This window comes from Cupriavidus sp. 01L45 (assembly GCF_056399885.1).
In genome coordinates this window covers 1-57,671 of record NZ_JBFTSG010000012.1, presented here as the reverse complement: position 1 = coordinate 57,671, position 57,671 = coordinate 1, and the positions used below count along the sequence as shown (strand labels likewise).

Sequence of the window (57,671 nt, the reverse complement as noted above, 5' to 3'; positions counted from 1 at the left end):
CTTGCTGGTCGGCAGCTTCCTGAATGTGGTGGTGCACCGCCTGCCGCGCATGATCGACCGCGAGGAAGCCAACTACATCGCCGAGCTACGCGATGACCCGCTTCCCCATCCCGAGGCCTACAACCTGATGGTGCCGCGCTCGGCATGTCCGCACTGCGGACATGCCATCGGCGTGCTGGAGAACATCCCGGTGCTGAGCTATCTGGTGCTGCGCGGACGCTGTTCGGCCTGCCGCGCACCCATCGGCGCACGCTATCCCCTGGTAGAGGCAGCCACCGCGCTGCTGACCGCGCTGGCCGCCGCCCACTTCGGGCCGACCTGGCAGGCGCTGGCGGCCATCGCCATGATCTGGGCCCTGATCGCCCTCACCCTGATCGACGCCGACACGCAACTGCTGCCCGACCAGATCACCCTGCCGCTGCTGTGGCTGGGCCTGCTGCTCAATCTCGGCGGACTCTTCGCCCCGCTGGCCGACGCGGTGACCGGCGCCGCCGCAGGCTATCTGCTGCTATGGACGGTGTACTGGGTGTTCAAGCTGGTGCGCGGCAAGGAGGGCATGGGCTACGGCGACTTCAAGCTGATGGGCGCGATGGGAGCCTGGTTCGGCTGGCAGGCGCTGCCGGCGCTGGTGCTGCTGTCGTCGGTGGTGGCCCTGGTATTCGCGCTTGCCAATATCGCGCTGCGCCGTCAGGATCGCGATACGCACTTCGCCTTCGGCCCCTATATCGCCGGCGCCGGCCTGCTCGTGCTGTTCTTCGGCAGCAATGTGCTGCCGCTGGGCATCGCGGGCTGAATGACGCCGGCCGCATGCCGGCCCATGGAACCACGACAAGCACCACCGCAAGCTTTGAGATCGATATGCTGCAAATCGGACTGACCGGAGGCATCGGCTCCGGCAAGACTCGCGTGGCGGACCTGTTCGCCGCGCGCGGCGCCGCCCTGATCGACACCGACCTGCTCGCGCACGAGATCACCGCGCCGGGCGGCCTGGCCATCCCGGCCCTGCTCGAAGCGTTTGGCCCCACGTGCCTGCGCGACGACGGCGCCATGGACCGCAACGCCATGCGCGAGCTGGTGTTCTCCGACCCGGCGGCCAAGGCCCGGCTCGAAGGCATTACCCATCCCCTGATCCGCCAACTGACCGAAGCGCGCGCCGCCGCGATCCGCGCCTCCGGGCTTCACCCCTACCTGATCTACGTGGTGCCGCTACTGGTCGAATCAGGCTCATGGCGCGCGCGGGTGGACCGGGTGCTGGTGGTTGATTGCAGCGAGACCACCCAGGTCGCCCGCGTCATGGCGCGCAACGGCTTCAGCCAGGGCCAGGTCCAGGCCATCATGGCCAGGCAGGCGCGGCGCGGCGACCGCCTGGCCGCTGCCGACGATGTGATCGACAACGATGGGCCGCCGGAGGCGCTGCCAGCGCAGGTGGACCGTCTCGACCAGCTTTACCGCGGCCTGGCCGCTGGCTAGGCACCATGTTTGTGCGGCGACGAATGCCGCACCCTGAATGCTGCACCCTAAGTCGGCTGTTTCATTTGTTCTGATTTGCGGACTCGCATAGAATGCGCTGGAACCACGCGGGAAATGGCCGCATACTGCCGATATCGCGGGCCCACGCCGAGTCACATCGAGCGGACCCAGGCGCACCGGATGCAATCTCGGCTCCGATACGCCGCCCAGGGTCAGACTGCCCACCCGCCAACCCGCCCTGTTGCACGGACATACCCATTGATTCTGTACGAATATCCTTTTAACGAACGCATCAGGACTCTCCTGCGCCTGGAAGACCTGTTCGATCGGCTGGATTATTTCCTCGCCCAGGATCACGCCCTGCAGCATCATGTGGCGTTGACGACTCTGTTCGAGATCATTGACGTCGCCGGCCGCGCGGACCTGAAGACCGACCTGCTCAAGGAACTGGAGCGCCAGCGCCAGGCGCTGGCCGCGCTGCGCGCCAATCCGCAGATCGACCAGGGCGCGCTGGATGGCGTAATCGGTGAGATCGAGCAGGCCATGGCCCAGCTCAACCAGACCGTCGGCAAGGCCGGCCAGTTGCTCACCGACAACGAGTGGCTGACCAGTATCCGCAGCCGCGCCATCATCCCGGGCGGCACCTGCGAGTTCGACCTGCCGGCCTACTACGCCTGGCAGCATCGCCCCGCCGAAGACCGCCGCTCGGACATCCTCAAGTGGGCACGCCCGCTGGTGCCGCTTCGCATTGGCACCGACACCGTGTTGCGCCTGTTGCGCGAGTCCGGCCAGAGCGGCAAGGTCATCGCCACCGGCGGCAGCTACCAGCAGATGCTGTCCGGGCGCAGCTACCAGTTGATGCAGGTGCTGCTGGATGATTCCCTGCTGGCTTTCATCCCAGAGATGAGCGCCAACAAGTACATGCTGTGGGTTCGTTTCACGCAGCAGGATGGCGACCTTCGTCCGCGCTCGGTCGACGCCGACATCCCTTTCCTGCTCAAGCTCTGCAATTTCTGATTTTTGATTTCTGAAGCAATGACAACCGTAGTCAAATGCCCCACCTGCGGTACGGACGTGGCCTGGGTGCCGGAGAATAAATTCCGTCCCTTCTGCTCCAACCGCTGCAAACAGATCGACCTGGGCGCCTGGGCTTCCGAGAAGTACGTGATCGGCGGCAAACCCGGCGAGAACCCCTCGCAGRACCAGGAAGACGAGGAGTAAGCTCCGCAGGGCCGTTGCGGCCCCGCCAGTTCAGGCGCCGCCGCCCTCGGCAGCCAGCCAGTCCACCACGGGGATGGTGGCGGGCAGCAAGGGCCCCACGTCCACCGGCGCCGATTGCCATGAGAAGGCCTGGCCCTCGCGGCCGACCAGTTCGCCCGTCCACGCCGTGACCTTGCAGAAGTGCAGGCGCACATAGGCATGCGGGTAGTCATGCTCCAGCACGTGCCAGCGCACGCACGCGCCCACCTCGATGCCGAGTTCCTCGTGCAGTTCGCGCGCCAGCGCATCTTCCACCGATTCACCCTGCTCCAGCTTGCCGCCGGGAAACTCCCAGTAGCCTTCGTAGGGCTTGCCAGCCGGCCGCTGGGCCAGCAGGAAACGGCCGTCGGCCTGCACCATCACGCCCACGGCAACCTCGGTCACCTTGCGCGCCGGCGTGGCTTCGCCGGCTGCTCGCGCTGCCTCGCTCATGCCTGGCCGTCCTGCGCGGAAGCGATGAAGGGCTTGCCATGCTTGCCGCCCCAGTCGCGGGCGAACTGCCAGGCCACCCGGCCCGAGCGCGAGCCGCGCTCCAGGGCCCACACCAGCGCGTCGCCGCGCGCCGCGGCGACGTCTTCGGCGCTGCAGCCGAAATGCCCGAGCCAGTGGCCAACGATGGCCAGGTACTCGTCCTGCTTGGGCGGATAGAACGACAGCCACAGCCCGAAGCGCTCGGACAGCGAGATCTTTTCCTCCACCACCTCGCCGGGATGGATCTCGCCATCGTCGGTGTGCCGGTAGGTTTCGTTGTCCTTCATGTATTCGGGCAGCAGGTGGCGGCGATTGGAAGTGGCGTAGATCAGCACATTGTCCGACTGCGCCGCCACCGAGCCATCCAGCGCCGATTTCAGCGACTTGTAGCCCGACTCGCCTTCCTCGAAGGACAGGTCGTCGCAGAAGATGGCGAAGCGCTCCGGACGCCCCGACAGTTGCTCGACGATGTCGCCCAGGTCGCCCAGGTCGTCCTTGTCGACTTCCACCAGCCGCAGGCCATCCTTGACGAAGGCATTGAGGCAGGCCTTGATCAGCGAGGACTTGCCCGTGCCGCGCGCGCCCGTCAGCAGCACATTGTTGGCCGGCAGGCGCTGCACGAACTGACGCGTGTTGGCGACGATGGCGTCTTTCTGGCGCTCGATGTTCTTCAGGTCGTCGAGATGGATCGGCGGCAGCTGGCGGATCGCCTGCAGGTAGCCGATGTTGCCGAACAGGCTCTGCCGCTTGCGCCAGCGGAAGGCGACCGCTTCCTTCCAGTCAGACTCGGTCAGCTGGGGCGGCAGCCATTGTTCAAGGCGGGCGAGGAAACTGTCGAGGCGGGCGGCAAGGTCGGACATGGCGGCTTGAAGGAAAGGCTGGCGGATCGTTGGCGGGAGTGCTGGCGGCTAGCGCGCCGCCCCGCGCTGGCGGGAGCGGCACGCACGCGATGGTGCTTACGAACGGTAGTCCGCGTTGATCGAAACGTAATCGTGCGACAGGTCGCAGGTCCAGACCGTGGCGGTGGCATCGCCGCGCCCGAGCGCGATGCGCACGGTGATCTCGGCCTGCTTCATCACGCGCTGGCCGTCTTCCTCGCGATAATCGGGATTACGGCCGCCGTCGCGCGCGACCAGGACATCGTCCAGCCACAAATTGACATGCTCGACCTCGAGATCGTCGACGCCGGCGTAGCCCACGGCCGCCAGGATGCGGCCCAGGTTGGGGTCCGAGGCGTAGAAGGCGGTCTTGACCAGCGGCGAATGCGCCACCGCGTAGGCGATCAGGCGGCATTCGGCCACGTCCTTGCCGCCCTCGACCTGGATGGTCATCAGCTTGGTGGCGCCTTCGCCATCGCGCACGATCATCTGCGCCAGTTCCTGCGACAGGTCGGTCAGCGCGGCGCGCAGCGCCTCGAAATCCGCCCCTTCGGCACGCTCGATGGCCGGCGCGCCTGCCTTGCCGCTGGCGATCAGCACGAAGGAGTCATTGGTCGAGGTGTCGCCGTCGATGGTGATGCTGTTGAAGGAGCGGTCCGCCGCGTACGACACCAGTGCCTGTACGACGTCCTGCGACACCGTAGCGTCGGTAGCGATAAAGCCCAGCATGGTCGCCATATTGGGACGGATCATGCCCGCGCCCTTGCTGATGCCGGACAGCGTCACGGTCTTGCCGCCGATCTGCACGGTGCGCGAGGCGGCCTTGGGCTGCGTGTCGGTGGTCATGATCGATTCCGCCGCGGCCAGCCAGTTGTCGGCCTTGGCGTTGGCAATCGCGGCAGGCAGCGCGGCGACGATGCGGTCCACCGGCAGCGGCTCGAGGATCACGCCGGTCGAGAACGGCAGCACCTGCTCGGCAGCAATGCCGAGTTGCGCGGCCAGCGCGTCGCACGTGGCGCGGGCGTTGGCCAGGCCCGGTTCGCCGGTGCCTGCGTTGGCGTTACCGGTGTTGACCACGATCGCACGGATGCCCTTGGCCGCGGCCAGGTGCTCGCGGCAGACCTGCACCGGCGCGGCGCAGAAGCGGTTGCGGGTGAACACGCCGGCCACGGTGCTGCCTTCGGCAACGCGCACCACCAGCACGTCCTTGCGGTTGGCCTTGCGGACACCCGCTTCAGCCCAGCCGAGCTCGACGCCGGCGACAGGTTTCAGGTTCTCTGCCAGCGGCAGGGGCAGGTTGACGGCCATGTGCGTTCCTCTATGCGTTCGACGTTGCTGGTTATGCAGTTTCTGCTGCTGCCAGGCGGCGGCGGACAGTACATGGTGCGCCTCCCCTGACGAACATGCCCGCTTGCGCGGGCATGTTTGCTGACTTCACTGTGCGCGGCTTAGCTGAGCTTGCCGTGGCACAGCTTGAACTTCTTGCCGGAGCCGCACGGGCAGGGATCGTTGCGCCCCACCTTGGCCATGCCGGCAGCCTCAGCCGCGGCGGCGTAGGCGATGCCGGCACGCTCGGGCGCGCTGCTGCCGGCGCCCTCGGCCACCTGGGTAGCCTCGTCGAACTCGTCATGCTTGTACTGCACGTTGGCGAGATGCGACAGGCCTTCCTCGATCTGCTCCGAGGCCTGCTCGAGCTCTTCCGGAGACTGGATCTGCACGTTGAAGATCACGCGCGTGACTTCGACCTTGATCACGTCGAGCAGGCGGGCGAACAGTTCGAACGATTCGCGCTTGTATTCCTGCTTGGGATCCTTCTGCGCATAGCCGCGCAGGTGGATGCCCTGGCGCAGGTGGTCCAGCGCCGCCAGGTGTTCGCGCCAGTGGGTGTCGATGCTTTGCAGCATCACCGAGCGCTCGAACCCGGCAAAGGATTCGCGGCCGACCTGGCTGACCTTGGCTTCGTAACGCTCGTCGGCGGCACGCATGATCAGGTTCAGCAGTTCTTCGTCCTCGATGCTCTGCGCGGCCTCGATGGTCTTGGCCAGCGGCACTTCCAGCGACCATTCGTCGCGCAGCTTGGCTTCCAGGCCGGCGATGTCCCACTGCTCTTCCATGGTGTCGGCCGGCACGTGGTCGCGGAACATCTCGACCAGCACGCTCTCGCGCAGGTTCTTCACCATCTCGCCGACATCTTGCGACTCGAGCACTTCATTGCGCAGCTTGTAGATTTCCTTGCGCTGGTCGTTGGCAACGTCGTCGTACTGCAGCAATTGCTTGCGGATATCGAAGTTGCGGCCTTCGACCTTGCGCTGGGCGGACTCGATCGAGCGCGTGACGATGCCCGCCTCGATCGGCTCTCCTTCCGGCATCTTCAGGCGTTCCATGATGGCGCGCACGCGGTCGCCGGCGAAGATGCGCAGCAGCTGGTCGTCCAGCGACAGGTAGAAGCGGGACGAGCCCGGGTCACCCTGGCGGCCGGCACGGCCACGCAGCTGGTTGTCGATACGGCGCGACTCGTGGCGCTCGGTGCCCACGATATGCAGGCCGCCGGCGGCCTTGACCTGCTCGTGCAGCGACTGCCATTCGCCCTTCAGCTGGGCGATGCGCGCGGCCTTGTCGGCGTCGGATAGGCTTTCGTCGGCCTCGATAAAGCCGGCCTGCTTCTCCACATTGCCGCCCAGCACGATGTCGGTACCACGGCCCGCCATATTGGTGGCGATGGTGACCATCTTGGGCCGGCCCGCCTGCGCCACGATCTCGGCTTCACGCGCGTGCTGCTTGGCGTTGAGCACCTGGTGCGGCAGTTTTGCCTTGTTCAGCAGGTCCGAGAGGTATTCCGAAGTCTCGATCGAGGTGGTGCCCACCAGCACGGGCTGGCCGCGGTCGTAGCAATCGCGGATATCGCGCACCACGGCATCGTAGCGCTCGGTCGAGGTCTTGTAGATCTGGTCCTGGAAGTCCTTGCGCTGGGCCGTGCGGTTGGTGGGGATCACCACCACTTCCAGGCCATAGATTTCCTGGAATTCGTAGGCTTCCGTATCGGCCGTGCCGGTCATGCCGGACAGCTTCTCGTACATGCGGAAGTAGTTCTGGAAGGTGATCGTGGCCAGCGTCTGGTTTTCCTGCTGGATGGTCACGCCTTCCTTGGCTTCCACCGCCTGGTGCAGGCCGTCGGACCAGCGCCGTCCCGTCATCAGGCGGCCGGTGAACTCGTCGACGATCACGACTTCGTCGTTCTGCACCACATAATGCTGGTCGCGATGGAACAGGCTGTGCGCGCGCAGGGCCGCGTACAGGTGATGCATCAGCGTGATGTTCTGCGGCGCGTAGAGCGATTCGCCCTCGCCGATCAGGCCCTGCTGCGCCAGGATCACCTCCGCCTTCTCATGGCCGGCCTCGGTCAGGTAGACCTGGTGGCCCTTCTCGTCGACGAAGTAGTCGCCCGGCTTCTCGACGCCGGTGCCATCGGCCTTTTCCTCGCCAATCTGGCGCTCGAGCAGCTTGGGAACGCCGTTCATGCGCTGGTACAGGTCGGTATGGTTCTCCGCCTGGCCCGAGATGATCAGCGGCGTGCGCGCCTCGTCGATCAGGATCGAGTCCACCTCGTCGACGATGGCGTAGTTCAGCGGCCGTTGCACGCGCTGGCCAGGGTCGTAGACCATGTTGTCGCGCAGGTAATCGAAGCCGAACTCGTTGTTGGTGCCGTAGGTGATGTCGGCCGCATAGGCCGCCGCCTTCTGGTCATGCGGCATCTGCGACAGGTTCACGCCGACCGACAGGCCGAGGAAGTTGTACAGGCGCCCCATCCATTCGGCGTCGCGCTGGGCCAGGTAGTCGTTGACCGTGACAACGTGCACGCCCTTGCCGGTGATGGCGTTGAGGTACACCGCCAGCGTCGCGGTGAGGGTCTTGCCCTCGCCGGTGCGCATTTCGGCGATCTTGTTATCGTTCAGCACCATGCCGCCGATCATCTGGACGTCGAAGTGGCGCATCTTCATGATCCGCTTGCTGGCCTCGCGGCACACCGCGAAGGCCTCGGGCAGCAAGGCCTCGAGCGACTCCCCGGCGGCATGGCGCTGCCGGAAGACCTCGGTCATGCCACGCAGGTCGTCATCCGAAAGTGCCTCGAACTTCGGCTCCAGCGCATTGATCTGCGCGACGGTCCTGCCATATTGTTTGATCAGCCGTTCATTACGGCTGCCGAAGACTTTCTTGAGAAGGCCCGTGATCATCGATTGCTTTCACCTACGCGAGTGGTACGCCGCCGTGGTACGCACTAGGCGGCCTGGCCGCCGGCTTGGCCGGCTGCCCAGGGCGGACCGCGCGAGGAAATAGGAAGATTGGCGCAAAACGCCGAGTTTATCACGCGCGCGGGTCACGACCGGAACCAAGCGGCGGGCGAAACGCTACCTGTCCGGATGGGGCCCGCGCATCCAATCCCCCCGACATCGGGGCGGGTCGCGGATTCTTCAACGGATTGCCGTACGATCGGTTGGAATTATTGCCTGGGCAACCTGCGCAGGTGATGATTTCGCCACGGCGAGGAAGCGATTCGGATTCTGCGGCACACCGTCCACATGCACCTCGAAATGCAGGTGGGCGCCTGTGGAGCGCCCGGTGGAGCCCACCAGCGCGATCTGCTGGCCCGGCTTGACGAGGTCGCCGGGCTTCACCAGCAGCCTGGAAGCATGCGCATAACGGGTCTTGAGGCCATTGCCGTGATCGAGATCGATCAGGTTGCCGTATTCGGCGTGCCACTCCGCCGCCGCCACCACGCCCCCGGCGGCCGCGACGATCGGCGTGCCCGCGGGCGCGGAAAAATCGACGCCGTCATGCGGGGAGCGGCGCCCGGTAAATGGGTCGAAGCGCCAGCCGAAGCCGGATGCATCGTAGCCGGTCGCTACCGGCAGCACGCGTGGAACCCGGCGATCCTCGATCCGGCGATCCAGCAAGGTGCTGGCCACCACATCGAAATAGTCCGCATGCCTGTCAGCCTGCTCGGACAGACTCGCCAGCGCGAGTTGCAGCTCAGGCAGACTCGAGGTGCGCGACTGCGCCGAGGGCGCGAGGCCACCACGGCCAGGCGGCTGCTTGAAGTCGAATTCCTTGGGTGCGATGCCGGCAAGCCCGGAAACCCGCTCGCCAAGCGCATCCAGCCTCACCATACGGGCCTGGATCTCGCCCACGCGGGCGGCCAGCACATTGAGATTGGCGCGCAGGTAGGCATCGTCGCCCGGTGCACGGACTGGCGCGCTAATGCCCGCCCGCGCCACGATCCAGGTCAGCGCCGACGAGACCAGCGCGACAACCAGGCACAGCAGCACGATGCCGGCGAAAATCTTCCCCCGTGACAAGGTGAAATGACGCACGCGCGGCAGGCGCGGATGAAGCACGATGATCTGCATGATGCAATCCTTCCCATGCAAGGCCTGGCGCCGGCTTCGTGGCTGCGGCGCATAAGCCGCCGCGCTGGCGCGAACGGCACGCTAGAATGCGCGCATGCGCATGTTTACCCATCACGCCCTCCAGACGCCCGCCGCCAAGCCGCTTAACGACTGGCTGGACAAAGCCGGCCCGGTCTCGGCCCTGATGCAGACGGCGCGGGAACTGGCGGTACTGGAAGCTGAGGTGCTGTCGCTCCTGCCACGCGGCCTGCAGGACGGCATCGCTGTCGCGGGCGTCAAGCAGGACGCCCGCGGTGTCGGCCAAGGCCAGTCGGAGCGAACTTTGCTGTTGCTGGCCGCCCATGGGGCAGCCGCTGCACGTGTCCGGCAAGTGGTTCCTACACTACTTTCCAGGTTGCAACAGCGGGGATCGCAGATTACCGCAATCCGGGTGAGGGTACAACCCGAGGTGGGCCGGCAGAGTGACTGGGACACCGGGCCGGTAGTGCGGCCCAAGGTGGCCCGGATGTCGGCGACCGGCTTGTCCAGCCTGACGCAACTGGCGCAGGAGTTGCCCGAGTCGCCGTTGCGGGATGCCCTGAATACCCTGTTGTCGCATCATCGGCAAAAGACGACGACCGGCGCTGGTTCCTGAAGCCCGTGCCCTGGACGTAAAAAAGCCGGCTTGCGCCGGCCTTCCGGTGATACCAGAACCCTGCCCCCCCGGCAGGCGTTATGCAAACACCGGCTGCAACTGCGGCAAAAACGCCGGCGGCGCTTCCTCGGCCCGCTCGAACGTCACCATCTCATACGCTTCCTGATCCGCCAGCAATGCCCGCAACAGCTGGTTGTTCAGCCCGTGGCCGGATTTGTTGGCGACATAGGCACCAATCAAGGGATGGCCGACCACRTASAGRTCGCCRATCGCATCRAGGATCTTGTGGCGCACGAACTCGTCGCCGTAGCGCAGYTCCTCRTTGTTCAGCATSCGRTGCTCRTCSAGCACGATGGCGTTRTCCAGRCTGCCGCCACGSGCCAGCCCCATCTCCCGCAACGCCTCGACTTCGTGGGCGAAGCCAAAAGTGCGGGCGCGGGCAATCTCGCGCACGTAACTTGTATCGGCGAAATCGATGGAGAAGGTCTGGCCGGTCTTGTCCACCGCGGGGTGACGGAAGTCGATGGTGAAAGCCAGCTTGAAGCCGAAGTAAGGCTCCAGGCGCGCCAGCTTGTCGCCCTCGCGGACTTCCACGGCCTTCTTCACGCGGATAAAACGCTTGGGCGCGGACTGCTGCTCGATTTCGGCCGACTGCAACAGGAAGACGAAGGATGCAGCGCTGCCGTCCATGATCGGGATTTCCTCGGCATCGACATCCACGTACAGATTGTCGATGCCAAGGCCCGCGCAGGCGGACATCAAATGTTCCACGGTCGACACGCGCGCGCCATCCTTCTGCAGGACCGATGCAAGACGCGTATCGCCAATGGCTGACGCGCTCGCGGGGATCTCGACGGCTTCGGGCAGGTCGACGCGGGTGAATACGATACCGGCATCCACCGGAGCCGGGCGCAGCGTCAGCGTCACTTTACGGCCCGAGTGCAAGCCTATGCCAACGGTCTTGACCAGGGATTTGATGGTGCGCTGTTTGAGCATGACGTTCTCAGCTATTATTAAAATCTATCAAGTACACTTTCTAATATAGCGATTTTACCATTGCTTCGTTTGCTGCGCTGCGCCACTTTGTTTCGGTCTGTTAGTACCGAAGAAATAAGCCGCCACAAGTGCACTTTAAGTAACTTGTTAGTTACTCAATGACACATTCACGTATTACGCGCGCAACGCCGCAAGCACCGCTTCAGCGCTGCTGACCTTGAATTCGCCAGGCGCTTCAAGCCACAGGTGGGTCACCACGCCATCGTCGATGACCATGGCGTAACGCTTGGAGCGTACACCCATGCCGCGTGCGGTAAGGTCCTGGTCCAGGCCCAGGCGGCGCGTCCACTCGGCGCTGCCATCGGCCATCATGCGCACCTTGCCTTCGGTGTTCTGCTCGCGGCCCCAGGCGCCCATGACAAAGGCATCGTTGACCGAGACGCACCAGACTTCGTCCACGCCGGCCGCGCGCAGCGCTTCGGCCTGCGCCAAGTAGCCCGGCACATGCTTGGCGGAGCAGGTGGGGGTAAAGGCGCCGGGCAGGCCGAACACCACGATCTTGCGGCCACGGGCGAGTTCGGCGGCCGAGAAGGAATTGGGCCCGAGAGCGCAGCCGCCGGTCTCGACCTCAAAGAACTCGTTCAGCGTGGCGTCGGGCACACGCGCTCCAATTTCGATCATGCTGTGTCTTCCTGTCTCGGTAAAAACCCTGTTTAGCATCATAGTGCGCCAGCCGCAGGCGCCCAAGTCTGACACTGCCGGGTATGCCGTAGGAATTGTCCGACATAGGCGAGACTTTGGCTGGCGGAGGGAGCCTATGGCGCCGCGCGCAGATCTGCGCGGCACGCCAGACTCGTTTCCTGGGCGGCATTGATGGCGCCAGGCTCAAGGCCCGGAGGGCTTCGAGCCGCACTGCTTTTCAAATGGGTCCGCGTGCCGATCTTGCGATCGACGCGCGGACGACGGCACATCCCGGCCGGGATGGCGGGAGACCAGTCCGGGGAGGCGGCCGGAGGCACGCCTGTCCCGGCGACGGGATGCGGCCTGAGGGCGTCAGCGCGGGTGCGGCATGGCTGGCTGCTGGTCAGTCCACCGCCACCGGGCGCAACACGAGCGGATAGGGAGCGCTAGCGTGTTTCGCCGATCCGGGGCGGGGCCTGGCTGGCAGCCGGCCTTGTCGACACCTTGCCGAGCCAACTCAGTCCGCCTGCTTGCGCAGGAACGCCGGGATGTCGTACGTATCCACACCCTTTTCCTGCAACGCGGCCACGTGGGCGGACGCAGACTCGCGCGAGCTGCGCCATACCGCCGGCGTGTCCAGGTTGCTGTAATCGGGAGCGCTGCTGTGGCCGGCGTTCACGCTGCTGGTCATATTGCCCATCATCTGCACCGGCATATTGTCGGTACCGGTCTTGAGCAGGGTCATCGGCTGTTGCTTCTTGGCCGAACGGCCCAGGCCCGTCGCCACCACCGTCACGCGCAGCGCGTCGCCCATGGAATCGTCGTACACCGTACCGAAGATCACGGTGGCATCTTCCGCGGCATAGCTGCGGATGGTGTTCATGACTTCCTTGGTTTCCGACAGCTTCAGCGAGCGGCTGGCCGTGATGTTGACCAGCACGCCGCGCGCGCCCGACAGGTCCACGCCTTCCAGCAGCGGGCTGGCGACAGCCTGCTCGGCAGCCAGGCGGGCGCGGTCCACGCCCGACACGGTAGCCGTGCCCATCATGGCCTTGCCCTGCTCGCCCATGACCGTCTTCACGTCTTCGAAGTCGACGTTCACCAAGCCATCGACGTTGATGATCTCGGCGATGCCCGCGACTGCGTTATGCAGCACGTCGTCGGCGCACTGGAAGCACTTGTCCATCTCGGCGTCGTCGCCCATGACCTCGAACAGCTTCTCGTTAAGCACAACGATCAGCGAATCGACGCAGGACTCCAGCTCACCGGAACCGGCTTCCGCCACCTTGGCACGGCGCGCGCCTTCGAACTCGAAGGGCTTGCTGACCACGCCCACGGTCAGGATGCCCATTTCCTTGGCAACCTGGGCCACGACCGGTGCAGCGCCGGTACCGGTGCCGCCGCCCATGCCGGCAGTGATGAAGACCATATGGGCACCGCGCAGCGAGTCGGCGATCTGCTCGCGCGCCTGATCCGCGCAGTTGCGGCCGACCTCCGGCTTGGCGCCTGCCCCAAGGCCGGTGTTGCCGAGCTGCAGCACACGCGAAGCGCTGGAGCGCTTGAGCGCCTGCGCATCGGTGTTCATGCAGATAAATTCGACGCCTTGCACGCCACGGCTGATCATGTGCTGCACAGCGTTGCCGCCCGCGCCGCCCACGCCGATCACCTTGATGATGGTGCCGTCCTGCAATTCCGTTTCGATCATGTCAAAGTCCATCACTGCCTCCAAGTAGTATCAGCCGCCAAACGCTGCAGCCTCCCCGCCGCAACCCTTGGTTACTGAACAAGAAACCATCAAAAGAAAACTGCCTGTTCAACGGATTGCCCACAATAGCGTGGACAATCCCGTCATTCATTCAAGTGCAATCCAATCGGCGGCAACTTAGAAATTGCCGACGAACCATTCCTTCATGCGGGTCCACACCTGCTTGACGGAACCACTCTGCACCGCGACCTTGCGGCCGCGCATGCGTTGCACGCGGCCTTCGAGCAGTAGTCCCATTACGGTCGAATAGCGCGGACTCTTAACAACTTCGTGCAAATTTCCCCGATATTCCGGCACGCCGACCCGAACCGGCTTGAGGAAGATGTCCTCGCCCAGTTCCACCATGCCCGGCATCATCGCGGTACCGCCGGTGATCACGACGCCCGACGACAGCAGTTCTTCATAGCCCGACTCGCGCACCACCTGATGCACCAGCGAGTACAACTCCTCGATACGCGGCTCGATCACCGCCGCCAGCGCCTGGCGCGACAGCGAGCGCGTGCCGCGGTCGCCCACGCCGGGCACCTCGATCATGTCTTCCGGATCGGCGATAGCCTGCTTGGCGATGCCATACTGGATCTTGACGTCTTCGGCATCGGGTGTAGGCGTACGCAGCGCCATGGCGATGTCGTTGGTGATCTGGTCGCCGGCGATGGGGATCACGGCCGTATGCCGGATCGCGCCTTCGCTGAAGATGGCGATGTCGGTCGTACCGCCGCCGATATCGACCAGCACCACGCCCAGTTCCTTCTCGTCCTCGGTCAGCACCGCCAGGCTCGACGCCAGCGGCTGCAGGATCAGGTCGTGCACTTCCAGCCCGCAGCGGCGCACGCACTTGACGATGTTCTGCGCCGCGCTGACCGCGCCGGTGACGATATGCACCTTCACCTCCAGCCGGATGCCGCTCATGCCGATGGGCTCGCGCACGTCTTCCTGGCCGTCGATGATGAATTCCTGCGTGAGAATGTGCAGGATCTGCTGGTCGGTCGGGATATTGACCGCCTTGGCGGTCTCGATCACCCGGGCCACATCGGTCTGGGTGACTTCCTTGTCCTTGATCGCCACCATGCCGCTGGAATTGAAGCTGCGGATATGGCTGCCGGCAATGCCGGTGAACACTTCGGAAATCTTGCAGTCGGCCATCAGCTCAGCCTCTTCCAGCGCCCGCTGGATGGACTGCACGGTGGCCTCGATATTGACCACGACCCCTTTCTTCAGACCCTTGGACTCTGACTGGCCCATCCCGATCACTTCGTAGCTGCCGTCGGGGCGCAACTCCGCCACTACCGCGGCCACCTTGGAAGTGCCGATATCGAGACCGACCAGTAGGTCCTTGTATTCCTTGCTCATCGGTTTTTCTCCGCGTTCTTGCTCTTGAGTCGCGTCGGATTGTTATTCGGATTGGTGTTGGTACTTGTACTCGTACTTGTATTCGTGCCGGCGCCGCCGGGTTTCGCCTTGGCGGCCGCGGCTGCCTGGGCATCGGTCAGGAACCGCACGTTGGCCGCGCGGATGGCGAACCCGTTGGGGTAGCGCAGGTCCGCGTACTCGATCTGCTTGCCCCACTGCTCGGTGACCTGGGGCCAGGCCACGACGAATCGCTTGACGCGCTGCGCCATGGCGTCGCGCTCCTCGTCGTTCTGTTCGCGCCCGAGCTCCACCACCATGCCGTTGGACAATTTGGTGCGCCAGGCATAGCGAGACGACAGCGTGACCGCCAGCGGCTCGACCTTGAGCGGCTTGAACCATTCGCGCATGGTCTCCAGCTTGTCGACCACGTCGCCCTCGCTGTCCGGCGGGCCGTCGAGCGCGAGCAACTGGGCATCTTCCTCGGCTTCCGCCGGGTTGGCGACGAACACTTCGCCATAGGTGTTGATCAGGCGGCTACTGTCTGCATTGCCCCACGTACCGAGCGCTTCGTGCTCCTCGACCTCGACCGCCAGCCCGTTGGGCCATTCGCGGCGGACGCTGGCGCGGCGCACCCAGGGCACCGACTCGAAAATCTGCCGCGCCTCGTTGAGATCGAGCGTGAAGAAGCTGCCCGACAGCTTGCCCAGCGCGTTGGCGCGCACGCTCGGCGCATTGACATGCCGCAGTGAGCCGCCTTCCATCGGCGCCAGCTCGACGTGCGTGATGGCAAATACCGGCCGCTGCGCCAGCCACAGCAGGCCGGCCGCGAACGCCATCACCGCCACCAGCGCGTAGAGCGTGGAAGCGATCAGGTTGAGCAGGCGAGTGTTGTGCCACATGGCTTAGCGTTGTTCCGGTTCCGGTCGGTCGGGTTGCAGTGTTTGTCCAGTGCTCAATCGGGTTTCCAGGCCTCGCTGGGATGCAGGTCCAGCGTGGCGGCCGCGGTCACCTGCATGACGAAATCCTCGTAGCTGATGCCCACCGCGCGCGCCGCCATCGGCACCAGCGAATGGCCGGTCATGCCGGGCGAAGTATTCATCTCGAGCAGGAAAGGCTTGCCGTCGGCGCTCAGCATCACATCGGCGCGCGCCCAGCCGCGGCAACCCAGCACGCGGAAGGACTSCACAGCCAGGCGCCGGACCTCGGCTTCCACGTCGTCCGGCAGGCCCGACGGGCACAGATATTGGGTATCGTCAGTAAAGTACTTATTTTGATAGTCGTAGTTCGCGCCGGGCGCGACGATGCGGATCACCGGCAGGGCTTCGGCGCTAGCGCCCTCCCCGACTATCGGACAGGTCAGCTCGGCGCCGTCGATAAATGTCTCGGCGATGACGTCGTTGTCCAGCGCCGCGGCTTTCTCGAAGGCGGCACGCATCTGGCCGGACTCGGTCACCTTGGTCAGGCCGATCGACGAACCCTCGCGCGCCGGCTTGACGATGAGCGGCAGGCCCAGGTCGGCGGCAACGGCGTCGAAATCCGTATCGGCATGCAGCATGGCAAAGCGCGGCGTGGGCAGGCCGTGGGTCATCCACAGGCGCTTCGTTGCCTGCTTGTCCATGGCCAGCGCAGAGGCCAGCACGCCGCTGCCGGTGTAGGGCACGCCCAGTTGCTCCAGCAGGCCCTGGATGGTGCCATCCTCGCCGTAGCGGCCGTGCAGGGCGATAAATACGCGATCGAAACCGGCCGTGGCCAGCTCGGCCACCGACTGCAGGCCGGGATCGAAGGCATGGGCATCGACGCCGCGCGAGCGCAGCGCGGCAAGCACGCCGTTGCCCGACAGCAGTGAAATCTCGCGCTCGGCCGAGCGGCCGCCGAGCAGCACGCCGACCTTGCCCAGCGATTTGGGATCGATATTGGGATGGGCGACGAAACTCATGCCTGCCCCCCAGCCTGTTGCGAAACCAGTTGTCCGGGCACGGTGCCGATCGTGCCGGCGCCCATTGTCACCACCACGTCGCCGGGCCGGGCGGCATTCAGGATAGCCTGCGGCATTTCGTCGATCTGCTCCACAAAAACGGGTTCAACCTTGCCGGCCACGCGCAGCGCGCGCGTCAGCGCGCGGCCGTCGGCGGCCACAATCGGGGCTTCGCCGGCGGCATAGACCTCGGCCAGCAACAGCGCATCCACGGTGCCCAGCACCTTGATGAAATCTTCAAAGCAATCGCGCGTGCGGGTAAAGCGGTGCGGCTGGAAGGCCAGCACCAGCCTGCGTCCGGGGAACGCACCCCGCGCCGCCGCCAGCGTCGCGGCCATCTCGACCGGGTGGTGGCCGTAGTCGTCGACCAGCGTGAAGGTGCCTTCGCTCCTGGTTTCGCCCTGCGCATCCGTGCTGACGCAAGCAACTTCGCCATAGCGCTGGAAGCGGCGTCCCACGCCGTGGAACTCGCGCAGCGCCTTGACGATAGCGGCATCGGGCACTTCCAGTTCGGTCGCGATGGCGATGGCCGCCAGCGCGTTCTGGATATTGTGCATGCCGGGCAGGTTCAGCACCACATCCAGCGGCGCCTCGGCATGGCTGTTGAGCTGGCGCAACACGGTGAAGTGCATCTGGCCGTCGACCGCGCGCGCGTTGACCGCGCGGATCTGCGCGTCCTCGGCAAAGCCATAGCGCACGATCGGCTTGGAGACGAACGGCATGATCTCGCGCACGTTGGGATCGTCCACGCACAGCACCGCGATGCCGTAGAACGGCAGGCGCTGGGTGAATTCCACGAACGCCTGCTTGAGACGAGCGAAGTCGTGCCCGTAGGTGTCCATGTGATCGGCGTCGATATTGGTAATGACCTCGATCACCGGGAACAGGTTCAGGAACGAGGCATCCGACTCGTCGGCCTCGGCCACGATGAAGTCGCCCGTGCCCAGGCGCGCGTTGGCGCCCGCCGAATTCAAGCGGCCGCCAATCACAAAGGTGGGGTCAAGCCCGCCCTCGGCCAGCACCGACGCCACCAGGCTGGTGGTGGTGGTCTTGCCGTGGGTGCCGGCGATGGCCACGCCCTGCTTCAGGCGCATCAGCTCGGCCAGCATCACCGCGCGCGGCACCACCGGGATGCGCTTGGCCCGCGCAGCCAGCACCTCGGGGTTGTCGTTGGTGACGGCGGTGGACACAACCACGGCATTGGCGCCGTTGATGTTGGCGGCGTCGTGGCCGTGCATCACGGTCGCACCCAGCGATGCGAGGCGCCGCGTGGCGGCATTGCTGCCCACGTCGGACCCCGAGACCTTATATCCCTGGTTCAGCAGGACCTCCGCGATGCCGCTCATGCCGGCGCCGCCGATGCCTACGAAGTGGATGTTCTTGACGATGTGCTTCATGAATCCGTTGTATCAATCCCTGGCCATCTGGCTGCAGATCTCCGCCACGCGCCGGGTTGCTTCCGGCTTGGCAAGACCACGCGCCTGATGCGCCATCTCTTTGAGTCGGGGCCGCGACAGCGAGGCCAGCGTCTGCGCCAGCCCGCTCGCGGTCAGTTCGTTCTGCTGGACCAGCAAGGCGGCATCCTGGCTCGACAGGAATTTCGCATTGGTGGTCTGGTGGTCATCGACCGCATGCGGGAAAGGCACGAACAGTGCCGCCACGCCTGCCGCCGCCACCTCCGACACGGTCATCGCGCCCGCGCGGCAGATCACCAGATCCGCCTCGGCGTAGGCCGCTGCCATGTCGTCGATAAAGGGCAATGCTTCCGCCGCCACGCCGGCGGCCTGGTAATTGGCGCGCAGCGTGTCGATCTGCTTGGCGCCGGCCTGGTGCCTGACCAGCGGGCGCTCGCCTTCCGGCAGCAGCGCCAGCGCCTTCGGTACGACTTCGTTGAGCGCCGCCGCGCCCAGGCTGCCGCCCACCACCAGCAGCCGCAACGGGCCGCTGCGGCTGTCGTAGCGCTGCTCGGGCGCCGGCATCCGCGCGACCTCGTCACGCACCGGGTTGCCGGTCCACTCGCTGTCCGGCAGCGCGTTCGGGAAGGCGCACAGCACCCGGTCCGCGACCTTCGCCAACACCTTGTTGGCCAGACCGGCGATCGAATTCTGCTCATGCAGCACCAGCGGCCGGCCCAACAGCGAGGCCATCATGCCGGCCGGGAAGGTGATATAGCCGCCCATGCCCAGCACCACATTGGGCCGCACCCGGCGCAACGCCTGCACGCTTTGCCAGAAGGCGCGCAACAGGTTCAGCGGCAGCATCAGCTTGGTCAGCGGACCCTTGCCGCGCAAGCCGCCGAACTGGATGAACTCCATCGGGATGTCGTACTTGGGCACCAGCGTGGCTTCCATGCCCGTCCGGTTGCCCAGCCACACGACGCGCCAGCCCTGCTCGCGCAATGCGCGAGCGACCGCCAGCCCGGGGAAGACATGCCCCCCGGTGCCGCCGGCCATCACGAGCAAGGTGCGCGGTGCGGTCATACTTTCCCTCCGCGCATCATGACGCGATTCTCATAGTCGATGCGCAGCAGGATCGCCAGCGCCACGCAGTTCATCAAAATGCCCGAGCCGCCGTAGCTCACCAGCGGCAGGGTCAGCCCCTTGGTGGGCAGCAGGCCCAGGTTCACGCCCATATTGATAAAGGTCTGCCAGCCGATCCAGATGCCGACGCCCTTGGCCACCAGCCCCGCAAAGGTGCGGTCGAGCTGCAGGGCGGTACGGCCGATCTCGAAGGCGCGGCGCACCATCCAGTAGAACAGCACGATCACCACCAGCACACCCACAAAGCCGAATTCCTCGCCAATCACGGCGAGGATGAAGTCGGTATGCGCCTCGGGCAGGTAGTGCAGTTTTTCAATACTGCCGCCCAGCCCCACCCCGGTCCACTCGCCGCGGCCGAAGGCGATCAGCGAGTGGGTGAGCTGGTAGGCCTTGCCGAGCGCGTTGGCCTCTTCCCACGGGTTGAGATAGGCGAAGATCCGCTCGCGCCGCCATGGCGACGCCGTGATCAGCAGCGCAAAGGCACCCACCGCCACGCCGACCAGACCGGCGAACAGCTTGCCGTTGATGCCGCCCAGGAACAAGATGCCCATGGCGACCGTGGCCACCACCAGGAAGGCGCCCATGTCGGGCTCCAGCAGCAGCAGCATGCCTACCACTACCACCGCCACGCCCATCGGCAGGAAACCCTTGCCCACGTTTTGCATCCACTCCTGCTTGCGCACGGTGTAGTTGGCCGTGTACAGCACCACCGCCAGCTTCATGAACTCGGACGGCTGGAAGTTCATGATGCCGAGCGGAATCCAGCGCCGCGCGCCATTCACGCCCTTGCCCACGAAGGGCACCAGCACGAGGATCAGCATCACCAGCGCGATCACGAACAGCTTGGGCGCGTACTTGTCCCAGAACTTGACCGGAATCTGGAAGGCCAGCAAGCCCATGGACAGCCCGATGAACAGCGCGAACGCATGTCGTGCGAGAAAATGGCTTTCACGGTAGTTGGCGTACCGCGGCGAGTCCGGCAGCGCGATCGAGGCCGAGAAGACCATCACCAGGCCAAGCGCGAGCAGCACGATCGCCACCCACAGCAGCGGCTGGTCGTACTCCATCATGCGCGAGCGCGTCGGCTTGACGCCGGACACCGCATCGCGCAATCCGCCCCAGGCGTTGCCGATGGTGGCTCCGATAAAGCCGCTGCGCTTGACCGGTGCGTCGCTCATGGCACGATCCCCCTGGACATCGCCAGTTCTTCCACCGCGGCACGAAAGACTTCGGCGCGATGCACATAGTTACGGAACATGTCGAGGCTGGCGCACGCCGGCGACAGCAGCACAGCATCGCCGCCCTGCGCCGCAGTGGCGGCCAGGCTGACAGCCTGTTCGAGCGTGGCGGCGTCGGCCAGCGTGACGCCGGTCTCCTGCAGCGCGCGGCGCAGCTCGCCCGCATCCTTGCCGATCAGCACCACGGCGCGGGCGTACTGCGCCACCGGCGCGGCCAGCGGCGAGAAATCCTGCCCCTTGCCTTCGCCGCCGGCAATCAGCACCACGCGCTTGGCCAGCCCGGACAGCGCGGCCACGGTGGCGCCCACATTGGTGCCCTTGCTGTCATCGAAGAATTCGACGTCGTCGATCGTGGCGACCCACTCCACCCGGTGCGGCTCGCCGCGGTATTCCCGCAGGCCGTGCAGCAAGGCATTCAGCGGCAGGTCGATGGCACGGCACAGCGCTAGCGCGGCCATCGCGTTGGTGGCGTTGTGCATGCCGCGGATATGCAGCGCATCCGCCGGCATCAGGCGCTTGTGGCGCACAGGAACGGCTTCCGCTTCTTCGGCGGCGGCGGCCTTGCGGCGGCGCGGCTTGTTCTCGCCGTCGGATTCGCTATCGGGTTCCGCCACCACCAGCCAGGGCATGCCGCCCTCTCGCAGCACGCCGAAGCTGCCCGGTACCTCGGGCAGGTCGGTGCCGAAAGTCACCGGCGCCGTGCCGGGGCGCGCCATGTCCAGGCTCAGGCGGTCGTTGCGGTTCAGGATCTGCACGCAGCCGGCTTCGCCCGGCGCCGGCGCCGCGCCGAAGATGCGGGCCTTGGCGGCGGCATAGGCTTCCATGCTGCCGTGCCAGTCAAGATGGTCCTGGGTGATATTGAGCACCGTGGCCGCGTGCGGCGCCAGCGTGTGCGTGGTTTCCAGCTGGAAGCTCGACAGCTCCAGCACCCAGACCTCGGGCAGCGTGGCCGAGGCAATGCAGGCGGCCAGCTTGTCCAGCGCCGAGGGGCTGATGTTGCCCGCCACCGCCACGCTCTTGCCGGCGCGCTCGACCAGGCGGCCGGTCAGCGCGGTGGTCGTCGTCTTGCCATTGGTGCCGGTGATTGCCAGCAGCTTCGGCGCATAGCCCGACTCTGCCTGAAGGTGCGTCAGCGCACGCGCGAACAGCTCGATCTCGCCCCACACGGGAATCCCGCGCTCGCGCGCCGCGGACAGCAGCGCGGCAGTGGCGCCTTCCAGCGGCGACAGGCCGGGGCTGATCGTCACCAGTGCGATGCCGTCCAGCAGCGCGTCCGTGAAGGAACCACCATGAAATTCGGCCGAAGGCAGCTCGGCTTGCAGGAAGACCAGGTTGGCAGGCGCCTCGCGCGTGTCGGCAACGCGCACGGGCGCGCCATACTGGCCGCACCAGCGCGCCATCGCCAGGCCCGATTCGCCGAGGCCCAGCACCAGCACATGAGGTTTTTGCAACTCGCCAAACACTTCGATTCCCGCCTTTTTTCGTTTCTGCGTTGATAGATATGCGCCGGTTCAGCGCAACTTGAGCGACGACAGCCCGATCAGCACCAGCAACATGGTGATGATCCAGAAGCGCACCGTCACCTGCGTTTCCTTCCAGCCCGACAATTCAAAGTGGTGATGCAGCGGCGCCATCTTGAACAACCGCCTGCCCTCGCCGTAACGCCGCTTGGTGATCTTGAACCACGTCACCTGCAGCATCACCGACAAGGTTTCCACCACGAAAATGCCGCCCATCACGAACAGCACGATCTCCTGGCGCACGATCACCGCCACCGTGCCCAGCGCGCCGCCCAGCGCCAGCGCGCCGACGTCGCCCATGAAGACCTGGGCCGGATGGGCGTTGAACCAGAGGAAGGCCAGGCCCGCCCCCGCCATCGCCGAACAAAAGATCAGCAACTCGCCAGCCCCCGGGATATGCGGGAACAGCAAGTATTTGCTGTAGACCGAACTCCCCATCACGTAGGCAAATACACCCAGCCCGCTGCCGACCAGCACCACGGGCATGATCACCAGCCCGTCCAGGCCGTCGGTCAGGTTCACCGCATTGCTCGAACCCACGATCACCAGGTAGGTCAGCACGATAAAGCCGGCCACGCCCAGCGGATAGCTCACTTCCTTGAAGAAGGGCACGATCAGGTTGGACTTGTAGGGCATGTCCAGCGACAGTCCGCCTTCGACCCAGCCCAGGAACAGGTCCCACACCCGCACATTGCTGCTTTCCGACACCGAAAACGCCAGGTAGACCGCGGCCACCAGGCCGATCAGGGTCTGCCAGAAAAACTTCTCGCGGCTCGACATGCCGCGCGGATCGCGATAGACCACCTTGCGGTAATCGTCCACCCAGCCGATCGCGCCGTAGCCGAAGGTCACCAGCATCACGACCCAGATGAAACGATTGCCCCAGTCGCACCACAGCAACGTGGAGATGGCAATCGACACCAGCACCAGCACACCGCCCATGGTGGGCGTGCCGGCCTTGACCAGATGCGACTGCGGGCCGATGGTGCGCACCGCCTGGCCGATCTTGAGTTCGGTCAGCTTGCGGATCACCCAGGGTCCAAGGCCGAGCCCGATCAAAAGCGCGGTGAGGTTGGCCATCACCGCGCGGAAGGTCAGGTAGTTGAAGACCCGCAGGAAGCTGTAGTCGTTTTGCAGCCACTGGGCCAGAGCCAATAACATCGTGTTTCCGTATTCCTTTCGACAACCGCCCGGCGTGGCCGGGCTATCTGATTGCTTGATTAAGTGTTGATGACGATTAATGCGCGGGAGTGTCTGCGACCAGCGCATTCACCATCCGTTCCATCCGCATGAACCGAGATCCCTTCACAAGTACCGCGCTTGCTGCCGCCACGGTACCGTCCTTGTCTTCCGCCAACGCCTGCGCGAGGTCTTCAGCGCGTTCGAAATGCCGGGCCTGCGCGCCAAAGGCCTGCACCGCGTGCACCACTGCCGCGCCCGTCGCCCATAGCGTCTCGATGCCGCGGGCGCTCGCATAGGCACCGATCTCCGCATGGAAAGCCGGCCCCTGGTCGCCCACTTCGCCCATATCCCCCAGCACCAGCAGGCGCGGCGCGGCAAACCCGGCGAGCACGTCGATAGCCGCGCGCACCGAATCGGGATTGGCGTTGTAGCTATCGTCGATCACCAGCGTGCCGCCGGCAGCGTGCTTGACCTGCAGCCGTCCCTTGACCGCGGCGAATCCGGCCAGGCCGGCGCGGATCGCCTCAACGCCCACGCCGGCGCCCAGCGCGCAGGCGACCGCCGCCAGCGCGTTACGCACGTTGTGGGTGCCAAGCACCGACAGGCGGACCTCGAACGTGGCGCCGGGCGCCCGTACCTGCATCACTTGCACACCATCTTCCAGATGCACGCCGGCACTGACATCGGCGCCCGCCTCCAGGCCAAACGACAGCACGCGCCGCTGGCCGGCCGCCTGCCGCCAGATGCCGGCATGTGCCCCGCCACCCTCGGCGTCGAGCGGAAACACCGCCACGCCGTCGGCGGGCAATGCCGCGATGGCCGCCGCATGCTCGTGCGCCACGGCCTCGACGCTCACCATGAACTCCTGGTGCTCGCGCTGGGCATTGGTCACCACGGCCACGGTGGGCTGGGCGATGCCGGCCAGGTAAACCGTCTCGCCCGGGTGGTTCATGCCCAGTTCGAGCACGGCGAGCCGGTGCGCGTCGGTCAGGCGCAGCACGGTCAGCGGCAAGCCGATATCGTTGTTCAGGTTGCCGCCGGTGGCGAGCCTGGCGCCCTCCCCTACCGCCGCGGCGAAGATCGCCGCGATCATTTCCTTGACCGTGGTCTTGCCGTTGCTGCCCGTCACTGCAACCGCGGGCAGGCTGAAGCGGCGGCGCCAGCCGGCTGCCAGCTGGCCCAGCGCAAGGCGGGTATCGGGCACCACGATGGCGGGAATGCCAAGCCCGGCATCGGGCTCGCGCTCCACCAAGACCGCGGCGGCGCCGCGCGCCACCACATCGGCCAGGAAGTCATGCGCATCGAAGCGCTCGCCCCTGAGCGCGACGAAGAGGTCGCCGGGCTGGACCGTGCGGCTGTCGGTGAGCACGCGCGAGAAGGCGCGGCTGGCGGCGCCATCGGGCCCGGAAATACGCGCGCCGGCGATCCAGCCGGCGGCTTGCTGCAGATCAGTCATGGTGAATTGCGTCATGCCGACACCCCACGCGTACCCAGCGTCAGCCGGACGTGCTCGCGGTCGGAGAATGGCCGCTTGCGGCCATGCACCTCCTGGGTGGCTTCGTGCCCCTTGCCGGCCACCAGCACCACGTCGGCCGCGGCAGCGTGCTTGATGGCATACAGGATGGCGGCGGCCCGGTCTTCGATCAGGTGGGTGTGGCTGTGGTCGTCGATGCCATCGGCGATCGCGTTCAGGATGTCCAGCGGGTCTTCGCTACGCGGGTTGTCGCTGGTCAGCACGACTTCGTCGGCAAGGCGCGCGGCCACCGCGCCCATCAGCGGGCGCTTGATCGGATCGCGGTCTCCGCCGCAGCCGAACACGCACCACAGCCGGCCCTTGCGCGCCTGCGCCACCGGGCGCAGCGCGGCCAGGGTTTTTTCCAGCGCGTCCGGCGTGTGGGCGTAATCGACCACCGCCAGCGGGCCATCCTGGGCGCCGTGGCTGCCACCGAACAACTCCATGCGGCCGTCGACCGGCCTGAGCGTGCGCAGCGCGTCGATGGCTGCAGCCCACTCGATGCCGCTGGCGAGCGCGGCGCCGAGCACGGCGAGCAGGTTGCTGACATTGAACTCGCCGATCATCGGCGTGGCGACATCGGCGCCGCCGAAGCTGCCGTCGACATGGAAGGCGGTGCCGGCAGCCGTGGCGCGCACGCCGGTGGCGCGCAGCCACTGGCCGCCCTTGCGGGTGGCGCCGGCGGCGCCGTCGATGCCGTATTCGATCACCTGCCCGGTGACCAGCGTGCCAGCCAGCAGGCGCCGGCCCATGGCGTCGTCACGGTTGATCACGGCCGCGCGCAGGCCGGGCCATTGGAACAGCAAAGCCTTGGCCGCCTCGTACTCGGCCATGGTGCCGTGGTAATCGAGATGGTCCTGGGTCAGGTTGGTCAGCACCGCCACGGCGAAGTGCGTGCCGGCCACCCGGCCCTGCTCGAGCCCGTGCGAGGACACTTCCATTGCCACGGCTCGCGCGCCGGCGGCATTCAGCTCCGCCAGGCTGTCCTGCAACTGGACCGCGTCGGGCGTGGTGAAACCCGTAGCCGTGAGCGCATCAGGAAAACCGGTGCCAAGGGTGCCGATGGTGGCACAGCGCGTACCGGCCGCCTGCAGCGCGCGCGCCAGCCACTGGCTGCACGAAGTCTTGCCATTGGTACCCGTGATGCCGGTCACCGCGAGATCGCGCGCGCCGTTGCCATACCAGCCCGCGGCGATCGGGCCGGCGAGCTGGTGCAGGCCCGACACACCAAGGTGCGGCACGGTCTCGCCGTGCGGCCAGGCAAAGCCATCGGCCTCGTGGACGATCGCGCTGGCGCCGCGGGCGATGGCCTGGGCAATATGCGGGCGCGCATCGGTCGCCAGGCGCTCGTTGCCGAGCACGTAGGCGAAGAAAACGTCGCCCTGGGTCAGCCGGCGCGTGTCACCGGTCAGCCTGGCGCCGGCCGGCGCGTGCTGGTGCAACCAGTCCAGCGCGTCGCCGGCCTGTGCGGCCACTTCGAGGGGAAGCAGTGGCTGGCTCATTGCGTCGCGCTCCACGGTTCGCTTTCCTGCACCTTGTCGCTCACCACGAGTTGTCGGATCGGCGAATCCGGCTGCACATTGAGCGCACGCAGCGCGCCACCGGTAATCGCCGCGAAAGCCGGGCCCGCCGCGGCGCCGCCGTAGTGGCTGCCGGAGGTGGGCTCGTCCACGCTGACGGCCACGATCACGCGCGGGTTCGACATCKGCGCCAGGCCGATGAAGGAAGCGCGATACTTGCTGCGGTCGTAGCCGCGGCCAACGTGCTTGTAGGCGGTGCCGGTCTTGCCGCCCACCCGGTAGCCCATCACCTGCGCCTCGGGCGCGGTGCCGCCGGGCGCCGTCACGGTCTCGAGCATGGCTCGCACCTGGCGCGCCACTTCGGGCGACAGCACGCGCTCTCCGGTAACCGGGCCATTGGCACGGAACATCGTGACCGGGATCAGTTCGCCGTCATGGGCGAAGATGGTGTAGGCATGGGCGATCTGGAACAGCGACACGGACAGGCCGTAGCCATAGGACATGGTCGCCTGCTCGATGGGCCGCCAGCTCTTGAACGGGCGCACCCGTCCCGCCACCGCGCCCGGGAAGCCGATCTTGGGCGCCTGCCCCAGGCCCAGGCTGGTATACATATCCCACATTTCCTGCGGCTTGAGCAGCATCGCGATCTTGGTCGTGCCGATGTTGCTCGACTTCTGGATAATGCCGGCGACCGTCAACGACCCGTAATTATGGGTGTCGCTGATGGTGGCGCCTTCGTAGTTGAACTTGCCGGTAGTGACGAAGACCGTCGACGGCGTGACGCGCTTGAGCTGCAGTGCTAGGCCGACCGTGATCGGCTTCATCATCGAACCCGGCTCGAAGGTATCGGTCAGCACCCGGTTGCGCAGCTGTTCGCCCGACAGCCGGGTGCGGTCGTTGGGGTTGTAGGTCGGCCAGTTGGCCAGCGCCAGCACCTCGCCGGTCTGCGCGTCGAGCACCACGGCGCTGGCCGCCTTGGCCTTGCTGCGCTCGACGATGGCCTTGACCTCGTTGTGGGCCAGGTACTGGATCTTGGCGTCGATCGAGAGCTGCTGGTCCTCGCCGTCGCGCGGCGCCTTGAGGATGCCCACATCCTCCACCACGCGGCCGAGGCGGTCCTTGATCACCTGGCGCGCACCGGACTTCCCGGCCAGCACAGCCTCGCGCGCCAGTTCCACGCCTTCCTGGCCGCGGTCTTCCACATTGGTAAAGCCGACGATGTGCGCCATCGCCTCGCCCTCCGGGTAGAAGCGCTTGTATTCGCGGGTCTGGTGAATGCCGTCGATCTTGAGCGCGGCGATCTTGTCCGCGGCGTCCGGCAGCACCTGGCGCTTCAGGTAAACGAAGCTCTTGTCCTCCGTAAACTTGCGGCGCAGTTCCTTGTCACTCATGTCGAGCAGCTTGCTCAACTGGCGAATCTTGTCCGCGTCGATTTCGTCCGGAACGTCCTCGGGGACCGCCCAGATCGCCTTCACGGGAAGGCTGGTAGCCAGCACCAGGCCATTGCGGTCGAGGATCTTGCCGCGTGTTGCCGGCAACTCGAGGGTGCGCTGGAATCGCTTCTTGCCCTCGGCCTCATAGAACTGGTTGCCCGGACCCTGGATCCACAGCGCGCGTCCGGCCAAGGCGACGAAGGCGGCGAACATCATGAAAACCACCAGCTTGGAGCGCCACATCGGCAGGCGCAGGCCAAGCACGGGGCTGGCCGCGAACTGGCCGGTGCGTGGGCGCGAAGGGTTTCCGCGCTGGGCGTTTTGCGAGGGCCGGGCGATGGTCATGGCTTGCTCCCCTCCGGCGCGGCGGCCGCAGGCGCGTTCGCAGGTGGCGCATCAAGCACCACGCCGGCCAGATATTGGGTCCTGCCGGGAAGTACCGGCGTCATCTTCAGCTGCGTGCGCGCCGCTTCGGCAATGCGTGCGCTCTTGCCAAGCGCGCTCTGCTGGTACTGCAAGCGGGACCAGTCGATGTCGAGCTGCTTTTCTTCCGCCTGCGCACGCTCGTAGGCGACGAACAGGGTCCGGGCCTGGTGCTGAGCGCTCACGAGCGAGAGCGCGCACAGCATCAGTGCTGCCAGCAGGAAAAAGGTCAGGCGGTTCATGCGCGGCCCGCCTGCTCGGTGGATGCGGATACGGCGGGCAGCTTCTCGGCCACGCGCATCACCGCCGAGCGCGCGCGCGGGTTGGCGGCGATCTCTTCGGCGCCCGGCTTGACCCGGCCGAGCAGCCTCAGCGTGGGCTGCGGCAACTGGTCGGCGCGCAGAGGCGCGCGGCGCATGGCGGGGTCGGCGTTCTGCTGCGGACGGGCGTGCGCCTGCATGAACCGCTTGACGATGCGGTCCTCAAGCGAGTGAAAGCTGATGACCACCAGCCGCCCTCCTGCCTGCAACAAGTCGTAAGCCGCGCTCAGGCCTCTTTCGAGGTCCGCAAGCTCTTGATTGATGTGAATCCGTAGAGCCTGAAAGGTGCGGGTCGCAGGGTCCTGACCCTTCTCGCGTGTTTTGACGGCTTTCGCCACGAGCGCGGCAAGCTCGGCAGTAGTGGTGAGAGGTCCGCCATGGCCGGGTTCGCTCCTGCGAGCAACAACCGCCTTTGCAATCTGTACAGCAAACCGTTCTTCCCCATAGTCCCGTATCACCCTCGCGATGTCTTGCTCATCCGCTTGCGCCAGCCATTGCGCGGCGGTAATGCCGCGCGTGGTGTCCATGCGCATGTCCAGCGGTCCCTCGAAGCGAAAGGAAAAGCCCCGCTCCGCATCGTCGATCTGGGGCGAGCTGATCCCCAGGTCGAGCAGTATCCCGGTTACCTTGCCGCGTCCTGCCAACCGGTCCGACATCTCGGCGAAGCTGGTGTGCTCAATGGAGAAGCGGGCATCCTTGATGGTGCCCGCCTCTGCGATTGCTGCCGGATCCTTGTCGAATGCCACCAGGGCTCCGGCCGGGCCCAGCCGGGCCAATATTGCCCGGCTGTGCCCCCCTCTGCCGAAGGTGCCGTCCACGTAGACGCCATCCGGCCGCCAGACCAGGGCTTCGACAGCCTCGTCCAGCAGCACGGTGCGATGGCGCAGGGCGGTGGTCCCTGGCGTTTGGGTTGAGCTCATGACCTCGTCAGAAAGAGAAGTTCTTCAATGCATCCGGCATGCCCTGTGCCATCGCCTGCTGTTCCTTGGCGGCGTAGGTTGCGGCGTCCCAGACTTCGAAATGGCTGCCCATTCCAAGCAGCATGACTTCCTTGTCGAGCATGGCGGCATTGCGCAGCTCGGGGGCAATCAGCACCCGACCCGCGCCGTCCATGTCGACGTCAGCGGCATTGCCCAGGAAGATGCGCTTCCACCAATGCGCGTCCATCGGCAAGGCCGCAATGCGACTACGGAAATTTTCCCATTCAGGGCGGGGAAACAGCAGCAGGCAGCCGTCCGGGTGCTTGGTCAGCGTCACCCGGCCTTCGGCCTGCTGTTGCAGCGCTTCACGGTGCCGCGCCGGAATCGACATCCGGCCCTTGGCATCCAGTGACAGCGCCGATGCTCCCTGAAACAAGCTAGCCCCCGATCCGCGCCGGCATCTTTACTGCCGGTTGGCGCGTGAATCCTTCGGAATCCGACGTTGGGCGATGATCCCACAGCCAGACTACCTTTTCACACAAAAATACACTTCCTCACACTATTTCCCACTTTAGAGGAAGCGATTTGGCGGGTCAAGGCTCGCAGCAAGGCAACAAACCGGGTTTTTTGAATTAGAACAATGACTTAGCGCGCACACTTCACGCACCGAAAAAGTGAATCCCTAATGAAATGAAGATCTTATGGAGGAAAGCAGAGAAACCACCTGAGAACAGCAAGGGGAGGAACTGCCTGCGGCACGAAATTCAGCCACACGGGACCGATGGAAGGATACAACGTTTTGGCGTCTACCCTGCGTACGGAGGGTGCCAGTTGCCGCGCTGCGCCAGGCAACTGCGCGTGGCGAGCGGCGAATGCCGCGGGGATTCATCCTGCGCCGTACCGTAGCGCCGTCAGATCCGGTACGCGGCGGTGGTCATGACCCGGGAGGCAGCTCGCATCATCGCCCGCACCGGCGCGGGCAGCGGCATGCCACCCGCCTCGCGGGCGGCGGCGCCGTGGCGGACCTCATCGTCGCGCATCTGTTCCAGGATCGCGCGCGAGCGGGCGTCGGCAACGGGAATCTGTTCAAGATGGCCGTTAAGGTGCTGCTCGACCTGATACTCGGTCTCGGACACGAAACCCAGGCTGACCCGGTCACCTGTCCGCCCCGCAGCCCAGCCGATGGCAAACGCGCCGGCATACCAGAGCGGGTTGAGCAGGCTCGGACGCGAGCCAAGCTCGCGCAGACGCTCGGCGCACCAGCCGAGGTGGTCTTCTTCCTCGCGCGCGGCCTCGTCCATCTGCGCGCGCACCTGCGCGGTCCGCGCGGTCAGCTTCTGCGCCTGGTAAAGAGCCTGCGCGCAAACCTCGCCCACGTGGTTGACCCGCATGAGCCCGGCCACATGGCGGCGTTGCGACTGGTCGAGGCTGTCCGTATCGGGCGCGAGCGTTTCCGCCGGATTGGCGCGGCTGGCACGGGTGACGCCTGCGATCGCGCGCAAGGCCACATCGAATTCGCGAATCAAGTTATCCATGAATGCATCGCTGGTGGTTGCTCGGGACAGGCGCGCCGCCCGCTCCCGCCGAGGCGGACACAACGCTTGTGAAATCGCCTCGGGATTTCCCGCATTGTACCGTGAGCGCATCGCGCCCCGCCCTGCAGCCCCCCCCCCGCTAGGCCAGTGCCTGCCGCATCCGATACTCCAAAACCCTGAGTTGTGAAAAGCTGACAAGGGCAGTCGCCCCGATTGTGAAAAGGGGGCGGTTTGTTACAGTACTTGGCAGCTTCTGACGAAGTTGGGTAAGCGGTGCATGGAGACTCAGGAGGTTTCTCCGCTGACCACCAATAATTCTTACATGGAGATCATCGAGCATGAAAAAATCGCTTCTCGCGCTGGCTGCGCTGGGTGCATTTGCGAGTGCCGCACAGGCACAGTCCAGCGTGACGCTGTACGGCGTGGCGGATATGAACCTCGAATACGTCAGTCACATGGGCTCGCAAACGCCGACGATTGCCAACGGCTTTAATGCCGGCCAGGGCAACAACCTGTACCGCATGTCGTCCGGCGGCCTGTCCGGTTCGCGTTGGGGTCTGCGTGGCGTGGAAGACCTGGGCAGCGGCATGAAAGCCCTGTTCGTGCTCGAAAGTGGTTTCGGCCTTGACAATGGATCGCTTCAGCAGGGCGGCCGCATGTTCGGTCGTCAAGCGTACGTCGGCCTGGAAAGCGCCCAGGCTGGCCGCTTCACCTTCGGTCGCCAGTACACCACGCTGTTCGACCTGCTCGCCAACTTCTCGCCCAGCGGCTATGCCACCCAGTATGAACCGGTGGTGGCCCAGCTCGGCCTGAACTTCCGCTCGGACAATACCGCCAAGTACACCGGCGTATTCGGCCCGGTAACCGCCATCGCCCACTGGTCGTTCGGCAACGGCGTGGCCGGCAACGGCGAAGTCCCGGGACAGTTCCGCCGTGATACGGGCTACGGCGCCGGTGCAGCATACGCTGCCGGTCCGTTCGGCGTGACCGTCGCCTACGACCAGTACAACCCGACCCTGAGCGCGGCCGGCGACACCGGCACCTTCAAAAAGGCCGCGGTAGCAGGCAGCTATGCCTTCGGCGCGGCCAAGATTATGGGCGGCTATCGTTGGGGTCAGTCCAAGGCACAGAACGGCACGGCCCTGCTGCGTGACAACTACTACTGGATTGGCGCTAACTATCAGGTCCTGCCGGCGTTGGGCCTGACGCTGCAGTACACCTACGACGACGTTATCAAGCTGAACAATGTGAACGTCACGAACCCTTGGCAGATCGGGTTCATCGCCGACTACAACCTGTCCAAGCGCACCGACGTCTACCTGACCACCGCATTCTCGAAGAATGCAGGCCTGAACTTCGACACCTCGGCGATCAGCTTCGCCAATGGCTACTTCCTCGGCACCGGCAAGAACACCATGATCGGCGCGGCCGTGGGTATCCGCCACAAGTTCTGAGCGCATCCGCGTTCTTTTGCAAAGGCACCTTCGGGTGCCTTTTTTGCTTTCCGGCCGCGCCTCGCGCTCCATCCTAGGGCATCACCCCATCGGCACTTTGTTATGCCGACACTACAATGCAGCAACCTCTTCGGCCGCATTCAAATCGTGCCGTGCGGCCGCAAAACCAACAAGGAGACAGCCCATGCACCGCACCCGCCGCCGCGCGGCCCAGATGCTGCTGGCCACTATCGCCGGCGCATGCCTTGGCGCCTTAGCCTGGCAAGCCCCCGCGCTGGCCGCCGACCCTTACCCCAACAAGCCGATCCGACTGGTGGTTCCGTTCCCCGCCGGCGGCACCACCGACATCCTCGCCCGCGCGGTGGCCGCCGAACTGTCGAAGCTGCAGGGATGGAATGTGGTGGTCGACAACCGGCCGGGCGCGGGGGGCAACATCGGCGCCGACATGGTGGCCAAGGCAGCGCCGGATGGCTACACGCTGCTGATGGGCACGGTCGGCACGCATGGCATCAACCAGTCGCTCTATGGCAAGCTGCCATTCGACCCGATCAAGGACTTCGCACCCATCACCGAGGTGGCTTCGGTGCCGAATGTGCTGGTGGTCAATCCGGCCTTCGCCCAGCAGAACCGCATCAACAGCGTCAACGACCTGATTACCTACGCGCGCGCCAATCCCGGCAAGCTCAATATGGCATCGAGCGGCAACGGCACCTCGATCCATCTCGCCGGCGAGTTGTTCAAGACCCAGACCCGTACCTTCATGGTGCACTTCCCCTACAAAGGCAGCGGCCCGGCACTGACCGACCTGGCCGGGGGCACCATGCAGCTGATGTTCGACAACCTGCCTTCGTCGATGGCGCTGATCAAGTCCGGCAAGCTCAAGGCGCTGGCGGTCACCAGCGCCAAACCCTCTCCGGCGCTGCCCGGCGTGCCGACGGTGGCCGAAGCCGGTCACCTGCCCGGCTTCGAGGCCAGTTCCTGGTTCGGCCTGCTGGCACCCGCAGGTACACCGCACGACATCGTCGCGCGCATCCAGCAGGAAGTCGCCCGCTCGCTAGCCACGCCAGCGGTGCGGGAGAAGATGCAGGCCCAGGGCGCGGAGCCGGTCGGCAATACGCCGGAGCAGTTCGCGGCCTTTATTCGCGCCGAACACGCCAAGTGGGCCAAGGTCGTCAAGGATTCGGGCGCCAAGGTGGATTGAGGCCCCTTGCGGCCCGTGGCCGCACGCGAGCGCATATACTTGAGGCATCAAACAACCTGCGTGCCGCGATGCCCATCACACCTGCCGCCGAAGCTGCCGGGAACTCCGGGACCTCCGGAATCCCTGAGAAGGCCGGCGCCGAAGAGGCGCCGGTCGATCTCGAAACCCGCGCCGAAGACACCACCCATGATGCCCTGCGCCTGTGGCTGCGGCTGCTGACCTGCACCAACCTGGTCGAGTCCGACATCCGATCGCGCCTGCGCCAGGATTTCGCCTGTACCTTGCCGCGCTTCGATCTGATGTCCCAGCTCGACCGCCATCCCGAAGGCCTGAAGATGGGCGAGCTGTCGCGCCGCATGATGGTCACCGGCGGCAACGTCACCGGCATCACCGACCAGCTCCAGCAGGAAGGCCTGGTTTCGCGCGAGGCGCTGCCAAGCGATCGCCGCGCCTACCTGATCCGGCTCACCCCTGCCGGGCGCACGGCGTTCTCCGGAATGGCGCGCGCGCACGAGGCATGGATCGAGCAGTTGTTCAGCGGCCTGCCGCAAGCCGACCGGCGCGCGCTGTTCCGCCTGCTGGGCAAGCTCAAGGCTGGCCTGGTGAGCGCATGAACACTCGCCGGCCGGGACTGCCCGCGCTTGCCGCCTTGCTGCTGCCACTGCTGTTGGCAGCCGCTTGCCAGAGCGCGCCGCCGGGGCCGCAGATCACGCCACTCAATGCCACCATCAAGCTTGGGCGCATCAGCGCGAAGACGCTGGCGGGCCGGATCGATATACCGGATGCCGGCGCGGTGAATTCCGCGGTAGGCGTTGGTGGCGCGGCCTGGGGCGGCGGCGGCTGGAGCGGCGGCAGCGTTGGTTTTTCCATCGACCTGAACCGGTTGCTCAACCCGCCGCCGCAGCCGCAGATGGACCTGTACCAATACACGGTGGTGGCCCTCGATGGCAGCCGCACCACCGTCAATGGTCCGGCGGCGCCTGGCCTGGAGCCGGGTGCCTGCGTACGGATGGTCTATCCCGATGGCGCTCTCGAGCCGCGGCTTGCGCCTTCGCGCGAATGCTGACGAATCCCCGCGCCAAATGAAAAACGGCCTCCGCGCGGGAGGCCGTTTTTCCGTCGCTGGCGGCCTCGCTCAGGCAGCCTTGCGGGTATCGCGCAATTCGCGGCGCAGGATCTTGCCGACGTTGGTCTTGGGCAACTCGCCGCGGAACTCCACGTACTTGGGCCGCTTGTAACCGGTCAGGCGTTCCTTGCAGAAGGCAATCAGCTCGGCCTCGGTCAGCCCGGGGTCCTTCTTGACCACGAACAGCTTGACCACCTCGCCCGAATGCTCGTCGGGTACCCCCACTGCCGCCACCTCGAGCACGCCGGGGCATTCCGCAACCACGCCTTCGATTTCGTTCGGATACACGTTGAACCCGGACACCAGGATCATGTCTTTCTTGCGATCGACGATCTTGGTATAGCCGCGCTCGTCCATCACCCCGATATCGCCGGTCTTGAAGAAGCCGTCGGGCGTCATGACCTTGGCGGTCTCGTCCGGGCGGTTCCAGTAGCCGGCCATCACCTGCGGGCCGCGAATGCAGATCTCGCCGGGCTGGCCAAGCGGCACGTCGCGGCCATCGTCGTCGCGGATGGCGATGTCGGTCGAGGGAATCGGCAGGCCGATGGTGCCGGAAAACGCGTCGGTATCCGTGGGGTTGCAGGTGGCCGACGGCGAGGTTTCCGACAGGCCATAGCCCTCGATGATCGGACAGCCGGTCCTGGCCAGCCATTTCTTCGCCACCGCTTCCTGCACGGCCATGCCCCCGCCGTTGGCCACGCGCAGGCCGGAGAAGTCGACCTTGTCGATCTCCGGGTTGTTGATGAGCGCGTTGTACAGGGTGTTGACCGCCGGGAACATATTGAACTTGTACTTCTGCAGTTCCTTGATAAAGCCGGGGATGTCGCGCGGATTGGGGATCAGCACGCTCAGGCCGCCGCTGCGCATGCCCAGCAGGCAGCAGACCGTCAGCGCGAAGATGTGATACAGCGGCAGCGCGGTGATGGTGATCACCTGGTCGATCGGCGCGCCCTTGGCCAGCGCGGGCTGCATCCAGGCTTCGGACTGCAGCACGTTGGAGACGATATTCCGGTGCAGCAGTACCGCGCCCTTCGACACGCCGGTAGTGCCGCCCGTGTACTGCAGGAAGGCGATGTCATCTGGCCCTGTATTGGCAGGCTGCAGCTGCATGCCGCGGCCCTCCTCCAGCACGGTATTGAAGCGCACGCAGTTCGGCAGCTCCCACTCCGGCACCATCTTCTTGACGTTGCGCACCACGAAATTGACGATCGCCCCCTTGAGGCCGCCCAGCAGGTCGCCCATGCTGGCCACCACCACGTGCTTGACCGGCGTGGCGGACAGCACTTGCTGCAGCGTGGTGGCGAAGTTCTCCAGGATGACGATGGCCTCGGCGCCGCTGTCCTTGAGCTGGTGCTCCAGTTCGCGCGGGGTGTAGAGCGGATTGACGTTGACCACGACGAAGCCGGCGCGCAGCACGGCGGCCAGCACCACCGGATACTGCAGCACATTGGGCATCATGATGGCCACGCGCGCGCCGGGCTTGAGCCCGCGCGACTGCAGCCATGCGGCGAATTGCCGGGAGAGGCGGTCGAGCTCGCCGTAGGTGATCGACTTGTCCATACAGACAAAGGCGCGGCGATCGGCGTAGGTGCGAAAGGATGCCTCAAGCAACTCGGCCAGCGAGCGAAACTGGCTGCTATCGATCTCGGCGGGTACGCCGGCCGGGTAATGCTTCAGCCACAGTCTTTCCATGCGCCGTCTCCTGATTTCTGAATGATCGTTCGATTTTCGACAGATGCTAAACGTGCGTCCCGCTTAAGACAACACGTTAGATGAAGTCCTCTGGATGCCGCACACCTTCTGACGTGAAGTTTAGCGCACAGTTCAATGAGGACTCGGGAATTCCCCTAGCTCCGTCGCGGCAACCGTCAGGCGTGCGCCGGCAGCACCATCTTCATCATATTGGTAGCCAGTTCCCGCGCCAGCGCTTCCGCTTCCATGCGTCCGGGCTCGTGCCAGGTGTACATGAAGCCAACGACGCTGCCGATTGCATGCGCGGCGACGCGCGCGTCGCCATAGCTGAATACGCCGATACGCTTGCCTTCCTCCAGCAGGGCATAGAGGTCGCGGTAAAAGGCGCGCGCCATATTGCCCAGCCAGGCCACCGTTTCCGGCCGCAGGTACTGGTTATCGCGAAAGCTCAACGTGGCCGGCACATAGCAGGCGATGCAGCGGCGCGCCATTTCCAGCAGACAGGCCTGCAGCCGCTCGCGCACCGGCAGCGCGGGATCCGCGGTCTCGCGGATGACCGGCAGGCAGGTCTGGGCCGACTCCCGGCACAGGATGTCGAAGATCTCGTATTTGTCCGTGAAGTAGTAATAGACCGCGGGCTTGGTCACGCCCAGTGCGCGGCACAGGTCGTTCATCGTCATGCCGGGATAGCCCTTGGTATAGAAGAGCTGTGCGGCGGTATCGAGAATCTGGCGGCGGCGGGCTTCCTGCCGCTCGGTGATATGCGAGCGGGCGGGAGCAGTATCCAGCGCGATCTCCGGTGTCATTTCCGGCTCGGTCTCGCTGGACTTGATGGCGGGAGCGGTTTTCTGTGCAGTCGGCATGACGCGATTCTCGCATGGCGCCGGGCCCGGGAAGGCCTGGCGGTCCTCGTGGACATGTTCCGCTCGCCACCTCGCCACGGCCTGGGATCCCGACTTGACGCATGGTGGCGATGCCAATAGGATCATACCCAAGGGTACATAAATATACCAAAGAGTAAATTTCGCCAGCCTACCGGCTTGGCGGCCCACCAGCAAGGAGACACCGCCAATGGACGAGACCGCCTACCTGGCAGACCTGCACGCACGCTGGCAGCGCGCGTGGCCCGAGCGCACCCCGCGCTCGCCGCACTATCCGCTGGGGCGCCAGCCGCTCACGGAGATGCTGCGGCACTGGGGCCGCGCCCGCCCCGACTGCCCGGCGGTGATCTTCTACGGCCACGAAACCAGCTACGCCCAGCTCGATGCGCAAAGCGACCGCTGTGCCGCGCTGCTGGCGGCGCACGGCATCGGCGCCGGCGACCGGGTGGCGGTGCTGATGCCCAATTGCCCGCAGTTCCACATCGTCTTCTTCGGCATCCTCAAGCTGGGCGCGGTCTACGTGCCGGTCAGCCCGCTATCGCAGCGCGCCGAGTTGCAGCACGCATTGAGCGACAGCACGCCTTGCGCCCTGATCGCACTCGACCAGCTGGTGCCGCTGGTGCGCGAAACGCGCGCCGCGCTCGGCGCACAGGATCCGCTCTCGCTGCTGTTCGTGACCAGTTTCGCCGACATGGTCCCCGCCGAGCCCACGCTGGCGCTGCCGCCCATGGTGCAGGCGCCACGCTACCAATGCGAAGCGGACGACCGCGCCATCGACCTGCTGCCGGCCATGGCCGCGTGCACGCACGCGGCGCCCACGGCGGCGCCATCGCTCGACGCGGTGGCCGCGCTCAACTACACCGGCGGCACCACCGGGCTGCCCAAGGGCTGCATCCACACGCAAGGCGACATGGTCGACATGGCAGCCGCGTTCGGCGCCGTTTCACTGGACATCACCCACGACAGCGTCATGCTGGGCTTTTTCCCCGAGTTCTGGATCGCCGGCGAAAACCTCTGCCTGATCTTCCCCGCCTTCTTCGGCATCCCGCTGGTGCTGCTGGCGCGCTGGGATCCCGAGACCTTCATGGCGGCAGTCCAGCGCTACCGCGTCACCAATGCCTCGATGCTGGTGGACAACGCGGTCGAGGTGATGGAGCATCCGCGCGCGGCGCAATACCAGTTGCGCTCGCTGCGCCATGTCGGCGTATCGTCCTTCGTCAAGAAGCTCAACCTGCCCTACCGCCGCGCCTGGCAGGCGCTGACCGGCTCGGTCATCGCCGAGACCGCCTGGGGCATGACCGAGACGCAGACCTGCAATACCTTTACCTGCGGCATGCAGGACGACGACCTGGACCTGCGGGCCCAGCCCATCTTTGTCGGGCTGCCCGTCCCCGGCACCGAGTTCAAGATCTGCGATTTCGACAGCGGCGAACTGCTGCCGCCGGGCGCCGAAGGCGAACTGTGCGTGCGCACGCCGACCCTGCTCAAGGGCTATTGGAACAAACCCGACGCCACGCGCGAATCGCTGCGCAACGGCTGGTTCCACACCGGCGACATCGGCTCCATCGACGAGCAGGGTTATCTCCATTACCTGGGCCGGCGCAAGGAGATGCTCAAGGTCAATGGCATGAGCGTCTTTCCTGCCGAGATCGAGGCGCTGCTGGGCCAGCATCCGGCCATTCTCGGCTCCGCGGTGGTGGGGCGCGCCGATGAAGACCGTGGCCAGTTGCCCGTGGCCTTTGTCATGCTCAAGCCCGAAGCCGTCGGCACCGTCGACAACACAGCGCTGGTGCAGTGGTGCCGCGCCAATATGGCGGTGTACAAGGTGCCGCTGGTGCATATCGTCGACGCCCTGCCGCTCACCGCGACGGGCAAGGTGCGCAAGCAGGACCTGGCGCCGCTGGCCGGGCAGCTTGGCTGAGCCGCCATGGTCTTTCCTTATTCAGCGCTGTCCAACTCCTTCGCATCATGACGTTCCGCAAGCTACTGATCGCCAATCGCGGTGAAATCGCCATCCGCATCGCACGCGCCGCCGCGGGCGCGGGGCTGGAGAGCGTCGCCCTGTACAGCGAAGACGACCGCGACGCCCTCCACGTGCGCAAGGCCGACGGCGCCGTTGCGCTGCCCGGCACCGGTCCGCGCGCCTATCTCGATATCGCGCAAGTGGTGGCCGCGGCCACCCGCAGCGGCTGCGACCTGGTCCACCCCGGCTACGGCTTGCTGTCCGAGAACGCGGAATTCGCCCAGGCCTGCCTGGATGCCGGCCTCACCTTCGTGGGCCCCGCCCCCGATGTGCTGCGCCTGTTCGGCGACAAGGCACGGGCGCGCGCGTTGGCGCGCGAGTGCAATGTGCCCGTGGTGCCGGGCTCCACCGGCCCAACCACRCTGGCAGCCGCGCACGCGTTCTTCGCGTCGCTGCATGCGCCAGGCGCCGATGTCGGCATGATGATCAAGGCGCTGGCCGGCGGCGGTGGCCGCGGCATGCGCGCGGTGCACGCCGCGGCGGACATCGACGAGGCTTATGCCCGCTGCGTGTCCGAAGCCACGGCCGCGTTCGGCAACGGCGCCGTATATGTCGAGCGCATCGTGCACGCGCCCCGCCATATCGAGATCCAGGTGGTGGCGGATGCCGCAGGCGGCGTGATCGCACTGGGCGAGCGCGAATGCAGCCTGCAGCGGCGCCACCAGAAGCTGGTGGAGATGGCGCCCAGCCCGTCGCTGGACGATGCCATGCGCGCGCGGCTGGCGCAGGCCGCGGTGACGCTGGCGCGCGCCAGCGCTTATCGTGGCATCGGCACGTTTGAATTCCTGGTGGGCGCGGACGGCGGGTTCTGGTTCATGGAGGCCAACCCGCGCCTCCAGGTGGAGCACACCGTCACCGAGGTGGTGACGGGCGTGGACCTGGTCCAGGCGCAGCTGGCCATCGCCGCCGGGAAGACGCTGGCCCAGCTTGGACTGGCGCAGCCGCCCGCGCCGCGCGGCATCGCGGTGCAGTTGCGCATCAACGCCGAGCACCTCGACGCACAGGGCCAGTTGCGCCCCGCCAGCGGCCGCATCGACGCCTACGAGCCGCCCAGCGGCCCCGGCGTGCGCGTGGACGGCGCCGGTCATGCGGGCATGACGGTCAACCCGCGCTTCGACTCGCTGCTGGCCAAGCTGATCGTGCATGAACCTGGCGGCGACTACCAGCGCGCGCTGTCCCATGCCTATCGCGCCCTGTGCGAATTCCGTATCGAAGGCATCGACACCAACCGCAGGCTGCTGCAGGACCTGCTGCTGCGCGAGGATGTGCGGCGCAATAACGTCCACACCCAATACCTTGATGCCGCGCTACCGGCGATGGCCGCACAGTTGCGGGACGGCGACCAGGCCCATCCGGCGCTGCACGCGACAGGCGCAACCGCGAACGTCCAGGCGTCGGGCTCCGCGCAACTGGACGACCTGCCGGACGATGCCGAACTCGTCACCGCGCCCATGGACGGCGCGCTGGCCGCGGTGCAGGTGTGCCCCGGCGACATCGTGCGGCGCGGGCAATCGCTCGCCATCATCGAAGCCATGAAGATGGAACATCCACTGGAAGCGCCGGTGGCGGGAGAAGTCCTGCGCGTGCTGGCCGCGGCCGGCGATGTGCTGCGCACCGGCGCGCCGGTGATCGCGCTGTCCGCGCACGACGGCAGCCACCATGCGATGGATGCGGGCGCCACCGTGGATCCGGCCCATATCCGCGCCGACCTGCGCGACGCCCTGGCGCGCCAGGCACTCACGCAGGACGCGGCGCGCGCGCAGGCGGTGGACAAGCGCCATCGCCAGGGCGGACGCACCGCGCGGGAAAACATCGCGCAACTGTGCGATGCCAACTCATTCATCGAATACGGCGCGCTCGCCATTGCCGCCCAGCGCCAGCGCCGCAGCGTCGAAGACCTGGAACGCGCAACGCCGGCCGACGGCATCGTCACCGGCATCGGCACCGTCAATGCCGGAAGTTTCCCCACAGCCGACGCGCGCTGCATGGTGCTGGCCTACGACTACACAGTGCTGGCCGGCACGCAGGGCTTCTACGGCCACAAGAAGCTGGACCGCATGCTGGCGCTGGCGCGCCAGTGGCGCCTGCCGGTGGTGCTGTTCGCCGAGGGCGGCGGCGGCCGGCCCGGCGATACCGACATACCCTTGGTGGCCGGACTGGACTGCACGTCCTTCATCCAGTTCGCGCGGCTATCCGGACAGGTACCGCTGGTGGGCATCGTCTCCGGCCGCTGCTTTGCAGGGAATGCCGCGCTGCTGGGCTGCGCCGACGTCATCATCGCCACCCGCAGCGCCACCATCGGCATGGGCGGCCCGGCCATGATCGAAGGCGGCGGCCTGGGCGTATTCGCGCCCGAGGAAGTTGGCCCCGTGAGCGTGCAAGCGCCCAACGGCGTGATCGACGTCCTGGTCGACGACGAAACTGCCGCCGTGGACGCGGCACGCCGCTACCTCTCCTACTTCCAGGGCGACCTGCCCGAATGGCAGGCGGGCGACGCCCGCGCGCTGCGCCACCTGATCCCGGAGAACCGGCTGCGCAGCTACGATATGCGCAGCGTGCTCGCCGCGCTCGCCGATCACGATTCCGTGCTGGAGTTGCGCGCCGCCTTTGGCAACGGCATCATCACCGCGCTGCTCCGCATCGAGGGGCGCGCTTTCGGCTGCATCGCCAACAACCCCCGCCACCTGGGCGGCGCCATCGATGCCGCGGCCGCCGACAAGGCCGCGCGCTTCATGCAGTTGTGCGATGCGCATGGATTGCCCATCGTCTCGCTGTGCGACACGCCCGGCTTCATGGTCGGCCCGGAGGCCGAGAAGACCGCCACGGTGCGCCACGTCTCGCGGCTCTTCGTCACCGCCGGTGCGCTGCGCGTGCCCTTCTTTACCGTGGTGCTGCGCAAGGGCTATGGCCTGGGGGCGCAGGCCATGGCCGGCGGCAGTTTCTCCGCGCCCTTCTTCACCGCGGCGTGGCCCAGCGGCGAATTCGGCGCGATGGGCATCGAGGGATCGATCCGGCTGGGCTTTCGCAAGGAACTGGAAGCCGTGGCCGACCCGGCCGAACGCGAAGCGCTGTTTGCGCGTATGGTGGAAGCGGCCTACCAGCGCGGGCGCGCCCTTAACATGGCGAGTCACCTGGAGATCGATGCGGTCATCGACCCCGCCGACACCCGGCACTGGCTGCTGCGCGGGCTGGCCTCGGTACCGCCGCTGGACGAAACGCGCCGCGCCGAATCGCGCCGCTTCATCGACACGTGGTAATGCCCACAGGAGAGAGACAAGCCATGCCCCACGACTTGAAGCACGCAGCGGGCGCCGCCGCCCGGATCGCTACGCGCGCGGCAGGTGTGCTCATGCGCTGCGCGGCCGCCGCCGCGTTCGCGCTCGCCGCGGGCCTGCCCCTGCAGGCACAGGCGCAAGCCCCGGCCCAGGCCCAGGCCACCAGCGCGCCGCCCATCAAGGTCGCCTTCATCGACCAGCTATCCGGGCCGCTGGCCAATGTCGGGCAGATCTTCCAGGCCAACCTGAAGTTCGCGCTCGACGACGCCAATGCCCAGGGCGGCGTGCTGGGGCGCAACTACGAGTTGCTCAGCTACGACAACAAGCTCTCTCCGCAGGAAAGCCTGACGGCACTGCAAAGCGCGATCGATGCCGGCGTCCGCGTGGTATTCACCGGCGCCTCCGGCTCGCCGGTGGTGACCGCGCTGGTGGAGGCCGCCAACCGGAACAACGAGCGCAACCCCGCGCAGCGCATCCTGATCATCAACTACGCCTCGCTCGACCCCGACCTGACGGGCGCGCGCTGCAGCTTCTGGCATTTCGCCACCGAGGCCAACACGGCGATGAAGATGCGCGCGCTGGCCAATTTCGCGCGCGAGCAAAAAAGCATGCACAAGGTGTACCTGCTCAACCAGGATTACACCCAGGGCCGCATCTGGGCCGCGCTGGGCCGGCAGATGATCGCCGGCGCTCGGCCCGATGTGCAGTTCGTCGGCGAGGCGCTGCACCCGCTGGCCAGGGTCAAGGACTTCGCGCCGTATGTCAGCAGGATCAAGGAAAGCGGCGCCGATACCGTGGTCACGGGAAACTGGGGCCAGGACTTGAGCCTGCTGATCAAGGCCGCGGGCGACGCCGGCTATGAGCTGAACTACCTGAACCACAGCGGGGGCGGCGCGCCCGGCACGGTGCTGGCCGTGTCGCAGGCGAAGAACGCGCACCTGACGTGGGTGGCCGAATACCTGCCCAACAGCGACGATCCGGTGCTGGCGGCGCTGGCAGCCCGGGTGAAGCAGACGCCGGCCGGCGAATACTTCGCCCCGCGCGTACTGATCTCCGTGCAAATGCTGAGCGAGGCGATCCGCCGCGCGAAATCCGACGATCCCACCAGTGTTGCATTTGCGCTCGAAGGCATGCAATACCAGTCGCCCGTGGGAGATGTGCTGATGCGCAAGGGCGATCACCAGTTGCTGTTGCCGCAGGTTGTGTCGACGATTGCACCGGTGGACGGCAAGTCTGTCAAGGTGGGCGTGGAAGGCACGCAATACGGCTTCCGCCTCGACGGCGTGACGGCGGGGCGGGACCTGAACCTGCCGTCGGCCTGCCGGATGAAGCGCCCGGCGGGCGCCTAGTGCGCCGATTCCGGTCTTCGTGACATCGGCGACGTCACGGCATCAGGGCTTGGCGCCGGTCACAGGACCGGCCGCCGCGGGCGCGGACGGCGTATCAGGTGCGCCCCCGGCACGTACCGCCCCCATCGCAGCGCCAACCGTGGCACCGCTCTCGCCGGCGGTCTGCACATCGCCACCGCTGGCCGGCGGCGCCAACTGGCGCAAGGCGGCGTCACGCTCGTCGCGCGGCAGGTCTCCAATGCGCCGCGCCGCGGCATAGAAAGCGGTCCAGTCGCCGCCGCTCTGCGCCAGCAGCGCCGTGAAGGCCGGCACCCATTGCTGGTAGGTCGCCACGGCGGCCAGTTGCGCATTGGTCAGCGGGCGCTCGAACCAGCGGTCGTAGCCGGTGTAGCCGCCCCACTCCTCCTTGAGCTGCGCATAGCGCGCGCGCAGGCCGGCGAAGATTTCCGCCTTGCCGGCGCGCTTGACCTCGTCGGGCACGGGCGAGCGATAGAGCGCGTCCAGCCGGTCCCGCGTGTCCAGCAGCATGGCGCGGAATTGCTGGCGGCGCATGTCGTACTGGAGATAGCTGGCGCGGGCATCGGGAGATGCCGCCAACGCCAACCAGCGCTCCACGCCGGCCGTTTCCACTGCGGTGGCAAAGGACTCGTTGAAGGTGGTGTCGTTGCGCACATAGACCACCTGGTGCGCCAGTTCGTGGAAGATCAGCCTGGCCAGCTCGCCTTCCGGCTGGTAGACGAAGGTGTTGAGCAACGGGTCGTCAAAGTAACCCAGCGTCGAATAGGCCGGAATGCCGGCGACGTAGGGCTCGAGCCCCTGCTTGCGCAGCCCTTCCGCATAGCTGTCCGCATCGGACTGGGCGTAGTAGCCGCGATAGCTGATGCAGCCCACCACCAGGAAGCACCACTTGTGCAGTTCCATCGACAGCTCGGGGGTAGCGAACACGCTCCACACCGCATACTGCCGATGCAGGTTGGCGTAGCGCCGGTAGCTGCCGTTATCGGGCAGCTTCAGCTCGTGCGAGGCGAAATCGCGGATGCTGCCGGCCTGCGCCAAGCGCTGTGCCAGCCGCGTATCCTTGGCTTCCTGCGCCGCGGCGATGGCATCCGGCAATGGCCGGGCTTCCGCCATCACGCCGAAGTGGCCGCCGATGGACTGCGCGTAATAGCCAATCGTGTCGCAGCCGGCCAGCAACGCGGCAAGCCCCAGCGTAGCCAGGGCCTGTAGCGCGCGTGCCGGCCGCCGGATCATGATGCCAGTGCGGACGCCGCCGGTTCCGCCTGCGCCATCCTGGCGGGCGCTGCTGCTTCTACCTGCACCAGGCAATCGTAGAACACCGGAGCACGGCCCAGGTCGGTCAGCCGCTGGCTGGTCAGCTCGTTGGCGTTCTTGCCGTCCGGCGCCAGCTTTTTCCACCAGATCGACAGCCCCACCACCAGCCCGCGCCGCGCGCGGTCTGTCACGCGGGCCCGCGCCATCATGCTGCCCCGGTCGTTAAAGGCGCGCACCATGCCGCCGTTGACGATGCCTCGGGGCGCTGCATCCTCGGGATGGATATCCAGGTGCGGCTCGCCCTCGGTTGCGCGCAGGCTGTCGACATTGACGAAAGTACTGTTGAGGAAGTTACGCGCGGGCGGCGAGATCATCGCCAGCGGATAGCGCGCCGCCAGTTCCGGCGCGGAGGCGGGCGTCTCGTAGGGCGGCACATAGCCGGGCAAGGGATCGAGGCCGTCGCGGCGCATGGCCTCCGAGTAAAACTCGCACTTGCCCGATGCCGTGAAGAAGCCGCCTTCGGCCAGCGGCGCCGCCGGCAGGTTGAGCTTCTGCCAGCCCTGCGCCTTGAGGGATTCCCAGCTGATGCCGGCGGCGCGCGGGTCGGTCGCCACGATGGCCTGGGCGGCAATGTCTTCGTCGCTGTCGGCAAAGCACGGCTCGTCAAAGCCCATGCGCTGCGCCAGCCGGCGGAAGATCTCGGTATTGGGGAGCGCCTCGCCCAACGGAGCGATGGCCTGGTTGTTGGCGAGGAAGTACGTATGCCCGTAGGCTTTGTGCACGTCCACATGCTCGAGCTGGGTGGTGGCCGGCAGCAGGATATCGGCATAGTCCGCGGTATCGGTGCGGAACTGCTCCAGCACCACGGTGAACAGGTCTTCCCGCGCGAAGCCTTCCGCCACTTTGGTCGACTGCGGCGCCACCGCCACCGGGTTGCTGTTGTAGACCACCAGCGCCTCGATCCTGGGTCCGCTCTCGCCGCCGGCGTCCAGCAGCGCATCGCCGATGGTGCTCATATTGACCGTGCGCGGCAACGCCGGCAGGTCCGGCAGCAGGTCCGGCCGTTGCAGTGCCGCGTTGTCCACCGGGAAGAAGCCCGAAGTGGACAGTTGCAGGCCGCCGGCCGCATGGCGCCACGCCCCCACCAGCGACGGCAGGCAGGCGACAGCGCGCACCGCCTGGCCGCCGCCGTGGGAGCGCTGCATGCCATAGTTCAGCCGGATCACCACCGGCTGGCGCTCGCGCACCGCCAGTTGCCCGTAGAGGCCGGCCAGCCACTCGATGTCCTCGGGGTCGATGCCGCACAGCTTGGCCGCATGCGCCGGCGTATAGGCCCGCACACGCTCGCGCAGTGCCTCGAACCCCACCGTGTGGCTGTCGATGTACTCGTGATCGAGCAGATCGTCGCGCATCAGCACATGCATGATCGCCAGCGCCAGCGCGCCGTCCGTGCCGGGCATGAGGGCGATATGGCGATGGCATTTTTCGGCGGTCAGCGACCGGTACGGGTCAATCGCCACCAGCGTGGCGCCGCGCCGCTTGGCTTCCTGCACGCGTGTCCAGAAGTGCAGGTTGGAGGCAATCGGGTTGCCGCCCCAGATGATGATGAGCCTGGCGTCGGGAACATGCTCGATGTCCATGCCGATACTCGCGCCGTAGGTATAGCGCAGCGCGGTTGCACCGGCACTGGCACAGATGGTGCGGTCGAGCAGCGAGGCGCCCAGCTTGTGGAAGAAACGCGCCGCCATGCTCTCGCCCTGCACCAGGCCCATGGTGCCGGCATAGCTATACGGCACGATCGCCTGCGGATCCCGCCCGGCGATGGCCGACAGGCGGGTAGCCACGGTGTCCAGCGCCTCGTCCCAGGAAATCGGCACGAACTTGCCTTCGCCCTTGGGGCCGACCCGCTTCATCGGTGTCAGCAGGCGGTCGGGATGGTAGGTGCGGTCCGTATAGCGCGACACCTTGGTGCAAAGCACGCCCTGGGTGCCAGGGTGGTCCGGATCACCCGCCACCTTGGTGGCGCGGCCGTCCTCGACGGTGACCAGCAAGGCACAGGTATCGGGACAATCGTGCGGACAGGCGGCACGGACGATGCGGGAGGCCATGGAATCTCCTGGCAAACGATTGGGGACGGGCGGCATGGCCGGGATCGGGGGGCGGCTGGACGGCCAGGCACGCGAGGCGGGCATGCCGGGCATCCTGGCGGCCTCGCGTGTTGTACGCCGGCGTCGTCCCGACGGGCGCCGCTGGGGAAATTGTTAGGCTCCGATTGTATTCGATTATGATAGCCCGACGCTGCGCCAGCAGATGGCGACAGGGCAGCGCCGGCACAGACCGGCAAGGCATTCACGGGTAAAGAAAACACCGTCTTTCACGGGGAAACCATGCAAGTGCATTCTGGGGTCAGGGGCTGGCGCATTGCCGGCCTGCTGGTGGCGTGCGCCATCGGCTCGTCATTCATTGCCAGTGCCAACGCCGAAAGCGGCGTCAGCGCCGACACCGTCCTGCTGGGCCAGTCGGCCGCGCTCACCGGGCCGACCGCCATGCTCGGCAAGCAGCTGAATGCCGGCGCGCGGCTTTACTTCGACTACGTCAACCAGCAGGGCGGGATCTACGGCCGCAAGATCGAACTCAAGGTCCTCGACGACTTCAACGAGCCGGAATCCGCCGCCAAGAACACGCGCGCGCTGATCGACGACGACCATGTCTTCGCGCTGTTCGGCTACGTGGGCACCGAGACCGGCGAGGCCTCGCTGCCACTGGCAACCCAGGCCCGGGTGCCGTTCTTCGCCCCCTACAGCGGCGCCCAGTCGCTGCGCGAACCATTCAACCGCTACGCCTTCCACGTGCGTGCGGGCTTCAACGAAGAGGCCGCGGCCATCCTGCGCCAGATCCGCGTGACCGGCCTCAAGCGGGTGGCGGTGGTGTACAACGAGGATGCCTACGGCAAGGCAGGCCTGGGAGCACTCGAACGCGCGCTCAAGGCGGCGCCCGACAGCGGCGTGCAGATCGTCGCGCGCGAGGGCGTGGTGCGCAATACCGTGGAAATCGGCGACGCCATGCAAGGCTCGATGAAATCCAAGCCCGACGCGGTGGTGATGATCAACGCATACCGGACCACGGGCGCCTTCGTCAAGGAAGCCCTGCGCCGCGGCTTCAATGGCCAGTTCTATAACGTCTCGTTTGTCGGCACCCAGGCGCTGGCCAAGGAAGTCGGCCCCAAGGGCAGTGGCGTGATCATTTCGCAGGTCATGCCCCATCCCGGCAATGCCACGCTGCCGGTGGTGCGCGAATACCTGCGCCTGCTGCAGGCGGCCGGCAAGCCCAACGAGTTCGACTACGCCAGCATCGAAGGCTTTATTGCCGCCAAGGCCTTCGCCGAAGGCCTGCGCCGGGCCGGCAAAGACCTGACCCGCGAAAAGCTGATCACAGCACTGGAAGGCATGAAGAGCCTCGACCTGGGCGGCTACATCATCAACTTCAGCCCCGACAGCCACATCGGCTCGAAATTTGTCGAGATGACCATCATCAACTCAAGGGGGCAGGTGATTCGCTGACGTAAAGGCGTCCCACGCCAAATGTGGGCGCTCTTTTGCCCACCTTTTTGCCAGGACAGAAACCAAGACGGAAAAGCAGGCCACCACCTCCCCGGAGGGGAGGTGAAACTGACGTTGACGTCAGGCAGTCAAGCCCGATCCTCCCTACGCCATATCATTCAAATGGCAAGCCGAAAAGCGCATCGGCGCAATCTCCTTGAGCAACGGCTGCTCCTCCCGGCAACGCGGCATCGCATGCGGGCAACGCGGATGGAAATGACACCCAGGCGGCGGATGCAACGGTGACGGAATCTCCCCCTTGATCGCCACAAACGTCTTCTTGCCAACCTCCAGCTTGGGAGCCTCCGCCAGCAGCGCCTGCGTATAAGGATGATTCGGACTGGCAAACACATCCTCCGCCGGCGCCGACTCCACCACCCGCCCCAGGTACATGATCACCACGCGATCGCTGATGTGCTTCACCACGCCGAGATCGTGGCTGATGAAGAGATAGGTCAGGTTCAGCTCCTGCCGCAAGCGCATGAAGAGATTCAGCACCTGGGCCTGGATCGACACATCGAGTGCAGCCACCGACTCATCGCACACCAGGAATTCCGGCTTGACCGCCAGCGCCCGCGCGATGCCGATCCGCGCACGCTGCCCGCCCGAGAACTGGTGAGGAAAGCGGCGCAGCACGGTGGGGTCCATGCCCACCCGCACCAGCATGTCCTCCACATAACGTTTCTGCTCGCCGCGCGGCACCATGCCGTGCACCACCGGCGCCTCGCCGACGATGTCCATCACGCGCAGGCGCGGATTCAGCGAGGCATAGGGATCCTGGAAGATCATCTGGATCGCCAGTTGCTTCTCTCGTTTCTTCTCGGGCGGCAGGCGGTCCAGATCGACCCCCTTCCAGTACCGCGAACCTTCCGTCAGCGAATGCAGGCCCACGGCCATGCGGCCCAGCGTGGACTTGCCGCAACCGGACTCGCCGACCAGGCCGACCACCTCGCCGGCGCGAATGGCCAGGTCGACGCGGTCCACGGCATGCACCACTTCTTCCTGCGCGCCGGCGCCGAACACATTGGCGATCTTGGCTGCGGTGTCGAGCGATTTGACGAATCGCTTGGATACGCCTTTCAGCTCGAGAATCGGTGCGCTGGGCGTGGGTTCTGCAACGGGTTCGGACGTCATGGCAGCGAGTGCGGGATCAACAACGGTGGCGCTCATGCGGCCTCCTGCTCTGCAAGGACCGGATGAAAGCAGCGCAGGCGACGTCCGTCCGCAGCAGTATCCAGCGGTGGTGTCGTCTTGCACACATCGGTAGCATAGGCACAACGTTCGCGAAAAGCACAGCCAGCCGGCAGGTTCAGCAGCGACGGCGTCATGCCAGGAATCTGGCGCAGCGGCGCGCCGCGCGGATTGCGCGAAGGCGCGGAGCTGATCAGGCCATGGGTATAGGGATGCTGGGGCCGCTCGAGCACCTGGCGCACGTCGCCGGCTTCGACAATCTTGCCGGCATACATTACGCAAACGGAGTCGGCCAGGCCGGCCACCACGGACAGGTCGTGGGTGATCCAGATCAGCGCGGTGCCGGATTCGCGGCACAGCTTCTGCATCTCGTAGAGAATCTGGCCCTGGATGGTTACGTCCAGCGCGGTGGTGGGCTCGTCGGCGATGATCAGGTCGGGCTTGTTCAACAGGGCGATGGCAATCGCCACGCGCTGGCGCATGCCGCCGGAGAACTGGTGAGGATAGGCGCGCAAGCGCTCGTCCGGCGAGGGAATGCCGACGCGGGCCAACGCGTTGCGGGCACGCTCGCGCGCCACCGCCTTGTCGACCTTCTCATGCGCCAGCACCGCTTCGATCATCTGCGTATCGATGCGCAGGACCGGGTTCAGCGTCATCATCGGATCCTGGAAGATCATCGCGATGCGGTTGCCGCGCACGTCGCGCATCTGCGCCGGCGTGAGGTTGCGCAGGTCGCGCGTGACGCCATCCCGGCTGGTCAGCTCGATACGGCCGTCCACCACTTTGCCGGGCGGATCGATCAGGCCCATGATCGAGTAACCGGTCATCGACTTGCCCGAGCCGGACTCGCCCACCAGGCCCATGATCTCGCCGCGGCCGACCGAGAACGAAACGTCGTCGACGGCGCGCGCGACACCGCCACGCGTAAAGAACTGGGTCTTGAGACCTTCTACCACTAGGGTCGGTTTGCTCATGTTCGCTCCTGTCGTGCTGCGTTACTGCGTTTGCAGGCGCGGATTGAGTACGTCACGCAGCTGGTCGGCGACCAGGTTCATGGCCACGATGGTGACCACCAGCGCAATACCCGGGAAGAAGCTGATCCAGTACTTGCCGGACAACATGTATTGCTGGCCGTTGGCGATCAGCGAGCCCAGCGACGGCTCGGTAATGGGCACGCCCAGGCCGAGGAAGGACAACGTGGCTTCCAGCGTGATCGCCGATGCCACCTGCAGCGCAGCGATCACGATCAGCGGCGGCAGGCAATTGGGCAGCAGGTGGCGGAACATGATCCGCGCTGGCGACAGCCCGAGGCAGGTGGCGGCTTCGATATATTCCTTGCGCCGCTCGACCAGCGCCGCGCTGCGCGTGGTGCGCGCGTAATAAGCCCACTGCACAGCCACCAGCGCGATCACGATATTGCCGATGCCCGGACGCAGGAAAGCCAGCAGGATCAGCGCCAGCAGGATGGGCGGGAACGACAGCTGCAGGTCGGCCACGCGCATGATGATGGCCTCGACCCGGCCGCCGAGGAAGCCGGCGATCARGCCCAGCGTGGCGCCCAGCAGCAGCGCGATCACCGTACTGACAACGCCTACGCCGATGCTGATGCGCAGGCCGTACATCACGGCGGAGAGAATATCCCGGCCCTGCTCGTCCGAGCCAAGCAGGAAGGTCATGCCGTCGTCGGACTTCTCGCCAGGGGCCATGCGCGAGTCGAGCACATTCAGTGTGGCGAGGTCATAAGGGTTCTGCGGCGACAGCCATGGCGCGAGCAGCGCGATCAGCACGATGGCGATCAGCAGGACCAGGCCGGTCACCGCGATCTTGCTGGAGAAGAACTGGCTGGCGAAGCGCCGCAGCGGGGTCTGTTCGGCTAGCGGCAGCGGTGCCGCCGCGGATTCGGTTTCGATTGCGGTTGTCATGAGCTCAGCCCTTGTTGTCGGCGATACGCACGCGCGGATCGAGCACGCTGTAGATGATGTCCACCAGCAGGTTGATCAGGATGAACAGCGTCACGATCACCATCAGGTAGGCCACGATGACCGGGCGGTCGAGCAACTGGATGGAATCGATGATCAGCTTGCCCATGCCGGGCCACGCGAAGATCGATTCGGTCACGATGGCAAAGGCGATGATCGAGCCGAACTGCAGGGCAATCACCGTGACGATGGGGATCATGATGTTCTTGAGCACATGCACGCCCACGATGCGCGAGTTGGACAGGCCCTTGGCCCGCGCGAACTTGACGTAGTCCTGCATCATCGCCTCCTGCGTGCCGGCGCGCGTGAGCCGGATCACCATGGCGATATTGAGCAGCGACAGCGTCACCGCCGGCAGCAGCAGGTGGCGCAAACCGTCCATCGTGAGGAAGCTGACGGGGATGCCAAGCAGCGATGCGGTCTCGCCGCGCCCATTGGACGGCAGCCAGCCCAGTTGCACCGCGAACACCATGATGAGCATCAGCCCGACCCAGAAGGTCGGCAGCGAAAAGCCGAGGATGGAGACACCCATGATGGTCTTGCCGGCTACGCCGCCGGGACGCAGGCCCGCCCACAAGCCGAGCGGAATGCCGAGCAGCACGGCCAGCAGGATGGCGCACACGGCCAGCTCCATGGTGGCCGGCATGCGCTCGAAGATCAGCTTGAGCGCCGGCGTGCCGTGCGCGAAAGAAGTGCCCAGATCGCCGTGCAACGCATTGCGCAGGAAGATCCAGTACTGTTCCCAGAGTGGCTTGTCCAGGCCAAGCGCGGCAATGGTGCGCTTGATGTCCTCCTGGTCGGCCTGAGGATTGATCAGGATATCGACCGGGTTGCCGATGGCAAAGACGCCCAGGAAGACCAGCAAGGACATGACGAAGAGCACAACTACGCTCTGCATCAAGCGTCGAATGATAAAAACCAGCATGTTCGGAAGCTTTCCTTCGCCGATGACAGGCCACGGCGCCTGTGGGCGCCGCCTGGCTGCACCGGCAGTCGGCTCGTGGCTAGGCCCGGCTACCGTCCGGGGATGAATCGTAGGGAAGCGGCCGCACAGACCGCGGATGCTTCCCGCTTATACCTGCGGATGCATTCTTGTCCGGGGGCACGATGTCATGGCCGCGCCCCCGGCGTTTCACTTGTCACTTCACTGCGGCTTGAAATTGTGCGCGTACGTCCGTTCGTCGGTACGAGGCACGTACGTGATGCCCTTCTGGGTAGCCCAGGTCGTCACCTGCTGATGGATCGGGATGATACCGCCATCGTTGATGGCAATCGCGGTAGCTTCCTGCAACAGCTTGGAACGCTCGCCGTCATCCACGGTGGCCAGCGCCTTTTCCAGTACCACGTCCATCTTCGGATTGCAGTACTCACCCCAGTTGGTCGTGCCAAAGCCCTTCTTCGGATCCTCGCAAGCCAGCAGCGCGCGCAGCGGCGAGCTGACTTCGCCGGTTTGCGCGCCCCAGCCCAGCAAGCCGAACGAGAACTCGTGCTTGATGCCCTTGGACGAGTAGGTTGCCATCGGCATGCCCTCCACCTTTGTCGTAATGCCGATGCGGGTCAGGTTCTGCGCAATGGTCTGGGCAATCTTCTCGTCGTTGACGTAGCGATTGTTAGGCGTGTGCAGGGTAATACCGAAGCCGTTCGGATAGCCCGCCTCCGCCAGCAGCTTCTTGGCGCCTTCCGGGTCGTACTTGACCGTCTTCAGGTTGGGGTTGTAGCCGAACAGCGTGGGCGGCACCAGGTTGTTGGTCGGTTCGGACAGGCCTTCCATCAAGCGGTCCTTGATGCCCTGCCGGTTGATGGCCATGCTGATGGCATTGCGCACGCGCGCATCCTTCAGCGGGTTCTTGTCCATCGGCGCACCTTCCTTGGTGGTGACAAAGGGCGACTTGTCTTTCTTGTCATCGGTGTACAGGTAGATCACGCGGTGCGAGATCTTCGAGAAGAACGTCAGCTTGGGATCCTTGCGCACCTGCGGCAGGTCTGGCGTCGGCACGTTCTCGATGGCCTGCACGTCGCCGGACAGCAGCGCCGCCATGCGCGTGGCCGGATTCGGGATGAAGCGCAGCGTCACCTTGTCCCACGCAGGCTTGGGGCCCCAGTAGTCAGGGTTCTTCACCAGGTCCACCCGGTCGTCGCGCGCATAGTTGACGAACTTGAAGGGGCCGGTGCCGATCATGCCCTTGCCCTGCGCGAAGTCGTCCGAGGTCAGGCCCTGCGTCGCCTTCTTCTGCACGATGAAGATCGACGTCAGGTCGTTCAGCATCAGCGGGTACGGTGTGTTGGTGGTGAGCTGGATGGTGTACTTGTCGATCACCTTCTTGTTGATGATCGCCTTGGTGTAGACGTCGAACTTGCCGGGGCTGTTCAGGATGGTGGCCGGGCGCTCGAGCGACCAGATGATGTCCTCGGTGGTGAGCTCGGAGCCATCGTGGAACTTCACGCCCTTGCGGATCTTGAATTCCCAGGTCAGGTTGTTGACCAGCTTCCAGGACTCGGCCAGGCCGGGAATGATCTTGCTGTCCGCGTCCATCTTCACGAGACACTCGAACATGTGCTCGGAGACGTTGATGTTCGAGAACAGGTTATAGAAATGCGGATCCATCGAGGTCGGGGGCGAACTCATGGCCAGCTTGAAATCGACCGCGTGGGCCTGGCTGGCAAAACCGAAGCTCATGGCCGCGGTTACCACCATGGCACCGAATGCCTTCTTGCATGTGCGAAGGGACATCGCGCAACTCTCCCAGGGGAAAAATGGTAGCAAACAACTACTAAGGGCAGCGTTGGCACATCGCGCCGGGCGCCGCATTTTGGTGCGGCTGGATGGGCGATCAGCGGCAACGTTGCCGGGCAGGCACATCAAGCATGAACTGTTCCAGCAGTGGACCCTGCGGGGCAATGCGGGGAAACCCCCGCGCTGTCTTGCCCGCAGTGCATCACGCGCACGCGCGTAATCGCGCACTTGTGGCCTGCCGGGCGCCTGTTTTGGCGCTTTCACGCAAGGCGTCGTATGATCCGGATATCCCTCGCCCAAACTGGCATCATGACACTCATCCCCGAAATTCTTCAGGCGCAAGCCGAGATCCGCACCATCCGACGCGACATCCACGCCCACCCGGAGCTTTGCTTCAAGGAGGAACGGACTTCGGACGTGGTGGCGCAGAACCTCGCCGCCTGGGGCATCGAAGTTCATCGCGGCCTTGGCACCACCGGCCTGGTTGGTGTGATCCGCAATGGCAATAGCGGCCGCAGCATCGGCCTGCGCGCCGATATGGATGCGCTACCGCTGCAGGAGGCCAACACCTTCGGCCACCGCTCGCAGCACGATGGACGCATGCACGCCTGCGGCCACGACGGCCATACGGCGATGCTGCTGGGGGCAGCGCGCTATCTGGCCGAGCACCGGAACTTCGACGGCACCATCAACCTGATTTTCCAGCCGGCCGAGGAAGGCGGCGGCGGCGCCCGCGAAATGATCAAGGACGGCCTGTTCGAGCGCTTTCCCTGCGATGCCGTGTTCGGCATGCACAACTGGCCCGGCATGCCTGCCGGCAGCTTCGGCACCACGGCCGGGCCACTGATGGCGTCGAGCAACGAATTCCGCATCGTCGTGCACGGCAAGGGCGCGCATGCTGCGCTGCCGCACAATGGCAACGATCCCGTTTTCACCGGAACGCAAATTGTCTCGGCGCTGCAAGGCATCATCACGCGCAACAAGCGTCCGATCGATGCCGCGGTGATTTCGGTCACGCAGTTCCATGCCGGCGACGCCACCAATATCGTGCCGGATGAGGCCTGGATCGGCGGCACGGTGCGCACCTTCACCCTGCCTGTGCTTGATCTGATCGAGCGCCGCATGGAAGAAGTCGCGCGGGCTGTGGCAAGCGCRTTCGATTGCACCGTGGATTTCGAGTTTCATCGCAACTACCCACCCACCGTCAACAGCGAGGCGGAAACGGTGTTTGCCGCGGAAGTGGCAAGGGAACTGGTGGGTGCGGACAACGTCGACGACAAGATCGAGCCGACCATGGGCGCCGAGGATTTCTCCTTCATGCTGCTTGAAAAACCGGGGTGCTACCTGTTCATCGGCAATGGTGAAGGCGTGCACCGCGAAGCCGGCCATGGCCTTGGCCCGTGCATGCTGCACAACCCGAGCTATGACTTCAACGACGAGATCCTGCCTGTTGGCTCGACCTTCTTCGTAAAGCTGGTGGAAAAGTGGCTGGCTCCTGCCTGAGTACGCAGATCAGCGCCGCGCCGGCCTGCAACGCCGGCGCGGAGTCATGACGTTGAAAGGGTATCAGTCCAGCGCGATGTCGCCGTACCAGCTTTCAGCGCGGCTCTTGGTATTGTCGGTATCGGTCATGAGCCCGATCGCCACTACCTTCCCCGGATCGGTCCCGAAGGCCTTGCGGTAGTCGGCGCGCAAGTCGCGCCGATGGCAACGCCATTCGTTGGTGTGGCGGGTACCGGAATCCACCACGATCATGCGCACGCGCTCGGTGTGCGGGTTCGACAGCACGGAGCCTTCCGGCTTGCGCCCTCCCCAAATGTACATGAGCGTGGCATAGGGCATCTCACGCCCTGTCGTCAGCCGCGCCATCTCGTACATCAGTTGATCCTTGAGCGAGAGACTGCCCTTGTCGCCATCGAACGCGACGAAGATGCGCAGCGGCGAGTCCTCGCGCGGGGCCTGGCTATTGTCGGCACTGCGGATTACGTCGCGCGTCTTCCACGTCCAGTTCAGCATGCCCGGCTCGCGCCCCACCAACGGCACATACAGGCCCGAGGCCGAACTGTCGGCTTCTGCATGTAACACCATGCGTCGGTCGACTTCGGTCAAGGTATAACGGGTGGGAAGCTTGTTTCGGTTGACGGTCCAGGGCTGCCAGCCTGCTGGCTTGCTAAGCCCATAGGGAGCCGCCGAAAACAACGGCAGCCCCTTTAGTGTAGGGTGTTCTTCCACCTCGCTGCCATGGTCGACTTCGGCGTGTTCCTCGCTCGACGAAGCGAGGTCCCGAGCCGGCGGCCCGGGTGGAACCAGCGTGTCCGTCGGCACGGCATGCCTGAGTTGATCGATATGCGTGGCAAAGCTGCCGCAATCGATCGCCGAGGCGGCAGCCATGGCCCCAGGGCCCGATTGCACGACCGGCGCACGCTCGGTGGACGCCGTTTCCAGTGTGCCGCAACCCGCCAAAGTAAGCGCACCTACCACGCCGGTCAGTGCCGACAGGCAAAATCTGGCCGCCATTGATCCCCCGCCTGGATGCCACTGCCGGCGGTGCGCTATCGCGCTCGCCGGCATCGGATCTTTGAAATCTTTCGAACTGCGTCGATGCATCGAACTGCGTCACGGGGGACTGTGCCCTCGCTTGGGGCTACGGTAACAGAACGATATGGGGGAAGGAAGGCTCCAGTACCCTGATTGGGGGACTTCTGCGACAACGTTGACGCCGCCGCAAAAGCAAAACCCCCCAGTACTTTCGTACTGGGGGGTTTCAAGGGAGAGCCTGGCGATTACCTACTTTCACACGGGTATCCGCACTATCATCGGCGTGGAGTCGTTTCACGGTCCTGTTCGGGATGGGAAGGGGTGGTTC

General features: G+C 65.7%; 47 protein-coding genes and 1 rRNA gene (1 of these 48 running past the window's edge). 14 read left to right on the top strand and 34 right to left on the bottom strand.

Going from position 1 to position 57,671, the window contains the following annotated elements:
* From AC1DT6_RS10470 to AC1DT6_RS10455, 4 genes are all read left to right on the top strand, one after another.
* On the top strand, window positions 1-793 hold the 3' portion of the coding sequence (locus AC1DT6_RS10470) for a prepilin peptidase (protein ID WP_441625618.1). Its footprint begins 125 nt before the window's first position; only the last 793 of its 918 coding nucleotides appear in the window; its start codon lies beyond the left edge, outside the window; it ends in the stop codon at window positions 791-793.
* Between the two features lie 65 nt (window positions 794-858).
* Entirely contained in the window at window positions 859-1,470 is a 612-nt protein-coding gene (gene coaE / locus AC1DT6_RS10465; protein WP_441625620.1) for a dephospho-CoA kinase, read from the top strand.
* A 258-nt stretch (window positions 1,471-1,728) separates the two neighbouring features.
* Complete coding sequence (gene zapD / locus AC1DT6_RS10460) at window positions 1,729-2,487, top strand: cell division protein ZapD (RefSeq protein WP_035875582.1); 759 nt, start codon at window positions 1,729-1,731, stop codon at window positions 2,485-2,487.
* 18 nt (window positions 2,488-2,505) lie between these two features.
* The gene (locus AC1DT6_RS10455; protein WP_477114656.1) at window positions 2,506-2,691 is read left to right on the top strand and encodes a DNA gyrase inhibitor YacG; all 186 of its coding nucleotides are present in this window, start codon (window positions 2,506-2,508) and stop codon (window positions 2,689-2,691) included.
* 30 nt (window positions 2,692-2,721) lie between these two features.
* Here AC1DT6_RS10455 and AC1DT6_RS10450 read toward each other — a convergent pair whose 3' ends face one another.
* The 5 genes from AC1DT6_RS10450 to AC1DT6_RS10430 all read right to left on the bottom strand — a co-directional run bounded on the left by AC1DT6_RS10450 (window position 2,722) and on the right by AC1DT6_RS10430 (window position 9,484).
* Complete coding sequence (locus AC1DT6_RS10450) at window positions 2,722-3,162, bottom strand: NUDIX domain-containing protein (RefSeq protein WP_441625622.1); 441 nt, start codon at window positions 3,160-3,162, stop codon at window positions 2,722-2,724.
* Window positions 3,159-4,061, bottom strand: a complete 903-nt coding sequence (locus AC1DT6_RS10445) for an ATP-binding protein (RefSeq protein ID WP_045237177.1) — start codon at window positions 4,059-4,061, stop codon at window positions 3,159-3,161. The genes AC1DT6_RS10450 and AC1DT6_RS10445 overlap by 4 nt, the downstream gene beginning before the upstream one ends.
* Window positions 4,062-4,157: 96 nt before the next feature.
* The gene (gene argJ / locus AC1DT6_RS10440; RefSeq protein ID WP_441625625.1) at window positions 4,158-5,387 is read right to left on the bottom strand and encodes a bifunctional glutamate N-acetyltransferase/amino-acid acetyltransferase ArgJ; all 1,230 of its coding nucleotides are present in this window, start codon (window positions 5,385-5,387) and stop codon (window positions 4,158-4,160) included.
* A gap of 140 nt (window positions 5,388-5,527) precedes the next feature.
* Window positions 5,528-8,311: a preprotein translocase subunit SecA gene (gene secA, locus AC1DT6_RS10435; protein ID WP_477102588.1), complete on the bottom strand. Its 2,784-nt coding sequence runs from the start codon at window positions 8,309-8,311 to the stop codon at window positions 5,528-5,530.
* Between the two features lie 237 nt (window positions 8,312-8,548).
* Window positions 8,549-9,484, bottom strand: coding sequence for a M23 family metallopeptidase (locus AC1DT6_RS10430; RefSeq protein WP_441625629.1), 936 nt, complete (start codon window positions 9,482-9,484; stop codon window positions 8,549-8,551).
* A 94-nt stretch (window positions 9,485-9,578) separates the two neighbouring features.
* Between AC1DT6_RS10430 and AC1DT6_RS10425 the strand changes: the two genes are divergently transcribed.
* A complete protein-coding gene (locus tag AC1DT6_RS10425) occupies window positions 9,579-10,118 on the top strand; it encodes a hypothetical protein (RefSeq protein WP_035875596.1) in 540 nt (179 codons plus the stop codon).
* Window positions 10,119-10,196: 78 nt separating this feature from the next.
* Here the strand turns inward: AC1DT6_RS10425 and lpxC are convergent, their stop codons facing one another.
* The 18 genes from lpxC to coq7 all read right to left on the bottom strand — a co-directional run bounded on the left by lpxC (window position 10,197) and on the right by coq7 (window position 31,029).
* On the bottom strand, window positions 10,197-11,114 hold the full coding sequence (gene lpxC / locus AC1DT6_RS10420) for a UDP-3-O-acyl-N-acetylglucosamine deacetylase (RefSeq protein ID WP_441625631.1): 918 nt from the start codon (window positions 11,112-11,114) through the stop codon (window positions 10,197-10,199).
* A 174-nt stretch (window positions 11,115-11,288) separates the two neighbouring features.
* On the bottom strand, window positions 11,289-11,795 hold the full coding sequence (locus tag AC1DT6_RS10415; RefSeq protein WP_045237181.1) for a peroxiredoxin: 507 nt from the start codon (window positions 11,793-11,795) through the stop codon (window positions 11,289-11,291).
* A 517-nt stretch (window positions 11,796-12,312) separates the two neighbouring features.
* Window positions 12,313-13,512, bottom strand: a complete 1,200-nt coding sequence (ftsZ, locus tag AC1DT6_RS10410) for a cell division protein FtsZ (RefSeq protein ID WP_035875600.1) — start codon at window positions 13,510-13,512, stop codon at window positions 12,313-12,315.
* A 165-nt stretch (window positions 13,513-13,677) separates the two neighbouring features.
* A complete protein-coding gene (gene ftsA, locus AC1DT6_RS10405) occupies window positions 13,678-14,910 on the bottom strand; it encodes a cell division protein FtsA (RefSeq protein ID WP_035875601.1) in 1,233 nt (410 codons plus the stop codon).
* Window positions 14,907-15,809, bottom strand: a complete 903-nt coding sequence (locus AC1DT6_RS10400; protein ID WP_441625636.1) for a cell division protein FtsQ/DivIB — start codon at window positions 15,807-15,809, stop codon at window positions 14,907-14,909. Before AC1DT6_RS10400 ends, ftsA begins: the two co-directional genes overlap by 4 nt.
* Window positions 15,810-15,862: 53 nt before the next feature.
* On the bottom strand, window positions 15,863-16,846 hold the full coding sequence (locus AC1DT6_RS10395) for a D-alanine--D-alanine ligase (protein ID WP_477114655.1): 984 nt from the start codon (window positions 16,844-16,846) through the stop codon (window positions 15,863-15,865).
* Complete coding sequence (murC, locus tag AC1DT6_RS10390; protein ID WP_276291242.1) at window positions 16,843-18,282, bottom strand: UDP-N-acetylmuramate--L-alanine ligase; 1,440 nt, start codon at window positions 18,280-18,282, stop codon at window positions 16,843-16,845. Before murC ends, AC1DT6_RS10395 begins: the two co-directional genes overlap by 4 nt.
* Window positions 18,283-18,294: 12 nt before the next feature.
* Window positions 18,295-19,365, bottom strand: coding sequence for an undecaprenyldiphospho-muramoylpentapeptide beta-N-acetylglucosaminyltransferase (murG, locus tag AC1DT6_RS10385; protein WP_035875611.1), 1,071 nt, complete (start codon window positions 19,363-19,365; stop codon window positions 18,295-18,297).
* Entirely contained in the window at window positions 19,362-20,603 is a 1,242-nt protein-coding gene (gene ftsW / locus AC1DT6_RS10380; RefSeq protein ID WP_035875613.1) for a putative lipid II flippase FtsW, read from the bottom strand. The genes murG and ftsW overlap by 4 nt, the downstream gene beginning before the upstream one ends.
* Window positions 20,600-22,126, bottom strand: coding sequence for a UDP-N-acetylmuramoyl-L-alanine--D-glutamate ligase (murD, locus tag AC1DT6_RS10375; RefSeq protein WP_441625640.1), 1,527 nt, complete (start codon window positions 22,124-22,126; stop codon window positions 20,600-20,602). Before murD ends, ftsW begins: the two co-directional genes overlap by 4 nt.
* Before the next feature lie 48 nt (window positions 22,127-22,174).
* The gene (gene mraY / locus AC1DT6_RS10370) at window positions 22,175-23,344 is read right to left on the bottom strand and encodes a phospho-N-acetylmuramoyl-pentapeptide-transferase (protein ID WP_035875618.1); all 1,170 of its coding nucleotides are present in this window, start codon (window positions 23,342-23,344) and stop codon (window positions 22,175-22,177) included.
* A 76-nt stretch (window positions 23,345-23,420) separates the two neighbouring features.
* Window positions 23,421-24,836 (bottom strand): UDP-N-acetylmuramoyl-tripeptide--D-alanyl-D-alanine ligase, encoded by a 1,416-nt coding sequence (locus AC1DT6_RS10365; RefSeq protein WP_441625642.1) that lies wholly within the window; start codon window positions 24,834-24,836, stop codon window positions 23,421-23,423.
* On the bottom strand, window positions 24,833-26,380 hold the full coding sequence (locus AC1DT6_RS10360; protein WP_441625647.1) for a UDP-N-acetylmuramoyl-L-alanyl-D-glutamate--2,6-diaminopimelate ligase: 1,548 nt from the start codon (window positions 26,378-26,380) through the stop codon (window positions 24,833-24,835). The genes AC1DT6_RS10365 and AC1DT6_RS10360 overlap by 4 nt, the downstream gene beginning before the upstream one ends.
* Window positions 26,377-28,176 (bottom strand): peptidoglycan D,D-transpeptidase FtsI family protein, encoded by a 1,800-nt coding sequence (locus AC1DT6_RS10355; protein ID WP_477114654.1) that lies wholly within the window; start codon window positions 28,174-28,176, stop codon window positions 26,377-26,379. The genes AC1DT6_RS10360 and AC1DT6_RS10355 overlap by 4 nt, the downstream gene beginning before the upstream one ends.
* Window positions 28,173-28,496 carry a cell division protein FtsL gene (gene ftsL / locus AC1DT6_RS10350; RefSeq protein ID WP_035875624.1) on the bottom strand — a complete coding sequence of 108 codons (324 nt, stop codon included), beginning with the start codon at window positions 28,494-28,496 and terminating at the stop codon, window positions 28,173-28,175. The genes AC1DT6_RS10355 and ftsL overlap by 4 nt, the downstream gene beginning before the upstream one ends.
* Window positions 28,493-29,494, bottom strand: a complete 1,002-nt coding sequence (gene rsmH, locus AC1DT6_RS10345) for a 16S rRNA (cytosine(1402)-N(4))-methyltransferase RsmH (RefSeq protein WP_035875626.1) — start codon at window positions 29,492-29,494, stop codon at window positions 28,493-28,495. The genes ftsL and rsmH overlap by 4 nt, the downstream gene beginning before the upstream one ends.
* 7 nt (window positions 29,495-29,501) lie before the next feature.
* Entirely contained in the window at window positions 29,502-29,930 is a 429-nt protein-coding gene (gene mraZ / locus AC1DT6_RS10340; protein ID WP_035875627.1) for a division/cell wall cluster transcriptional repressor MraZ, read from the bottom strand.
* A 475-nt stretch (window positions 29,931-30,405) separates the two neighbouring features.
* Entirely contained in the window at window positions 30,406-31,029 is a 624-nt protein-coding gene (coq7, locus tag AC1DT6_RS10335; protein WP_441625653.1) for a 2-polyprenyl-3-methyl-6-methoxy-1,4-benzoquinone monooxygenase, read from the bottom strand.
* 338 nt (window positions 31,030-31,367) lie between these two features.
* Between coq7 and AC1DT6_RS10330 the strand changes: the two genes are divergently transcribed.
* From AC1DT6_RS10330 to AC1DT6_RS10315, 4 genes are all read left to right on the top strand, one after another.
* On the top strand, window positions 31,368-32,483 hold the full coding sequence (locus AC1DT6_RS10330; RefSeq protein WP_441625655.1) for a porin: 1,116 nt from the start codon (window positions 31,368-31,370) through the stop codon (window positions 32,481-32,483).
* Between the two features lie 184 nt (window positions 32,484-32,667).
* A complete protein-coding gene (locus AC1DT6_RS10325; protein WP_441625657.1) occupies window positions 32,668-33,684 on the top strand; it encodes a Bug family tripartite tricarboxylate transporter substrate binding protein in 1,017 nt (338 codons plus the stop codon).
* A 68-nt stretch (window positions 33,685-33,752) separates the two neighbouring features.
* Window positions 33,753-34,298, top strand: coding sequence for a MarR family winged helix-turn-helix transcriptional regulator (locus AC1DT6_RS10320; protein ID WP_441625659.1), 546 nt, complete (start codon window positions 33,753-33,755; stop codon window positions 34,296-34,298).
* Window positions 34,295-34,750, top strand: coding sequence for a hypothetical protein (locus AC1DT6_RS10315; RefSeq protein ID WP_477102587.1), 456 nt, complete (start codon window positions 34,295-34,297; stop codon window positions 34,748-34,750). The genes AC1DT6_RS10320 and AC1DT6_RS10315 overlap by 4 nt, the downstream gene beginning before the upstream one ends.
* A 69-nt stretch (window positions 34,751-34,819) precedes the next feature.
* Here the strand turns inward: AC1DT6_RS10315 and AC1DT6_RS10310 are convergent, their stop codons facing one another.
* A complete protein-coding gene (locus tag AC1DT6_RS10310; RefSeq protein ID WP_035875636.1) occupies window positions 34,820-36,502 on the bottom strand; it encodes a long-chain fatty acid--CoA ligase in 1,683 nt (560 codons plus the stop codon).
* A 176-nt stretch (window positions 36,503-36,678) separates the two neighbouring features.
* The gene (locus tag AC1DT6_RS10305) at window positions 36,679-37,365 is read right to left on the bottom strand and encodes a TetR/AcrR family transcriptional regulator (protein WP_441625665.1); all 687 of its coding nucleotides are present in this window, start codon (window positions 37,363-37,365) and stop codon (window positions 36,679-36,681) included.
* A 208-nt stretch (window positions 37,366-37,573) separates the two neighbouring features.
* Between AC1DT6_RS10305 and AC1DT6_RS10300 the strand changes: the two genes are divergently transcribed.
* The 3 genes from AC1DT6_RS10300 to AC1DT6_RS10290 all read left to right on the top strand — a co-directional run bounded on the left by AC1DT6_RS10300 (window position 37,574) and on the right by AC1DT6_RS10290 (window position 44,030).
* Window positions 37,574-39,304 carry an AMP-binding protein gene (locus AC1DT6_RS10300; protein WP_441625667.1) on the top strand — a complete coding sequence of 577 codons (1,731 nt, stop codon included), beginning with the start codon at window positions 37,574-37,576 and terminating at the stop codon, window positions 39,302-39,304.
* Between the two features lie 47 nt (window positions 39,305-39,351).
* Window positions 39,352-42,663: a carboxyl transferase domain-containing protein gene (locus AC1DT6_RS10295; RefSeq protein WP_477102586.1), complete on the top strand. Its 3,312-nt coding sequence runs from the start codon at window positions 39,352-39,354 to the stop codon at window positions 42,661-42,663.
* 92 nt (window positions 42,664-42,755) lie between these two features.
* The gene (locus AC1DT6_RS10290; protein WP_441625690.1) at window positions 42,756-44,030 is read left to right on the top strand and encodes a branched-chain amino acid ABC transporter substrate-binding protein; all 1,275 of its coding nucleotides are present in this window, start codon (window positions 42,756-42,758) and stop codon (window positions 44,028-44,030) included.
* Window positions 44,031-44,072: 42 nt separating this feature from the next.
* Here the strand turns inward: AC1DT6_RS10290 and AC1DT6_RS10285 are convergent, their stop codons facing one another.
* Window positions 44,073-45,281 (bottom strand): aminopeptidase, encoded by a 1,209-nt coding sequence (locus AC1DT6_RS10285; protein ID WP_441625671.1) that lies wholly within the window; start codon window positions 45,279-45,281, stop codon window positions 44,073-44,075.
* Window positions 45,278-47,410, bottom strand: a complete 2,133-nt coding sequence (locus AC1DT6_RS10280) for a molybdopterin-containing oxidoreductase family protein (RefSeq protein ID WP_441625673.1) — start codon at window positions 47,408-47,410, stop codon at window positions 45,278-45,280. The genes AC1DT6_RS10285 and AC1DT6_RS10280 overlap by 4 nt, the downstream gene beginning before the upstream one ends.
* 279 nt (window positions 47,411-47,689) lie before the next feature.
* Here AC1DT6_RS10280 and AC1DT6_RS10275 point away from each other — a divergent pair, with 279 nt between their 5' ends.
* Window positions 47,690-48,862 (top strand): ABC transporter substrate-binding protein, encoded by a 1,173-nt coding sequence (locus AC1DT6_RS10275; RefSeq protein WP_441625675.1) that lies wholly within the window; start codon window positions 47,690-47,692, stop codon window positions 48,860-48,862.
* A gap of 144 nt (window positions 48,863-49,006) precedes the next feature.
* On the opposite strand, the gene AC1DT6_RS10270 is transcribed toward AC1DT6_RS10275, so the two are convergent.
* The 5 genes from AC1DT6_RS10270 to AC1DT6_RS10250 all read right to left on the bottom strand — a co-directional run bounded on the left by AC1DT6_RS10270 (window position 49,007) and on the right by AC1DT6_RS10250 (window position 54,802).
* Window positions 49,007-50,071, bottom strand: a complete 1,065-nt coding sequence (locus AC1DT6_RS10270) for an ABC transporter ATP-binding protein (protein ID WP_035875649.1) — start codon at window positions 50,069-50,071, stop codon at window positions 49,007-49,009.
* Entirely contained in the window at window positions 50,068-51,066 is a 999-nt protein-coding gene (locus AC1DT6_RS10265; RefSeq protein WP_035875651.1) for an ABC transporter ATP-binding protein, read from the bottom strand. The genes AC1DT6_RS10270 and AC1DT6_RS10265 overlap by 4 nt, the downstream gene beginning before the upstream one ends.
* Before the next feature lie 21 nt (window positions 51,067-51,087).
* Complete coding sequence (locus tag AC1DT6_RS10260) at window positions 51,088-52,014, bottom strand: ABC transporter permease (protein ID WP_441625679.1); 927 nt, start codon at window positions 52,012-52,014, stop codon at window positions 51,088-51,090.
* 4 nt (window positions 52,015-52,018) lie between these two features.
* Window positions 52,019-52,996, bottom strand: a complete 978-nt coding sequence (locus tag AC1DT6_RS10255; protein ID WP_045237205.1) for an ABC transporter permease — start codon at window positions 52,994-52,996, stop codon at window positions 52,019-52,021.
* Window positions 52,997-53,215: 219 nt separating this feature from the next.
* Window positions 53,216-54,802 (bottom strand): ABC transporter substrate-binding protein, encoded by a 1,587-nt coding sequence (locus AC1DT6_RS10250; RefSeq protein WP_441625681.1) that lies wholly within the window; start codon window positions 54,800-54,802, stop codon window positions 53,216-53,218.
* 312 nt (window positions 54,803-55,114) lie between these two features.
* Here AC1DT6_RS10250 and AC1DT6_RS10245 point away from each other — a divergent pair, with 312 nt between their 5' ends.
* On the top strand, window positions 55,115-56,308 hold the full coding sequence (locus tag AC1DT6_RS10245; RefSeq protein WP_441625683.1) for a M20 aminoacylase family protein: 1,194 nt from the start codon (window positions 55,115-55,117) through the stop codon (window positions 56,306-56,308).
* 63 nt (window positions 56,309-56,371) lie between these two features.
* On the opposite strand, the gene AC1DT6_RS10240 is transcribed toward AC1DT6_RS10245, so the two are convergent.
* The gene (locus AC1DT6_RS10240; protein ID WP_441625685.1) at window positions 56,372-57,322 is read right to left on the bottom strand and encodes a DUF3047 domain-containing protein; all 951 of its coding nucleotides are present in this window, start codon (window positions 57,320-57,322) and stop codon (window positions 56,372-56,374) included.
* A gap of 257 nt (window positions 57,323-57,579) precedes the next feature.
* Window positions 57,580-57,671, bottom strand: a 5S ribosomal RNA gene (gene rrf, locus AC1DT6_RS10235); the annotation flags it as partial.

Coding starts and splice junctions, on each gene's coding strand:
- coq7 (WP_441625653.1), bottom strand. CDS start 31,029: ATGGATAACTTGATTCGCGAATTCGATGTGGCCTTGCGCGCGATCGCA.
- AC1DT6_RS10255 (WP_045237205.1), bottom strand. CDS start 52,996: ATGCTGGTTTTTATCATTCGACGCTTGATGCAGAGCGTAGTTGTGCTC.
- AC1DT6_RS10300 (WP_441625667.1), top strand. CDS start 37,574: ATGGACGAGACCGCCTACCTGGCAGACCTGCACGCACGCTGGCAGCGC.
- AC1DT6_RS10270 (WP_035875649.1), bottom strand. CDS start 50,071: ATGAGCGCCACCGTTGTTGATCCCGCACTCGCTGCCATGACGTCCGAA.
- rsmH (WP_035875626.1), bottom strand. CDS start 29,494: ATGAGCTCAACCCAAACGCCAGGGACCACCGCCCTGCGCCATCGCACC.
- AC1DT6_RS10250 (WP_441625681.1), bottom strand. CDS start 54,802: ATGTCCCTTCGCACATGCAAGAAGGCATTCGGTGCCATGGTGGTAACC.
- ftsW (WP_035875613.1), bottom strand. CDS start 20,603: ATGAGCGACGCACCGGTCAAGCGCAGCGGCTTTATCGGAGCCACCATC.
- AC1DT6_RS10325 (WP_441625657.1), top strand. CDS start 32,668: ATGCACCGCACCCGCCGCCGCGCGGCCCAGATGCTGCTGGCCACTATC.
- AC1DT6_RS10430 (WP_441625629.1), bottom strand. CDS start 9,484: ATGCAGATCATCGTGCTTCATCCGCGCCTGCCGCGCGTGCGTCATTTC.
- argJ (WP_441625625.1), bottom strand. CDS start 5,387: ATGGCCGTCAACCTGCCCCTGCCGCTGGCAGAGAACCTGAAACCTGTC.
- AC1DT6_RS10415 (WP_045237181.1), bottom strand. CDS start 11,795: ATGATCGAAATTGGAGCGCGTGTGCCCGACGCCACGCTGAACGAGTTC.
- murC (WP_276291242.1), bottom strand. CDS start 18,282: ATGAAGCACATCGTCAAGAACATCCACTTCGTAGGCATCGGCGGCGCC.
- AC1DT6_RS10400 (WP_441625636.1), bottom strand. CDS start 15,809: ATGTGGCACAACACTCGCCTGCTCAACCTGATCGCTTCCACGCTCTAC.
- AC1DT6_RS10265 (WP_035875651.1), bottom strand. CDS start 51,066: ATGAGCAAACCGACCCTAGTGGTAGAAGGTCTCAAGACCCAGTTCTTT.
- AC1DT6_RS10360 (WP_441625647.1), bottom strand. CDS start 26,380: ATGAGCCAGCCACTGCTTCCCCTCGAAGTGGCCGCACAGGCCGGCGAC.
- AC1DT6_RS10285 (WP_441625671.1), bottom strand. CDS start 45,281: ATGATCCGGCGGCCGGCACGCGCGCTACAGGCCCTGGCTACGCTGGGG.
- AC1DT6_RS10445 (WP_045237177.1), bottom strand. CDS start 4,061: ATGTCCGACCTTGCCGCCCGCCTCGACAGTTTCCTCGCCCGCCTTGAA.
- AC1DT6_RS10365 (WP_441625642.1), bottom strand. CDS start 24,836: ATGACGCAATTCACCATGACTGATCTGCAGCAAGCCGCCGGCTGGATC.
- ftsZ (WP_035875600.1), bottom strand. CDS start 13,512: ATGGACTTTGACATGATCGAAACGGAATTGCAGGACGGCACCATCATC.
- AC1DT6_RS10240 (WP_441625685.1), bottom strand. CDS start 57,322: ATGGCGGCCAGATTTTGCCTGTCGGCACTGACCGGCGTGGTAGGTGCG.
- AC1DT6_RS10280 (WP_441625673.1), bottom strand. CDS start 47,410: ATGGCCTCCCGCATCGTCCGTGCCGCCTGTCCGCACGATTGTCCCGAT.
- AC1DT6_RS10320 (WP_441625659.1), top strand. CDS start 33,753: ATGCCCATCACACCTGCCGCCGAAGCTGCCGGGAACTCCGGGACCTCC.
- AC1DT6_RS10330 (WP_441625655.1), top strand. CDS start 31,368: ATGAAAAAATCGCTTCTCGCGCTGGCTGCGCTGGGTGCATTTGCGAGT.
- AC1DT6_RS10290 (WP_441625690.1), top strand. CDS start 42,756: ATGCGCTGCGCGGCCGCCGCCGCGTTCGCGCTCGCCGCGGGCCTGCCC.
- AC1DT6_RS10275 (WP_441625675.1), top strand. CDS start 47,690: ATGCAAGTGCATTCTGGGGTCAGGGGCTGGCGCATTGCCGGCCTGCTG.
- mraY (WP_035875618.1), bottom strand. CDS start 23,344: ATGTTATTGGCTCTGGCCCAGTGGCTGCAAAACGACTACAGCTTCCTG.
- ftsA (WP_035875601.1), bottom strand. CDS start 14,910: ATGAGCAAGGAATACAAGGACCTACTGGTCGGTCTCGATATCGGCACT.
- AC1DT6_RS10315 (WP_477102587.1), top strand. CDS start 34,295: ATGAACACTCGCCGGCCGGGACTGCCCGCGCTTGCCGCCTTGCTGCTG.
- AC1DT6_RS10310 (WP_035875636.1), bottom strand. CDS start 36,502: ATGGAAAGACTGTGGCTGAAGCATTACCCGGCCGGCGTACCCGCCGAG.
- ftsL (WP_035875624.1), bottom strand. CDS start 28,496: ATGAACCGCCTGACCTTTTTCCTGCTGGCAGCACTGATGCTGTGCGCG.
- coaE (WP_441625620.1), top strand. CDS start 859: ATGCTGCAAATCGGACTGACCGGAGGCATCGGCTCCGGCAAGACTCGC.
- murG (WP_035875611.1), bottom strand. CDS start 19,365: ATGACCGCACCGCGCACCTTGCTCGTGATGGCCGGCGGCACCGGGGGG.
- AC1DT6_RS10450 (WP_441625622.1), bottom strand. CDS start 3,162: ATGAGCGAGGCAGCGCGAGCAGCCGGCGAAGCCACGCCGGCGCGCAAG.
- secA (WP_477102588.1), bottom strand. CDS start 8,311: ATGATCACGGGCCTTCTCAAGAAAGTCTTCGGCAGCCGTAATGAACGG.
- AC1DT6_RS10305 (WP_441625665.1), bottom strand. CDS start 37,365: ATGCCGACTGCACAGAAAACCGCTCCCGCCATCAAGTCCAGCGAGACC.
- AC1DT6_RS10425 (WP_035875596.1), top strand. CDS start 9,579: ATGCGCATGTTTACCCATCACGCCCTCCAGACGCCCGCCGCCAAGCCG.